Source organism: Limnobacter sp. MED105 (assembly GCF_000170915.1).
Taxonomy (GTDB): domain Bacteria; phylum Pseudomonadota; class Gammaproteobacteria; order Burkholderiales; family Burkholderiaceae_B; genus Limnobacter.
Genome location: NZ_ABCT01000010.1, coordinates 1 through 57,671 on the forward strand (window position 1 = coordinate 1; position 57,671 = coordinate 57,671).

The window sequence follows — 57,671 nt, forward strand, 5'->3', positions numbered from 1 at the left end:
AGCGGCCAAGCTGGTTGAAGAACAAGTATCTGAGAACAACAAAAAATTCGTTGAGCTGTTCGAATCAGCCAGCAAGAATGCACCTGCCGGTTCAGAAAGTGCTGTTGCACTGATGAAATCAGCGATTACTGCAGCAAATACTGCTTACGACAGCGTAAGCAAGGCCACAAAACAAGCTGTTGAAATGGCGGAAGCCAATGTGGAAGCCGCAACCAAGGCAACCATCAAAGCCACCAACACAGCCACTACCAAGGCCCGCAAAGCAGCTTAAGCCTGTTTTGCCTGTAACGATGTCTCCTCGTTCCTCCTGGAACGAATTCTCAAAGCCTGCCCTTAACTGTGGCAGGCTTTTTTTTATCTTAAATACCTAAACCAGCAACTCGACTTTGCACTGCATGGTTTCAAGAATTTTCAGCAATTCGACAAAGGCCTGCGACACCACTTCTTTCTTGTCCGCCCCTCCCCGCGCTTTCACGCCCAATTCGATGTGCCGTGCCATTTTGTTGTCACCCACACTGGGCAAGCTGTATAGCCTGCAATCCGGGTACGCCGCTTCAAGCTGCTCCATGACCGGTGTGATACGCGCTTCGGGCGTGTTGAACAGCAACAGGGCTTTCTTGTATTCAAGCTCCTGATGATGAAACTGTGGATAAAGCGTATCCAGCACCCACTCGATCATGGGCCAGGCCATGACAGGAAAACCTGGCACAAAGTGGTGCTGCCCCACGGTAAAGCCGGCAATCCGATTGTAGGGGTTAGGTATCAGGCTTGCACCCGCCGGGAAATCGGCCATGCGCAGGCGAAACTCATCCAGGGGCTGTCCGCTCTCTTCACAACGCTGGCGAATCAAGTCCACAGCACCTTCATGGCGCACAATGGGCAAACCCAAAGCCTGGGCGGCCGCCTGACGGGTGTGATCATCTGGCGTGCCGCCAATGCCCCCGCAACTCAATACGATGTGATCACTGGCGAATGAACGCCTTAAGGTGTCCGTCAAAAACTCTCTGTCATCGCCCACCATTTGAACCCAGGACAAATGTAGGCCGCGCGCTGTTAAACGTTCTATAACCGCTGGGATGTGCTTGTCTTGCCGCAAGCCTGACAAAATTTCGTCGCCCACCACAATCAAGCCTATTTTGGGTACTGCCATTTTTTTGCTCTTTTCTGTTTAGTTGGATTCAATCACCGGCATGTCGATCGTTTTGTCGTTTCGTACCTGCACCAAAGAGCCCATGTAATGGCGGGTGAAGGCCAAAGCCGACATCACAGGCATGATCAGCAATATTGGCGGTATGAAACTTAAAAAGGCACACACCAGACCAATCAGCCAGGCCGAGGTACTGTCGCGCTTTTTGATTTCTTTCATTTCCAGTTTGGTGGCGTGCCCAGCGAGAGAATCGAACCGCATCACAGCCATCAACAAATAAGCGGTCAGCAAAATAGGCAACACGAATGCCATGCCGGGGATCAGCCACAGAGGCAATGTGACAACCCATGCAATCAGGAAGATCACAACCGCTTTCAAAGTGACCCAAAGGCTCATGACCATGCCGGAATCACCCTTTTTTTCGATGCCCTGGAATTCACGTTCTGTGAGGTAGTTGACCACGGGTGGCGTGACGTACAAACCTGCCAACAGCACTGCAGAGGTTGCAACAATGGGCCACAACAAGCCAAACACGGCCAATGGGACCAAAATGAACTTCAGCCAGCCCATGAATGCAGCATCTGTGGCCAAGGCCTCAGCAGAAAAATCAAAGCCCAAATACCCCAAGGCCCAGGTGGCTGCACTGACCAAGGGATCAATTGACAACCAGATAATCACCAGCCAAAACACAGATGCAATCGCCACAGACACCAAAGTCAACATCAGCATTTTCGGGCGAAATGAATCAACCAGCGCGTTAAACAGAATGGACATTGCGTTGTTCATAAACCTTCCCTTTATTGTTGTCGCCTTGCCATGGTTTCCCATGCTTTTTGCAAACGCTTGACAGACACTGGCATTGGCGTACGAAGTTCTTGGGCAAACAGCGAGACCCGCAGTTCCTGGAGTTGCCAGGCAAACTGGCTCAGGCTTTCATCTTCCTGACCCTTCAATTGTGAACTGGCACGGACCCAGTGTAATTGAAGATCCATGACATCTTTCATCAACTGCTTATCTCGATCAATTGAATTGCGCACTCGCTCAAGGCGAATTTGTGCAGCCTTCAAGTAGCGGGGGTAATGGGCCAGCTGCTCCCAGGGCTTTTTAAGCAAGAAGCCTTTCGGCAGCAACCAGTTCAACTGGTTTTGAATGTCGGCAACGCACTCGGGAAATGATTTTGACAATGCCTGAAGTTTTTTGCTGAGCGCACTGTATTCATTCAACACAGTCAACAGAACTTTTCCGATTTCCTGGGCAATCAGGTTCATCCTGCTTCGCGCTTCCTGCGCCTTGGTGTTGAACTCATCTTGCGTAGTGGGCAAGCCTGTAGCAAGCGCACTTCGCATCAAGGTTAGCTTGATCCACTGCTGCTGAAGTTCTTCCGATGAACCCAAAGGCATGTACAACATGGCCACTTTCTGAAAATCAATCAAGTTCTTGGTCAGGTACTTCAAAGGCTCTTTCAAGGCAATGTTGAACAAGCGCAGTACACCGTCAAGATGCACTTTGCGGGCAAGCGCTTCTTCATCGAATACTTCGACAATGCAATGGTCCCCCATGTCTTTAAGGGCTGGATAACCGAAAAACGTTTGGCCTCCACGCTTGATCTCGAGCATATCGGGCAAGCTACCAAAGCTCCAGTCGGTGATCGGCTGATCGTTGAACGCACTGGAGCTGGCTGAATTGGATGGCTTTGTTGTAGAAGCTTGTGAAGCGCCGCCAACAGTGGCCCCCACCTGGGCACGCACCTGCTCCACCACATCGGAGCTTTTAAAACTTTCTTGTGCTTTGCGGCCCCATTCAGCCCTCAGGGCCGACAAGCTGCGTTGCATATCAAGCTGACGCCCGTGCTCGTCCACCAATTTGAAGTTCATGAAATGGTGTGGCGGTAAGGTTTCGATCCGGAAGTCGCTCAAGAGTGGCCGGGCCGGCGTTTCACTGGCCACAAAATCGCGAAGGCGTTCCAGAAGCGGCTTTTCATAAAGCGTTGAATCAAAATGCGCTTGGGCAAACTTTTCCGCAAATTGCGGTACTGGTACACAGTGACGGCGAAGCTTCTGCGGCAAACTTTTCAATAACAGAAGGGCTTTCTCTTTCAGCATTCCGGGCACTAGCCATTCTGTACGACCCACATTCACTTGATTCAGCAGCATCAGGGGAATAGTCAAGGTGACGCCATCGCGGGGGCTACCGGGTTCAAAGTGATAACTCAGGTCAAAGGCCAAGCCTCCCATTTCAAGCTTCTTGGGATAAAACTCGGTGGTAATGTCACCGGCCTTCTTGCTGAGCAGGTCTTGCTTGTTCAGGTACAGCGCAGCAAGGTCTTCTTTGCTGGCTTGTTTGGCCCAGTTTTCCAGGGTTTGCTGGTTGTAAACTCCTGCAGGCAGTTTGTCATCGTAGAACTGGGCAATCAGCGCCTCATCTACCAAAATATCCTGGCGGCGGGCCTTGTGCTCCAGCTTTTCAAGGTCTTCAACCAGCTTGCGGTTGTGTACATAAAAAGGCACATTCGTTTTTACTTGCCCAGGCACCAATCCTTCATGAATCATCAACCTGCGCGCATCGGCCTGGTTGAACCTGGCCAGGCTCACACGGCGCTGAGAGTAAATCGGCAAACCATAAATGGTGCCTGTTTCCAGGGCGACCGCTTGGCCAGATCCCTTCTCCCAATGCGGATTGTTGTGGTTGCGTTTGACAAGGTGTGCACCCACCTTCTCGATCCAGTCCGGTTGAATTTTGGCCACACTGCGGGCATACAACCTGGTGGTTTCAACCAGTTCAGCAGCCATGATCCACTTGCCGCCTTTCTTGAACAGGTTCGATCCCGGATGAATTGAAAACTTAATGCTTCGTGCCCCCAGGTAAACCGGATCCGTTTCGTGCTTCAAACCGATGTTGCCCAACAAACCAGCCATCAGGGCCATATGAATTTGATCGTATTCCGCCGCCTTGGTATTCAAAACCCACTTTTGATCTTTCACCATGGCGGTAAGCTGCTGGTGAACTTCGCCCCACTCGCGCAGGCGGTTGGCAGACAAATATTTGCGTTGTAGCGTGTTCTTAATTTCTCTATTCGTTAAATTTTGTTCTTTTAAATTAAAGTAATACTTCCATAACTTAAGAAACGACATGAAATCGGACTCTGTGTCGTCGAACTGCTGCTGAGCGTTGTCTGCAGCTTCTTGCGCGTCAATTGGGCGATCACGCGGATCCTGAATCGACAAGGCCGCAGCCAACACCAGCAATTCATTCAGGCAGCCCCGCTGACTGGCTTCAAACAGCATTCGGGCAATTCTGGGGTCCAGTGGCAACTTGGCCAGCGCACGGCCTATTTTGGTCAATTGCCCGGCATCGTCCAAGGCATTCAACTCGCTGAGCAGTTGATAACCGTCGGCGATTGCGCGCCCCATTGGGCGTTGAAGGAAAGGAAAATCCTCCACCTCGGTTAAATGCAGGCTTTTCATCCGCAAAATGACAGACGCCAACGAAGAACGAAGGATCTCAGGATCGGTGTAATCGGTGCGACCCGCAAAATCTGCTTCTGCATACAAGCGAATACAGACACCATTGGCCACTCGACCACAACGCCCCGCCCGCTGATTGGCCGACGCCTTTGAAATTCGCTCTACCTGCAACATTTCAACTTTGTTGCGGTAGCTGTAGCGTTTCACTCGAGCCACGCCTGAATCAATTACATAGCGAATGCCGGGAACGGTTAGGGAAGTTTCCGCGACGTTGGTGGACAACACAATCCGCCGCCGGCCACTGGGCTTGAAAATGCGCTCTTGCTCTTGTGCGGTCAGTCTTGCAAACAGGGGCAAAACTTCCAGCGTTTGCCGCACGTTCTTGCCCAGAAAATTTGCCATGTCGCGAATTTCACGCTCACCAGGCAGGAACATCAATATGTCGCCTTGTCCCTCACGGCAAAGTTCTTCTACAGCATCGAGTGTGGCTGCCTGAAAAGCATCTTCATCCACTTCATCGGCCGGGTTAACCGGTGCATTTTTTCGGCGACTGGTGTCGAAATCGTTGGGGTCTTTGTAACGAACTTCGACCGGATAAAGGCGGCCAGACACTTCGATCACCGGAGCGGGCTTGCCCTGGGCATTTTCAAAATGTTTGGAGAAACGCTCGGCGTCGATGGTGGCGGAAGTCACAATCAACTTCAAATCGGGCCGCTTGGTGAGCACCTCTTTGAGATAGCCCAACAAAAAATCAATATTCAGGCTACGCTCGTGCGCTTCGTCAATAATGATGGTGTCGTACTTCTTGAACAGCGGATCGGTCTGGCTTTCAGCCAGCAAAATACCGTCGGTGACCAATTTCACTGCGGTGTTGGCATTGGATTGATCTTGAAACCGGATTTTAAAACCCACCCATTGCCCAAGTTCGGAATTCAATTCCTGCGCAATCCGCTTGGCCGTGGCGGTCGCTGCCAGGCGACGGGGCTGCGTATGAACAATGCTTTGGCCTTTCAGCCCTCGCCCCAGTTCCAGGCACATTTTCGGCAACTGCGTGGTTTTACCGGAACCAGTTTCGCCGCACACAATGACCACCTGGTTCGAGGCAATCAGCGCCTTGATTTCTTCACGACGCTGGGAAACCGGCAGCTCTTCGGGGTATCGAATCTCGGGTAGGGACTGGAGGGTTTGTTCTTTTGACAACACAAATGACCAATATTGGGTTCAAATTCCGATCAAATCGGGGAAATACAGTGCGAAGGCTGGACTACGCACAATCGGAAATTATAATCAATCGAACGAGCGGCCGCGGCTGCCCACAGTGTATTCCCTTTTTTCAGGACAGCCCCAAAGCCAATGAGTAACGCCCCCAGCAACGACGACCTTTCCATGAACAGCCAAACCTTTGTTCAATGGCTGAGAACTGTTGCGCCTTACATTCATGCCTTTCGAGGTAAAACTTTCGTGGTGGCTGTTGATGGTGAGTTGGCCCATCAAGGCTATCTGAATTCATTGGCTCAGGATTTGTCGCTGTTGCACGCCATGGGCATGCGCATTGTCTTGGTGTGTGGCTCTCGCCCACAGGTTGAAGAACAACTGGCCTTGCGCAATATTCAACCTGCCTTTCACAAGGGCTGGCGAATTACCGACAAAGGTGCACTTGAATGCGCGAAAGAAGCCGCTGGTGAATTGCGGCTGGACATCGAGGCTGCTTTTTCACAGGGTTTGCCCAACACACCCATGGCGCATTCATCCATGCGCGTTATTTCGGGCAACTTCATCACGGCTCGCCCCATGGGCATTCTGGATGGCGTGGATTTACAGCACACCGGTCTGGTTCGAAAAATTGATGTCACCGCCATTCAGATGAGCTTGAACAGCAGTGCAATAGTGTTGCTGTCGACCATCGGCTTCTCGCCCACGGGCGAGGCATTCAACCTGAGCATGGAAGACGTTGCAACCAGCACTGCGCGCGCGATCAAGGCTGACAAGCTGATTTTCGTAAGCCAGATCGAAGGCATATTTGACAAAAGCGGCAAGCTACTGGAAGAGCTTGAGCTGGATCGGGCGCGTGAAATCATGCTTCAGCATGACCTGCCAGAACTAACCAAAGACTATCTTGAATGCTGCATTCTGGCAGTGCAAGGTGGCGTGGGACGCGCGCACATTGTGCCGCTGAACCTGGACGGCGGTGTGATGCTGGAATTGTTCTCGCACGACGGCGTAGGCACCATGGTTTCAGAAGAAAACCTGGAAAGTTTGCGCCAGGCGACACTGGATGATTCGGGCGGTATCAAAACCCTGATTGAACCCCTCGAAATGGCTGGCGTATTGGTGCGCCGTGGTCGTGACCGTATTGAACGCGACATCGATCACTTTATTGTGCTGGAACACGATGGTATTTTGTGGGGCTGTGCTGCCATGTACCCTTACCAAGCGGAGGGTTTGGCTGAACTGGCTTGCCTCGTGGTGCATCCCTCTTGGCAAGGCACGGGTGATGGCGAGCGTTTGCTCAAGAAAATTGAACACGATGCACGCAAACAAGGCTTGAAACAGTTGTTTGTGCTGACCACGCAAACGTCGCATTTCTTCTTGAAACGTGGTTTTGTGGTGGGCGACATTGACAAACTCCCCATTGAGCGCAAGCGCCTTTACGACTGGAATAGAAAGTCGCAAATCATGATTAAAACGTTGTGATCAGGCGAACAAGGCGTGCAACATGAGTACCTTCAAACACAAGCCACCGGCACACGGTCCAAGCACTGAAATCATTCACTCCAAGCCGGTCAGTCACGATGGCTTCGCTGCATTGCCTGTGCCCGTATACCGGGGTTCCAGCACGTTTTTTGAGAACACCGCAGCACAACGCGCAACCGTCAACCCTATCGGGCTGGACTACAGCTATGGCTTGCACGGCAACCCCACGCAGTACACGCTTGCCAAGAAACTGGCCGAAATAGAAGGCGCCACACATGCGCTGGTGTGCCCTTCCGGGCTGACCGGCATTGCACTGGTGGCCCAAGCCTGCCTGAAAAGCGGTGACCACTGGCTGATTCCTGAAAATGTATACGGCCCGGTACAAGCTCTGGCCAGAAACCTGTATGCAGACTATGGCGTGGAGTTTTCCGAGTACGACCCCTGCAACGCAGCCAGTGTGAAGGCAGGCTTGCGCACCAACACCACCCTGGTATGGACAGAAGCGCCTGGCTCGCTGACCTTCGAAGTGCCCGATTTGCAAGCCATTGTTGCACTGGCGAAACCCCATGGAGCACGAACAGGTATCGACAACACATGGGCCGCTGGAATTGCCTACAAACCTTTCGAACACGGTTTTGACTTCAGTGTGCAGGCCTTGACCAAATACCAGTGTGGCCACGCCGATGTATTGATGGGTGCCGTGTTGAGTAACAACACGAAAGCTTTTGCAGATTTGGAACGGAAAAACCGGATATTGGGCCTTGGCGTTTCACCTGCCGATTGCGACCTGGTGTTGCGGGGGCTACTCACCCTGCACCTACGTTACAGGCAACAGGCCAAAAACGGTTTGCAAGTGGCCACTGCCTTAAAGGCACACCCGGCAGTTGCGAGGGTGCTTCACCCTGAGTTTCCGGAGTGCCCAGGCCATACGTTCTACAAACGAGATTTCAATGGATTTGCCAGTATTTTCTCGGTGGTATTGAAATCGGAGTACACCGATGAACAAGCCTGCGCCATCATCGACCGGCTCCGATTATTCAAGATTGCCTATTCATGGGGTGGACCAGAAAGTTTGGGCTTGGTGGTGAACGTACCCGACAGCCGCAGACGCCACTTGACAGATTCTATGGGAACTTGTGGGCCGATTCTTCGACTGGCGATTGGCCTTGAAGAACCGGCTGATTTGATTGCCGATTTAATGCAAGCACTTGGTGGTGAAAACCGAGAGTAACTGAAGTTCGATGAACGACGCGCTGCGGCCAGCAACGCGCCCTTGAAAACTTTTATACCTTCACACAATCCACAAAGTAACTCACATTGCCCTGCTCATCTTCAATCTCGACCAAGCCGTGGATGTCGGTTTCAAAGCCAGGGAACTGCTTGTTGAAATCGCGGGCAAAGCGAAGGTAATCCACGATCGTGGCGTTGAAAATTTCGCCTGGAATTAGCAATGGAATGCCCGGTGGATAAGGTGTCAGCAAGGCTGAGGTAATTCGACCTTCTAACTCATCAATTGCCACACGCTCAATTTCTCGGTGCGCCACTTTGGCATAAGCATCGGCTGGCACCATTGCAGGTTGCATGTCGCTCAAATACATTTCTGTGGTCAAACGCGCCACATCTTTCTTGCGATACATGTCGTGAATGGTGTTGCACAAGTCACGCAGCCCCACACGCTCATAGCGTGGGTGTGCTTGGCAAAACTCGGGGATTACGCGCCACAAAGGCTGATTTTTGTCGTAGTCGTCTTTGAACTGCTGAAGCGCAGTCACCAAGGTGTTCCAGCGGCCCTTGGTAATGCCGATAGTGAACATGATGAAGAACGAATACAAACCTGTTTTTTCAACAATTACACCGTGCTCTGCCAGGTATTTGGTCACAATTGAAGCCGGAATGCCGGCATCAGAAAACTGACCATTCACGTCCAGACCGGGGTTAACAATCGTCGCCTTGATCGGGTCGAGCATGTTAAAGCCATTGGCCATCTTACCAAAGCCGTGCCAAGTGTCCGTGGTATGGATCAACCAGTCGTCCCGTGGGCTCATGCCCTCTTCGCTCAGCACATCGGGGCCCCAAACCTTGAACCACCAGTCGTCACCAAACTCTTCAGAAACCTTGCGCATGGCGCGGCGGAAGTCGAGTGCTTCCATGATGCTTTCCTCAACCAGGGCGGTACCGCCTGGGGGTTCCATCATGGCTGCGGCCACATCGCAACTCGCAATAATCGCGTACTGCGGGCTGGTGGAGGTGTGCATCAAATAGGCTTCGTTGAAAATATGGCGATCAAGTTTGCGGTTCTCACTTTCCTGCACCAAAATTTGAGACGCCTGCGACAAACCTGCCAGCATTTTGTGGGTAGATTGCGTGGCAAACACCAAAGAATCTTTGGTGCGCGGGCGATCGCGGCCAATCGCATGCATGTCTTTGTACATGGGATGGAAGCTTGCATGCGGCAGCCAGGCTTCGTCGAAGTGCAAAGTATCGATTTCAGAACCCAACACTTCCTTGATCATTTCCACGTTGTACAAAACACCATCGTAGGTGCTTTGCGTGATCGTCAAAATGCGGGGCTTCTTGTTCTTGGCTTTGCTGGCAAACGGGTGATTCGCAATTTTCTTGGCGATGCTTTCTGGCTTGAATTCATCGAGCGGAATCGGGCCAATAATACCCAAGTGATTGCGCGTAGGTGTCAAAAACACGGGGATCGCACCAGTCATGGTGATTGAATGCAAAATTGACTTGTGGCAATTGCGGTCCACCACCACGATGTCGCCTGGGGCCACGTTGGCATGCCACACCATTTTGTTGGAGGTCGAGGTGCCATTGGTCACAAAGAAACAATGGTCTGCATTAAAAATACGCGCCGCGTTGCGCTCGGAGGCCGCAACCGGGCCTGTGTGGTCGAGCAACTGACCCAACTCGTCCACGGCATTGCACACATCAGCACGCAACATATTCTCACCAAAAAACTGGTGAAACATTTGCCCAACCGGACTTTTCAGAAACGCCACGCCGCCTGAGTGGCCTGGGCAATGCCAAGAGTAAGAACCGTCTTGCGCGTAATGTACCAAGGCGCGGAAAAACGGAGGGGCCAGTGAATCCAGGTAACTTTTCGCTTCACGAATAATATGCCGGGCAACAAATTCAGGGGTGTCTTCGAACATGTGAATAAAGCCGTGCAATTCCTTCAAAATGGCATTGGGAATATGACGGGATGTCCGGGTTTCACCGTACAGGTAAATTGGAATGTCTGCGTTTTTGAAGCGAATTTCCTGTACAAAGTTGTTCAAATTCTGTAGCGCATCTTCAATTTCCTTCTTGCTGCCCAAGCCGAATTCCTCATCGTCAATGGACAAAATAAAGGCACTGGCGCGGCTTTGCTGCTGTGCGAACTGGGAAAGATCGTGATAACTCGTAACTCCCAATACCTCTACGCCCTCTTTCTCGATAGCGTCTGCCAAGGCGCGAATGCCGAGACCAGATGCGTTCTCGGAGCGGAAATCTTCGTCAATAATGACAATGGGAAAACGAAATTTCATTGATCTTCCTGTGATCGGGGTTCAACACAAAACAAGGCTGCATTATCCACTACGCAGCCCCCTGTTCCAAGCCCTATTGTCACGCATTTATCCCTCCATGTAGTGACTTCACAGAAATGTCATCTTGCACGGGTTCAATAGGCGACTTTCCTGCTCACTTGGCCCCCATGCAGATCGGCTCCACCTCAGCCCTTAACCGCCACTTCATGCAGCCTCTAGCGCCATGCCAACCGGCCCGCGGCTTGACCAAAAGGCTGGACAACTACATGAATAACTACGACATGGGCTTTGAACGCATTGCCAAGCTGCGTGCCAAGGTTTTGGGCGGCACCGGTGATGCGCATATGTATGACCGCGCTTTGGTGGTTCCTGAGCAATATCGAAGTCGAGGGCTTCGAGCGTTAATTCACCTGGCCAAACACACCGAAGAAATGGCGGAGGGTATCGCCGACATATCTGGTTTGGCCGAACGTTTGACGAGAAATCTGATTTCGTCAGGCGAAAAATCAGACATGGCTCTGGTGATTGCCTCGGCTGTTGGGAGGGTAATCTCGGGTCAACTGAATTTGGGAGGTATGGCAGTTCACAAAGTGGCCGGTGCTGCACTTTATGGCATTTCATCAATTTTGAGTCTTGTGGCCTTGGGTTTGATCAAATCAGGCCACGCAGCGCGACGAACCCAGAATGAAGTATCTCTTGCACGAACACGCTCAAATTTTGATTCGAGCGCCTACCTGATCATGGCCAGGAAACTACTGGCAGGCAAAGAGAGGCTTCTTACCAAGGTACTGGACAAAGCAGGTGAGCCCGGAAGTCGACGCAACGATACTATTTGCCGCTGGGTTAAACACATGTCCAGGCACCAAAGCTCGGTGCCACAACATTTGGTGTCGAAACGGCAAGGGAACTGCAACTATATTTGGCAAAACCTTCACCAGTATGGCCCGGTTACACGGTCGCTGATGCATATGGCGTACGGCACATTTCAGGGCATCAACAAATTGCTCGTGTCTTATGACAAGCACATTGGAACCGCCATCGGCAATTATTTGTTAAATAAAAAGCTGGGTAATGTGCTGGGTTGTCGCCTGGGGATGACTGCTTCCGTCGGCGCGGCAGCTGCAATTTCAGTGCCCATGTCGCCGTTTCTGATCGGGATTTCTACCGTAGGTGCCATGGCCTGTGGTGCTGCCTTGCTGGCCTTGATATTGGCCAAGTTGAATGTTCAGCTAACTCATGACTGGAAAGGGAACATTCAACCACCCTTAAAAAATCAGGTTTTTGGCAAAGTCACGCCAACTTGCCCTTGATACTTGCCACCACGATCCCGATACGATGTTTCACATACCTCGTCGCTCTCAAAGAAAAGTACCTGGGCACAGCCTTCACCCGCATAAATTTTGGCTGGCAATGGCGTGGTATTCGAAAACTCTAGCGTTACATAACCTTCCCACTCAGGCTCAAACGGAGTGACGTTGACAATGATGCCACATCGCGCATAGGTACTTTTTCCAAGGCAAATGGTGAGCACATTGCGGGGAATGCGGAAGTATTCAACGGTGCGAGCCAAGGCAAAAGAGTTCGGCGGAATAATGCAAACATCGCCTTTGAAATCCACAAAACTTTTCTCATCGAAGTTTTTGGGGTCAACAATGGTGCTGTTGATGTTGGTGAAAATTTTGAACTCGTTTGCGCAACGGATATCGTAACCATAGCTGGACGTGCCATACGAAACGATTCTTTTGTCGCCTGCGTAACGAACCTGGCCGGGCTCAAAGGGTTCGATCATCCCCGTGCTCTCAGCCATTCTGCGAATCCACTTGTCCGATTTAATGCTCATGCTCACTTTACTTTAATGAAGTTCAATACGCGAAATGTTACATGAGACAAGTGATTACTGATTCATCCCATCGAGAATCTCGGTTAATTCCTGCATCACTGAATTGGCCAGAGCATCAAAAAACACCTGAATCAAGTTTGCCATTTGGGCACCAGTTACACCTTGGAGGGGTAATTGCATCAGGAACTCAAGATTCTCCGTTTCCATGTTGATGCCCACCTGATACTGAAAATCAAGCACATGGACCATGGCATGTGCTTCGGCCAAAAAATGCAGGCATATTTCAGCCGAGCTAGGCTCATTCATGTTGTACAGGGGAAATGCCATTACCACCCATCTCGCGTTCTGTGACTCACCCGCGCGAAATGATAGTTCGAACTGCTCTTTCTTGGCCATGATCATACCCAAGCCATCGAACCAACGCATACCAGCCAGACCAATAGCCTCGTGCAACAGGCTTGCCTCTGCTGCCGAGAAACCAGATTCCATACGCGTGGTCGAAGGCGCCTTGGGAGAGGCCCCCGCAGGAGAGCGAGGTGTGTGATTTTTATTCATGAATTAAAGCGACTCAGTCAACTGAACATGTATTGAGTAGACGAGATACGAAGAAGGTTCCGCGTCGGTTTGCTTCACACCAGCAGATTATGGCGGGAGACTTCTTGCGAAATGGCCGTCAGCATGCCACCAGATTCTGCGAGATGACCGGTGTTGGGTAATTCAATCAAAGTCGAACGCAACACAATTTCAGACAAGAGTCTTGAACCTCCAGGCGGGCATACCCGGTCGTTCAGGCCCTGAATGATTGACAAAGGCCATTCTGCCTGCGTGATGTTAGACAGAAGGGAATTCAGATCCTGAGGACACAAAAAACAATCGTGTCTTAGAAAATGAGCTTGCAAGCGGTATTTGCGCACCAACGCAAGCTCTTGAACATCGCTTAAAAACGGTCTTTTGCTGTCAAACCCCCCTGCTTTTCCCGTCAGCAAGGCAGTTTCCAGTTTGCTCCAGGCGAGCGCTAACTCAAGCAAGTGTTCGGGTGTCGCCACCTCGAAGCATTCACAAACAAAGTCAGTCCGGGCACCCGGCCCGAAGTGTTCTGCAAAATAATCTGGAGCAATACGCTCGAGAGACTCAAAAAATGCATCGACGCGTGGACGCATAGGCAAAAAGGGAGCACGCAAGACGACGCTGGCCACTTGCGCTGGGCGATAAGCTGCAATAGCCAAGGCCAAAGTACCACCCCAAGAACCACCCAAAATATGAAACTTAGGGATGTTCAGTCGATCAGCGACTTCTAGCGCGTCGTCAACGAATCTCTGCAGGTCGATCACGCTGAGATCCAGGTCTTCACTCAAGCCACTGTTACGTTGATCAAAACCGAACCAAGGCAAACCTGCATATCGGATTGGTGCCACATGAGAGGCGCCCAGGCTTCCACCAGGGCCCCCGTGAAGTACCAACCAAGGAAGTTGTCGTACGCTGTCAGCAAGTGGTTGTGCCAAACCCTGCTCAGCCCACACGGCGAGATTTCCGCCGGAATCCAGAATGTGCTGCGGAGCCGACCATACGCCAGTCAACCCCGCTTTTGGCGCGGGACTGGCTATTTTGTGAAAGGTCAGTTCGTCTTTAGGCACATCAAGCCCCCAAGGCGCCTTGGAAACAACCGTTTAGGTGTTTTGCACCACAATTGACGGAAACTTCAAGGACATGTCTTTGGATTGCTCCGCAATGCGAATTGCCACTTTGCGCGCAATTTCCTTGTAGGTTTTCGCCAAATCGCCGTCCGGATCAGCCACCACCGTCGGTTTACCAGAATCGGCCTGCATGCGAATCCGCATGTCCAATGGCAAACCGCCCAAATAGTGGATATTGTAGTCTTTGGCCATTTTCTGGCCACCACCATCACCAAAAATATGTTCTTTGTGACCGCAGTTGGTGCACACGTGAATGGCCATGTTTTCAACCAAACCCAGAATAGGCACACCCACCTTTTCGAACATTTTCAGCCCTTTACGGGCATCAAGCAGAGCGATGTCTTGCGGCGTAGTCACGATGACTGCGCCAGTCACTGGTACCTTCTGCGACAGTGTCAGCTGGATATCACCAGTACCGGGTGGCATGTCCACAATCAGATAATCGAGGTCTTTCCAATTTGTTTGCTTCAACAATTGTTCAAGCGCGCTGGTCACCATCGGGCCGCGCCACACCATAGGAGTGTCTTCATCGATCAGGAAACCGATCGACATGGCCTGAACGCCGTGCCCTTCCATGGGATCGATAATTTGCCCGTCGTCAGATTGGGGACGTCCGGTAATTCCCAACATCGTGGGTTGTGACGGACCATAAATATCGGCGTCCAGCATACCCACACGAGCACCCTCAGCGACCAACGCCAAAGCGAGGTTCACTGCGGTAGTACTTTTACCCACACCACCCTTGCCAGAGGCAACGGCAATAATGTTCTTCACGTTGGGCATCGGCTTCAAGCCGCGCTGCACTGCATGCGTTTGAATCTTGATGGTTGCGTTTACGCTGACGTTTTCAACGCCGGGAACCTGCGCGCGCACGGCAGCAATGGCCGCTTTTCGCAAACCGTCCAACTGGCTTTTGCCCGGGTAGCTTAGTTCCAATTCAAAACTGACATCGCCGCCGTCTACTTGAATGTTCTTGATCAGTTTGGCGCTGATGAAGTCTTTGTTCAAATTGGGGTCAATGACACTACGCAATGCCTCGCGTACGGTGTCGGTACTCACTGACATACACACTCTCCTCGAATCTTGTCTGGTATGGTCTTTCTCTGTATAGGCGTGAGTCTAGCCTGTTTTTCACGCAGCAGGCTTACACCCTATGGAAAGCCTTGCGTTCTAATGATTGTCGTTTACCCTAAAGCTATTAAATTTTACACTGCAATCGTCAATTTCTATGACTTGAGGGTCACTCCAACTTTTTCCAGACACAACTTGATAGGATTGCGGCACAAAAATTCAAATGTTGCTGGAGATCTTGAAATGAAAACTTATGTATGTATCGTGTGTGGCTTGATCTATGACGAAGCTGCGGGAATGCCCTCTGAAGGCATACCAGCGGGTACCCTTTGGGCTGATGTGCCTGCAGACTGGCTTTGCCCAGACTGTGGTGTGGCCAAAAGCGACTTCGAAATGGTCGAGGTGTAAGCATTACCGGGCACTACCATTTGGCGTAATGGTCCTCGCACCAACCCGTCAAACCATTCAATGAGTAAGTGGCACCTGTCTCTTCCAATGTGACGGTGCCCCTGAACTCACCAAAACACTGGTTAAACCGACTGGCCAACACCAACAGGTTTCTGTGATCATCAATGCTGCCTTTGGGTGTGAATTGCAAGTCGACAGCGCCACACTGCGAATACACACGCCAAGGCGCGTGAACATTGTCCCGATCATAGTCAAAAAGTACCAGTGGCAAATTGTGCAACTGACCGTTTACCCAAAGCACATTCTCGTGGGCACTCGTTTCATTCACTCCACGCGCCACGTTTAATGAAAGCAAGGGCTGCCCAAGTTCAGTACGGCCGCTGGCACATGCCCAATTCCAGAAGGTTTCCCGCCGTAAAAACCCAGCGGTCCAATCATGGTAGCAACCGTCTTTCTCAGGATTGATCAGGTAATCCACACCATTCAAATGCACATGGCCGCTAACTGCCCCGCCGCTGCTTTTCTGGGCATACGCGAAACCTGTGTTTGCAACGGGCGTGTTCAAAGCAAGGGTTTCAGATTCGCGACAATCAATGGATACCTGGCCGTGAAATGAATCACCAAACCTGAAGTTCAGCGAACGAGATGTTTCCGTACGCACTGCCAACACCTGATGATTTTTTTTGAATGGATGTGTCCAGGTACTTTGGCCAATCGGCTTGTAGTCGCTGTAAAAACCGAAATCCAATGGCAAATCAAATTGAATTCGATGCAAACCCTGTGCGGTGTGCAGGTAGGCGAAAGTTGAATTTAGCAGCCCTAAGCGAACCATGCCGCAGCCAAAAGTAAACCCTTCGCCCAGTACGCCATAGAAATCAAAGTGCTTGAACAGAAAACGACGTTGCCAGGCCATGCGTTTTGCACCCATGGCATTGCGTGCGTCATAGTGCTGCCAATTAATACGACTGGGCAAGGAAGACAATCGTCCCCAAGACGGCACGCCATTGGCGTTGATCAGATCCATAAACAAAATCGGGCAAGTTAGACTTGCCCGATTTTGTCACGTTTTGCCCCCCGCTAGAAAGGCGAATTCACTGTAAAGCTTTTGCTTAAACTGGCAAACCACCACCGATTGCGTCAGTAATGATGGCTGGGTCCAGCATGCTGGTAATCGGCGCCAAAGGCGAATCGGCAGCCATTCCCAGCAAAGGATCAAGCGCTGCATCCAGTGGCGTACCGGTTGTGCCACCCGTAGAACCGCCGCCAGCACCGCCCGCGGCATCGGCCAATGGGCCGAGCACTGCGTCCAAAGGTGTTCCGGTTGGGCCGTCTGTTTCACCACCGCCAGCACCACCTGCGGCATCGGCCAATGGGCCGAGCACTGCATCCAGAGGTGTTCCGGTTGGGCCGTCTGTTTCACCACCGCCAGCACCACCTGCGGCATCGGCCAATGGGCCGAGCACTGCGTCCAAAGGTGTTCCGGTTGGGCCGTCTGTTTCACCACCGCCAGCACCACCTGCGGCATCACCCAACATGCCCAGTGCATCAGCCAAAGGTTCAGTTACAGCCACAAGAGGAGTTCCTGCCAAAGCGTCCAAAACTGGATCCAGCACAGCATCAAGAGGCGTCCCTGTTGTACCGCCGGTGTCGCCACCGCCGTCGTCACCACCACCATCGCCATCATCGTCGTTGTCGTCCACAGTACCACCACCCGTGGAACTGGTCGGGCCAGAACCTTCGTCATCACTGGAGGAAGCCAACAAGCCCAGGCCGACAGCACCGGCGCCAACGGCGGCCGCTGTGCCACCCATTGAACCGCCGGCGAGCAAACCACCGCCGAACAAACCAAACATGCCGCCCTCAGCACCAGCTTGATCAACACCCTGCAATTCAACCATTTCGGCAAAATCGGGGTCGAGGTTTGCAATGGTCACGCCGTCGTCCGACAAGGCTTCGAAAACCAACGCGGTCTGACCATTTTTCAATGTGGTGTCCGCAATAACGCTTCCGGTTGGAGCAACCAGCAAATTGCCAATGGGCTCACCATAACTGTTCGACAAAATAATGGATGCTCGTCCAGAATCGCTGGCAGTGATTACATCGCCAGCCATGATGGAGTCACCAGCGGCCAGGGAACGGGTTTCGCCGTCACGCATGATGCTGACTGGGCCTTCCAACTCATTGACTGAACCAATTACCTGTGTGGACATGTCGCCTCCAAAATCTATAAGTGTTTGTGTTGTCGAGTTTGTAAGTAATACTCTGACAACCCAAATGCGGATTCAAAACTGGTTTGATTTAAATCAGAATCAATAAAACCGCAGCCAAAACTGCACCCCACACGGCTCCAATCAAGGGCATCATCCATTCATATCGGGAAAATACCGGGCGCAAGGCCTTCTCAAACTCCATCGCGGGCAACCCCGACAAGCGTTCGACAATAACTTCCTCAATTCTCAAGGCATCGTTGAGGTACACACGCGCTGCCATCAAATGTGCTTCCAGTTTGCTGGCGAAAATTTTTGCAGCGTCGCGCTTGATGGCCACCCATTGCTCTGCGCCCAAGATAGTCACCAACAAAGGCTTGATCCCGCTGGACTCCAGATCCATGACACGTTGAACATGGTAATCAATTAACGATGACAAATTCTTGGCATTGGGCCCCCTGCACAGTGCCAGAACAATATTCTCAGTGGTCAACACCTCACGTGCGGCAGTTTGCGCAAACAGTTCAGAGATGTGTTTTTGATCCCGGAAAAAGAAACCTGTGAATTTGCCCAAACGAATAGTGCCGTGATCTGGATGAAAAAACAGGCTTTCCAGCGCCAGCTCGTTGGCCAGCGCACCGAGTACCACACCCACCACGATCAACCAGTACCATTGAATGTCAAACAGTGAAATTCCAGCCAGCAACACACCAACGACCAAACCTGCGACCAATGAAAAACGAATGAGGTAAGCCATGGGGTCTTTACCTGCACTTTTGAACAAATCTACGACCAAGAATGGTTTGCTGGTGACCACATCCAATACCAGTGTTTTAAGGCTAAGGTAGTAGGCGGGCTTCTTTTGTAGATCCAGAATAATCTGCTTGGCCACTTCCGGCACAATGCCGCGAATTCTGAAAATAATTGAATTCTGTAAAAAGCTCGGCAGGCTTTCCCACAATGTCGGCTTGTGTTTGAGCATCACCTCGCGGCAGGCCAGGTCTGCCGTTTCCTGCATGGGTGGAGTCAGGCGATCCGACAAACCTTGAGCAGGAATGCGCTTGATCATTTCATCCAGGGGCAGTAGCTTGTGAGTCATCAAACGCACAGCTATTTCGGCCATCACCGATTTTTGATGGGGCACCAAACCCTGCCAACCCAAGCCCTCAAGGCCCAACTGATGTAAACCGAGTTTTCTGAACAGGGGAATGCGCCAACCCTTAAATTCTTTGGGATTGAACATCAGCCAAAGCGCGGCGGCCTGAAAAAACCATGCCAGAAAGAGTCCTGTGGCTGCCATGGCCAAGAAAACAGCCCAAGCAGGAAGCCCCAAATGTAGGAAGGAAAAATCCAAAACGATCATCCTGAAGTAATTATTAAAATAATTGATCTAATTTCCACCCCCTGACGGGCAGCTATAGATCGTTATACTGGCGAACGAGACAAGACAGATTAGAAAAAGCCGTCCAAAAAATAGATCGACGACTATATATCTTTATACTTTACCAACAAAAAATAAGATTCTAAGGGGACGCCTTTCATGGATTGGGCAACTATTTACGCTGATGTTCAGCAAAACTACCTCTTTTACCTCTCAATCCCTGTAGTTGCCGCAATCCTTGGTTATGTCACCAAGATTGCAGCGGTCAAAATGATGTTCTACCCCATGAAGTTTGTGGGTATTCCTCCCTTCTTCGGCTGGCAAGGCATTGTGCCGCGCAATGCACTTCGTATGGCGTCCATTGCTGTTGACACCATCACCACCAAACTCGTGTCGGTCAACGAGGTGGTTTCCAAACTGGATTCTGAACGCTTGGGCAAGGAACTGGAAGGTCCTGCGATGGAGGTGATCGAGACCATCATTCGCGAAGTGATGTCCAAGCACCAGCCTCGGCTTTGGGAGAGCCTGCCCAACTTTGCACAGAAAAAACTGATTGATCGGGTCAAGAAAGATGTGCCTGGTGTGATTGCCAGTGTGATGGAAGACATCAAGGGCAACATCGATGAAATTCTGGATTTGAAGGCTTTGGTGATTCGTATCCTGATGAAGGACAAGCACCTGCTGAACCGGATTTTTCAAGAAGTGGGCCGTGAAGAGTTCAAGTTTTTCGGCGTGTCTGGCCTCTACTTCGGTTTCATGATCGGTGTGGTGCAAATGGTTCTGTGGGTGCTGCTGAAAGAGCCATGGATTTTGCCTGTATTCGGTTTTCTGGTTGGCTTTATTTCAGACTGGATCGCATTGAATATTTTGTTCGAACCCAAAAAGCCGATTCCCTTTGGCTCATACACCATTCAGGGCTTGTTCCTGAAACGCCAACAGAAGGTGGCGGCTGACTACGCAAAAATTATTGCACGCGATATTTTGACTCCACAAACCATTATCGGTGAAATGGTGGCCGGCCCTCTTTCTGAGCGTGTTCAGAAAATGGTGGATGAACGTGTTCGAGAAATGGTGGACAGCAAGGCCAGCATTGTGAAACCTTTCGTGGTGATGGCTGTGGGTGCAGAATCATTTCAGCGCATGAAACAAGATACCTCTGAAATGTTGATGGCACGCTTGGCCGATGTGATCATGCATGCTGAAACTTATGTTCAAACTTCGCTGGACATTGAAAACGTGGTGGGCAAGAAAATGCAGGCCATGACACCGTTGGAATTTGAAGGCTTGCTGCGCCCCGTATTCAAGCAAGAGGAATGGATTTTGATCATGACCGGCGCTATTTTGGGCGGCTTGGTGGGCGAAGGCCAGCTGATGGTGATGATTAAGCTGGGCATTATTTAATCACAGCTTCAACAGACACAAAAAACCCGGCAACGCCGGGTTTTTTAATTAATCTCGCACTTCATTTATATCTGTACCCTGGCTTTTGCGAGGCCGGGGTTCTCACGGCCGGTTTCAGCAAACTCCACAAATTCCGACACGCAATTGGCCACCCACTCTGAATGACTTTGTACAACCCAGTGCTGCGCATCAATGTCTCTGCGCCACACATTGTGGGCATAGGGGTAACAGGACTCAACCAGCGCCGTAGTCACAAATTTGTCTTTGGTAGGCACCAGCAATTGCACAGGCACCTCGGTTTGACGCAAGCGCGGGTTACTGATGCGAGGGAGCATGTTGGCACGGTACAAGTTAATGCCGTTCACGCCATCTTTGCGCTGTGTTGGGTTGGCATCGTGTTCTACGCCCTCCATTTTTTTCACAATGCCCGGCCACGCTTTGTCCAGGCCCATTTTCCAGGCGGCCGGTGCCAAAAAAGGCAATTGAAAAGCATACACGTACCAGGAATGCATCAACTGTCCCATCACGTTGCCCAAGGCTTTGCGATTGTTGGCAGCAAAGCTGTTGCGCATCCACATGCCAATGTGGTCAAGACATGGGCCTGAAATGCTGGTGTAGCTGGCAATGCGTGATTTAAGACGATGGTCAGTCACGCTTTCCCAAGTTTGAATGGAGCCCCAATCATGTGCAACCAAATGAACCGGTTGGGTGGGACACACAGCCCGCATGACAGCCTGCAAGTCTTCGGAAAGTTTGCCCAGAGAATAGTCCCACATCCAGCCGGGCTCGGTTGACTTGCCACAGCCGCGCACGTCGTAGGTGACCACATGAAAATGATGCTTCAGAATATCGACAACCGGATCCCACACGCTGCTCGAGTCGGGGTAACCGTGCACGAGAATGATGGTGGGGTTATGCGGTTCACCATGGCTGGTGACCGCCAGTTCCACGTCGCTTGAATGTACAACCATTTGGCTCATCTGCCGCTGCTTTTCATTTGTCTCTGTCATGGGTTTTTTGCCCTTATTAGATGTTGTTGTGGTGTACCTTCGACTCCACTTTATAACCCCCATTGAAGCCGTATTCTTTCCAACGGGTTAGAGTGGCAACTCCAAATAAGCAAATAACTAAAAAATAGAATGACTTACAGCGTTTTTTGATGCAGTGCGTTATTATTGGGCCGTTTGAAAAACTTACGAGAATTAAAGCCGCAACCATGTCAAACCTGATTCAAGAACAAGTCACTGAAGTCCATCACTGGAACGACACGCTCTTTAGCTTCAAAACCACGCGAAGCCCTGGGCTGCGTTTCCACAACGGCCACTTTGTGATGATTGGCCTGGAAGTTGAAGGGAAGCCTTTGCTGCGCGCATACAGCATCGCCAGCGCAAACTACGAGGAACATCTCGAGTTTTTCAGCATCAAAGTGCCCGATGGCAAACTGACATCCCGCCTGCAGCACTTGAAGGTGGGTGATTCCGTACTGGTGGGTAAAAAGCCCACCGGCACGCTGATTCTTGATGATTTGAAGCCGGGCAAAAATCTGTTCATGTTCGGCACCGGCACTGGGTTGGCCCCATTCATGAGCCTGATCAAAGATCCCGACGTCTATGAGCGCTTTGAGAAAGTGATTCTGGTTCACGGTGTTCGCTATGTGAACGAGTTGGCGTACAGCGAATTCATTACTGAGGAATTGCCCAACAATGAGTTTTTTGGCGACATGGTGCGCGAAAAACTGATTTACTACCCCACCGTAACCCGTGAAGAGTTCAAGAACGTAGGGCGTATTACGACGCTAATGGAAAATGGGGAACTTTGTAAGGATGTTGGCCTGCCACCCCTGAATCCTGAAACCGACCGCGCCATGATCTGCGGAAGCCCCAGTATGCTGGCAGATATTCGCGGTATTCTGGATGCCAAGGGTTTTGTAGTGTCGCCCGGCGTGGGTGAGCCCGGCGATTACGTATTCGAACGTGCATTCGTGGAAAAGTGATCCGAGATATCCATAAAAAACCGGCGTCAGGATTAATCCTCAACGCCGGTTTTTTTATCAACGTCTATCAACTCAATTATTTGCCAGTCGTTTTTCCGCCTCCAGTTCCTCCAGCAACGACTTTGCGTGGCGCATGCTATCCATGGCTGCCGGGAAGCCGCAATACACACTGGCGTGAATAATCAACTCACGCAGCTCATTCGGTGTCACGCCATTGTTGATTGCACCGCGCATGTGCAATTTCAATTCATTGGGACGATTCAAGGCAATCAACATGGACACAGTTGCAATGCTGCGAATTTTGGGCTCAAGCCCTTCTCGTGGCCACACCGTGCCCCAAGCATGCGCTGTGACTATGTCTTGAAGCGGTGCCGCAAAATCGTCGGGATTTGATACAGCCTTGGCCACGTAGTCCGCACCCAGTACTTTGGTGCGCATGGCTTTGCCTGTGTCGTAATTGGCTGGTTTGTTATTTGCCATACTTCTCCCCCAGTTTTTCAATAAATCGATCAACCAGGCCGTCAAACATGGTTTTAATAAAACCAGGTGTAGCTGCTTTCAATAACATGGGCACCTTGATGTCCCGCAGCTGTCCGTTGATTTCAATTTCAATGTCGACTTGCTTGCCATTCGGCTTGAATTGAAACGCCCCGGAAAGACTTGCATTGCCCACGCCCTCTTTGGCTTTGAAGCTCAAACGTCCGTTGGCTTTGTCCACTTCATAAGTGGCTGCGTAGTGAACTGCATGCGAGACGCCCATGGCGCCGATGGGCTTGAGTTTCCACTCAAAAGTATTTGGACCGAGCTTGTTCAGGCTTTCCAATTTTGGGAAAATTGAGATCAACGGCTCAATGGCTTCCAGGTCGGCCAAAACGGCATCGTAATTCAAGGCCACAGAGGCTGTTTTATCCAGTGAAAGTTTGCTATCCATGTCAAATTCTCCTCAGTTTTAAGGCCGTGCACCGTATGCTGGAGTACACTGCCGGAATAATAATTTGGTTAAATAATACTCATGAGTAACATACCAGCAGATCCACTGTTGCGGATTAAAAAACTATCAGATTCACTCGAAAATAACGAATTTGAAAACACCAGTGCTCTAATTTTTGCGTTCCGCCAAGAGAAAGACCTTTTACGCGATTTACCTGCGGTGTTCGAAGGCGCACTGGAAAGCATCCTTGAGCGCCTGGAGAGCACCGCCATGTTTGGCGGGGAAAGTTGCTCATTCAGTCAAAGTGACTTGCTAGCCGCACTCACCATCTGGCTGGAAAAAGCAAAGTCTTATCTAGAGAAACAACTGGGCATTGTTTAAACGAAGCCCGGTTTTTCAGGTAATTCTGAAACCGTTTTCTGAGCAATCTCTTCTATCAGTTTGTCCAGCTTCTCAAAAGAAACGGGTTTGGTCATGTGCAAGTTCATCCCCGCTTGCGACGACATGGTGATACTTTTGTCGTCCGACAATCCCGACAGGGCACAAATAAAACTGTGTTTCGAAGCGGCGCTCTCGGACCCCCGAATCACTTTCGTGGCCTCATGCCCATCGAGATCCGGCATATCAATATCCATCAACACCAGGTCAAAACACTGTTTCTCGCACAATTCCACTGCCGGCAAACCGCCAGTGGCTTGCACCACCTGATGCCCTCTTTTGCTCAAATAACGGTCTAGCAACTTGATATTCATGGGGTGATCGTCTACCACCAGAATACTCAACGCCTTGGAGGGCGATTCGACTGATTTACCCGACTTGGCCGGGCTCAAAGCGGAGGCCAGTGGCAAATTCAAACTGACTGTAAACACCGAGCCAACCCCCAACTCGGAACTGACATCGATACGCCCACCCATTAATTCCACAAGCCCTTTGCAAATAGCCAAGCCCAAACCTGTACCACCATATTGGCGATTGATCTCTCGACTGGCCTGGCTAAACCGTTGAAACAGTTTTTGCAAGGCTGGCTGGCTGATCCCGATTCCGCTGTCAACCACTTCAATAAACACCTCGATTCGCCCTTGCGCGGGTTGCGAGGTCATTAAACGCATTTTTACGTAACCGATGTCAGTGAACTTCAAAGCATTGGATACCAAATTTTGCACAACCTGTCGCAGCCTGTTGGCATCGCCATGCACAAAGCATGGGCCTTCAGTCTCATTGACCAGCGAAAATTCCAGGTTCTTTTTGAGAGCCAAATTGCGGTTCAGTGAATACACCTGACGCACCATGGCATCGAGATCAAATGGCGACGGGTCCAATTTCAAACCATTGGCCTGAATTCGGGAATACTCCAGCACATCACTCAAAATTAAATGCAGGCTGGTCGCAGAACTGGAAATATTGCGCACATCGCCACGTAACTCTGGATCATCCAGCTGTTCCTCAAGCAACTTCGAAAAACCGATAATGGCATTCAACGGAGTGCGTAATTCATGACTGATCGTGGCCAAAAATTCGGACTTGGCTCGATCAGCGCTTTCGGCCTGTTCTTTGGCCAGCACCAAATCGCTGACATCGAGGCAAACCGCATACATGCTGACTCCCGGCGCTTTTGCTTCGCGCTGAAGGGTCAACTGAAAATATTGTGGCTCTACCCCGCTACGCCGCGTGGTTGAAAAAACCAGCGACTCCCGATTTGGAAAAGCCTCTGGGCGCGACAATACAGTACGTATCGCAGCGTGATACTTTGAATCAATGTGCTTGAGAACAAGAGTCCAATCGGCAATGAATTCAGCCCGGGTCAGTGAGAAAAACGTTCAATCGAATTGTCAACATTCTCGACCCGCACGCGCCCCTGCTCGGTCACGCTGAACTCGACTACAAAACCGTTCAGGCAGTTCTCGACACTGAGAAGGCGGCGTTTTTCTTCTTCAAAACCCGCCAACAACATACGCTGCTGCTGATTCAACCTGTGTACCGTGTTGACCAGTGTTTCGAAAAAGTCATTGCCTGCCAGATAGTCGGGGGTCGCTTCCTGACCGCCCAGGCTCAACAAACTTTCCTTCAGCTGAAAACTCATCCATGCGCGGGTCAATACACTGCCCGCGACATAGGACACCGCCACAACGACAATCAACAGCAGAAGCTGACCAAACCAGGCCAAGTCGCCCAATTGCGTCCAAAATACAATTGAACCGACAACACCGACTGCAAACAACAAACACAGCAATGGGTTCTTGCGCCATGAATCGTCAACGACTTTTGAGACGATCTTGCTCAGAGATGCGGCGCTCGCCGAGGTTGCTTTCAAAAAGATCGCCTTCAAAATTGGCTCAGGCCGAGATAGTTCGGGACAAAAACTCCAGCGATCGCCCCCTGGCCAATGCTGCCGCTTTTTGTTGATACATTGGACGTCCCCAACAATTAAAGCCGTGATCCACATTCGGATAGGTGTGAATTTCCACGCCGTGATTGGAATCAAATGCCGCTTTAATTTGGGAAACAGCTTCCATTGGGATGAAGCCATCTTTCTCGGCAAAGTGCATCAACATTGGAATTTTCGCCTGTGGTGCGCGATCAAGTGCAGTGTGAATACCACCACCGTAATAGCAAATGCTTGCGTCCACAGCACCTGGTGTAGTGCCTACCAGATAAGACAACATGCCACCCATACAAAAACCCAGGCTCGCTACTTTGCCAATGACTTCAGGCCGCGCCTTCAATGCATTGGCAGCGGCACACAAATCCTCAACCGCCTTGGGGAAGTCCATACCCTGCATCAAACCAAATCCTTTTTTGAAACCGGCGTCGTCGTAGCCAATATCTACACCTGCTTCCTGGCGCCAGAATACGTCGGGAGCAAGCACCACAAAGCCATCGCTGGCGTACTGGTCTGCTACTTCACGAATATGCTGATTTACGCCAAAAATTTCTTGAATCAACAAAATACCCGGGCCTTTGCCTGTGGGAGGAAGGGACAGATACGCACCGAACTGGCCGCCGTCTTTGGCATTGATCGAGATTCTTTGAGACTGCATAAAGCTCCTCTCTGTGTGGACGAAACAAGTGAGCTTGGATTGTAACAGCCTGATATTGTTCGGGCGCACTTTACAAGACTACAAAAAACCACAGAAAAGAAAAAATACTGTACACAGTTACAGTGTTTATTGTACAGTTGTTTCCAGGGCGATATAAAAACAGTGAAAGGAGTTTTCAAGATGAGCATCAAGCGATTTACTGTGTTTTTTGTGCTGTGGGTATTGGGCTGTGCCTTTGTTTTGGAGCCTGCATTTATTGCACCCTTGTTTGAAACCAGCAGCACGCTAGAGCTGGCTTTTGCCGGAAACCCCGGACAATTGGGTGGTTTGGAATTGAACACAAACAACAGCACTGCGGTAGAATCACTGGATCATTTCAGAGTACTTTGTTTGCTCTACTTCGGCTTGCCTGTTGCTGTTTACCTCGCAACACAGTGGAAGGAACTCTAATTCATCCGTGTTGAATCATGAAGTATGTCGTAGCTGGTTTGTTTAGTGTCATTGCAGGTTTTTTAATACAGGGTTGTGCCGCATCGAATCCATATTTCGACTCAAGCAAACCCCACCATCGACCTGATGGCTTTGTGAACTCGGATGGCACGATTGTTTCAAAACCAATGTCGGATCTGCTTCGTTGGTACCGAGAACGATTCGGCAAAGACCTGCCACCACCTCCCGGCGAATTCATCGCCAGTTATGCCGATTTCCCCCTGAAGGCCTTCGACAAAAGCCAACTTTCCAAATACTCGGAAACCACAGCCACTTGGCTAGGACACGCCACTGTAATGGTTCGTGCAAATGGTTTTACGATGTTGACCGACCCCCACTTTTCGATTCGCGCATTTCCAGTGCAATGGGCTGGACCTTCCCGAAAGGTTCAATCGCCAAGCCGTGTTGAAAACCTTCCAAAAATCGATGTTGTGGTGATTAGCCACAGCCACTATGACCACCTGGATCACAACACAGTGGTCAAACTGGCCAAACAACAACCTGATACTCTTTTTCTTGTACCACTTGGCCTTGAGTCACTGCTGAAAAGCTGGGGTGTTGAAAACGTCAAGGAAATGGACTGGTGGGAAACTCACACCATCGGGGAGAACCAGATTACTTTCGTACCGGCATATCACTGGTCAGCGCGTACGCTGACAGATAGAAATAAATCGCTGTGGGGAGGCTGGACGATGAAAAACCCCAAGCTGAACTTCTATTTCTCTGGCGATACCGGCTACAGCAAAGACTTCGAAGAAATTGGAAAACGTTTGGGTCCATTCGACTTCAGCGCAATTGCAGTCGGTGCCTACGAGCCTCGGTGGTTTATGAAAGCACAACACATTAACCCGGATGAGGCCGTGCAAATTCACAAAGATGTTCGTTCATCCAAGTCCATGGGTATCCACTGGGGTACTTTTGAACTGACCGATGAACCTCTCGATCAACCCATTGGCGATTTGAAACTTGCCTTGGAAAAACACAGTGTGCAACCCAGCGACTTTGAGCTACTGGGCCACGGCGACACGATTAATTTACGTTGAAAGTTGAAGAAATTGTAAATGACTTAGATTGTCTGTCTAGGTCAAATCAATTTGTTGAACTGGGGCATACAGTGACGAACCAAGGTCATTGTGAGCAGATCATTCAGCTGGTCGTCGGTGGCTTTGTCGGACAAAAAGTGAAGGCCCGCAAAAGAGGCCCAATTTGTCTCCGACACCCTGAAGGGAGTGTCCTGAATAACCAGAATTTGTGAGCCCGCGGCATACATGTCCAGCAAAGTGCTTTGAATCAAAGCACTTGAACGCTGGAAGCTGGCGCGCACAACCACCAGACCCACATTCAGATTCTCGGCAGCCAACGCCAGCTCCTTGCCAGTTTGACGCGGCAACACTTCATGCTGCCCCCATACTTTTTGAGCGAACGCACAAATTTTGTCCAACAACTGTTTGTTGGGCTCCAGTACCACCACACCGATCGAGTCTTGCGCTGTTGACATCTTGTTCGCCTTTTTGTCTAGGACAACTTGAACTATTTGACCACAAGCCTATGGGCAGAGCAATGCAAATTACTCTATATGCTCAATAAAGATAATTAATATGCAGTGCGATAACCATTAACGCACATTTAGAGCGCGCTAAGGTACAAAGGTTCCTGCTGCTTTGGCGTCAAAGCAGAGTTTTAATTGATAATTTCGGACAAAGGAAAATCGAGTTGTTTCTAGAACTAACTCAAACCCAAATAAGGCTTAAGTAACTCATGCAGGCGCAGCTCAGCCCGCAAGGTTTTCAGGGTGACGAGTACGCCACCAATGCGACGATGCAGAAATATAATTTCCTGCGGAGGTATCTTGAAATGCTTGGACATCATTTTCAATGCTGCAGTTTGACCAACCCTCGCCGGCAAATCTGTGTCTCCAAACCTATAGGCACCACCGGGGGTGTAAAGCCGATCAGGCACCATGGGGTCAAATGGTTTTCGAAACGGTTCAACAATCAGTTCCGTCAAGTCGCCAAATCCCTCCAGAAATGATTGTGGGGTGCTGGCGTCCATCAAACCAATCTCCAAGACGCCCTGGGCAACCTCGCGCCTGTCCGCCTGAAGTGATCCCCGAACGATGCGTCCGTAGCTTTCCACAAAAGATTTGTCGAAAGGACGGGTTGCCCCGAAATCGAGCGTCACGATTTGGTCGTTTTCACCCTGAGAATCGATGCGGACCCGGTAGTTTCCAAAATGAGGATCGGTCTGAACCAGATTCCAGTCGAAAAACTCGGTCACAAACAACTCTGCAAAACTGTTGGCCAAGGCATTTCGGCGGCTTTGCGACAAGGCCTGCACTTCTTTGGAAGACACAGAATATCCAGGTTCATAACGTGTTGTCAGCACGCGTTGGGCGCAAAACTCCGGGTAAACCTTGGGCACTATAAACCGTGAGTTGTTTGCCAACCGGTCGTGAAAAGTTTCCGTGAACTCACGCTCCTGCAGATAATCGCATTCACGAACGAGCATGTCGCGTAGTTCATTGAATACATCGGTCAAATCAAGTGCCTTGGGTGCCAGTCGAGTCGCGGAAATTAACCGGGACAAAGTACGTATATCGGTGTCGATGGCATTGGCCACGCCGGGGTACTGAATCTTGACCACAACCTGTTCACCGGTCGCTTTGATGGTGGCCAGGTGCGCTTGCCCCAAAGATGCAGCAGCAATGGGTTTTCGCTGAATATCGAGCTTTGCAATGGTCTTTTCGCCCAACGCATCAATCAACTGTGGCTCAACAAATGACCAGCTGACTGCCGGCGTGTTGTCCTGAAGTGTGGCCAGCACTTCCACAGCCTCCTCGGGTAGAAAATATTGCCCATACAACGACAACATTTGCCCCGCCTTCATCACGCTGCCTTTCAAACGACCCAATTCATCGGCCAGTTCTTTGGCTTGAGCGCGGTAGAAGTTTCGGTTGGCCTCGTCTTTGGAATCACCACGACGAAAGAAATTTCGCACGGTGTGGCTGGCAATTTTGGCACCCGCACCCACGCCCATGCGTGTCAAGGCAACGTTGCGTTCGAATGCACCGGTTTTGATGCGATCCATGGTGCTGCCATCGGCATCAGCTTTGGCATTGGCTTCTACGTTGTCGGATTTGTCCTGCTCAGCCATGCTGCGAAAGGTCCTTGCGAATACAAAGTGAGTTGGGCGACATTGTAGTGGCTGGTCGCCCGGTACTGATGAAAAAGCACTCTAAATCGCGGTGCAATTTCACGCAAAGTTAGCGCATCAATTTACGCAGTGCGGCGGGCGTAAAGTCTCCTGGCTTCACAGGCACATTGAACTCTGTGGCTGGTTCTTCATTCTGGAATGCACTGAATACGGATTTACGTGCATTCAAATCATGCTGCACTTCACCAGAGGTGTACAAGCCCGGTGCATCGTACGCCTGCATCAAATAGAGCATTTTGACGCGCCACAGTTCACCTTTGGTGTCGTATTGATCCATCAGGGCAACGTACCAGCTGTCTTCATCAACATACATGGTGCGCTTGGAGTAGATATGCTCTGCGCCCTGCTTCAAGGTGCCTTCGATCACCCAAACCCGGTGCAGCTCAAATCGGGTTAATTCTGGTTTCACGAAAGCATCGTTGATCATGTTGTCGTACTTCAGGCTTTTGTCACTGAGCTTGTAGTTGTTGTAAGGAATGTACATTTCACGCTTGCCCAGCAACTTCCACTCAAAACGTTCGGGCGAACCGTTAAATCCGTAAATGTCGTCCACTGTGCGCAAGGCATCGGTATTTCCGGCCGGGGCAGCGTGCACAAGTTCAGGCGCGCGCAATACTCGCCGCTGGCCAGAATTCACGATCCATGCGTTGCGGGTGTCTTCTTTGAAATTCAGGGTGTCAAGCACCAGCAGGGCTTCACCCGATTGTGCTGAAGGCTTTGTAGACTCGCCAATCAACGCGAACAACAAGGTACTGCCTGCTTTGCCGATGGATGGCGCCCAAGCAATGGTTTGGCTGCTGGCAAATGTAATCGGCTTGCTGCCATTGCCTGCCACAAAGCCCGCGGTGTGCGACCTTAACGTTTGTGCCGGGCGCCGAAGCAAAGTATTCCAGACTGCTTCAAGCCCGTTTTTGGGCTGAGGAAAAGGCACGCTGGTAGATTGCACACCCTCAATCGCCAAACCACCATGCGCCAACTTGGCTTTGCCAGATTCCGTGCTGATGCTCGTCATCATTTCTGAAGAAAAAGCAGCAGTGCGATGCGTTTTATAAACGGGAATACTGTAGTTTGCATAACGTTTGATCAAGGCGATTTGCCCCGCAGGCAAAAATTTTTCATGCTGGGCCAAATTACTTTGATTCACCACAAACAAGGGTTTTTCACCTGCAAATGGATCGACGTAGCCCTTCTTGGGATCAAACCCAGCAGGCGCTTTGGTAAGCCCGCCTGTCCATTCCGGAATAGTACCGGCCGCATTGCCCGCTATTTCAGCACCCAAGGCGTTTACTGAACCTGTCTGAGCCATTGCTACCGTGCCGCTGAGCGCAAAGCACACTGCCGAGGCCAACACGCCTCGCAATAATTCAAATCGCATTTTGTCTCCTGCTGGTGGTTCTGATTTTTTGTTGTGCGTCTACTTTACCGCACTGGCAGGGCGCGCAAACAAGATGCGACAAAAGTCTGCACCTTTGCCTGAACACGCAGGTATTTGCTGAGCAAAGTCGCTGGGCTTGAGTACCTGGCAGGCCATACCCAAATTTTCCATACTCAATTGCAAATGACCGGCTGTCTCAAAATGAAGATGCACTTTGCCACGAACGAAGATGCCAAGCCCGGCAACAAAAGCCTGCGCGAGGGGATCTGAATTTTGGGCTTGCAAGTGAATATCGGAAAGATAGGCCCCTTGCGGGAACTGAGCCAAAGTTGAAGAGATTCGGGCCCACAGGTTCAACACGGAATCTTTGTCAAAATAATTCAACAATCCTTCTGTCACCACAACCAAACCTTGGCTGGTATCCAACTGCATGGCCAAACCATCCAGGCTGTGTGCGCCCTGCTCTGCAAAAGCATCGACTACTTTGACGTGATGATTGGGGCACGCACGCAGCCGGGTAGCCAGTAACTTTCTCTTTTGGGCAACCATGCCTGGCAAGTCGGCTTCAATATAAGTAATTTTGTCGCCGTAACGCTCAACGAAACGACTGCCGCGGGGCGACAAACCCGCTGCAATCTCAATGATTTGAGTGGCTTTGCCCGATTCAATCAATTCAGTCAGATGGTGGTCGATGAGATCATGCCGGGCCAGCAAAAAATCCTCCAGTGTCGGCCCACCGAAGCTTCTGGACACAAACATGGAAGGTGCCAGCGCCATGTGAAGCGCACTGGCCGGCATGGATTTAAGTTCGGGAATGGATCGACCAGTAGATTGCCAAACCTGCCCCGTGTACAAGGCCGTGGGACTTATACGGGCTGCAGAAAGCCACTGCGAGGCAAGTTTTTTAACCATAAGATCCTTTACACGATTGAATGTTCAAGCAAGGTTTCCAGGGGCACAATTTCCAACGCAGTTTGATTGGTGCCCTCCAGATACACTGGTGGAGCAACACCCGCTTCATAGGCCTCCAGCCAGCGGCTGGCACATACGCACCAACGGTCTCCAGGCTTCAGCCCGGCGAAACGATACTGGGGCATGGGGCTGATAAGATCGTTGCCCATGCGCAATTGGAACTCCAGAAATTCCTGAGTGACCTTTGCACACACGACGTGACGACCCAAATCGTTGGGGCCAGTGCTGCAGCAGCCATCTCGCATAAAACCGGTAAGGGGCGCATAGGAACAGGCGAGCAAGGGGCCGCCAAGCACGTTTTTATCTTGTTTCACAGTGACTTTCGACATGAGTTATTTTGAACCGGGAACAGGCACAACAGCCATGGTGAGTCGGGAAATACAACTGAGTTTTCCGCCGTCATCATGTAACTCAATACTCCAGACTTGAGAACTTTTGCCGGCATGCCACAATTTGGCAGTGCCTGTTACTTTGCCGCTTCTAACGCCACGCAAATGGTTGGCGTTGACCTCTTGCCCAACACAATAAAATTTGCTGTTGTCGACCATCAAATTGGCCGCGATGCTGCCCAGGGTTTCAGCCAGCACCACATTTGCCCCGCCGTGAACCAGCCCAAATGGCTGAAATGTACGACTATCGGCTGGCATGGTACCGCGAATATAGTCAGGCCCTACTTCGGTGATTTCAATGCCCATGGCCTCACAGGCTGTGTTTTTACACATGGCATTCATGTTTTCCAGATCGGGCGTGGAAAACCAAATGGGTTGTTGATCTTTTTGCATGGCTGCGAAGTCTCTTTAAGTTTAATTTGTGTCCTATTTTAGGCATGCAATTTAAACTTTTGGAGTGGCCTCGATTAGTTTGGCCACTGTATTGGACAAATTCAGGGCAGTTTCTTCTTTCAATCGATGGCAATTGGCATACAAATCAGCCTCGATGGAGAAAAAACCAGCACCCACATGGGCCAGCGCGATCACATTGCCGCTGGCACAAGGCGCCAAGGCCATGGCATGACCGTCGAATGCGTCCAGCAGGCGTTGTTTACTTTGAGTGGAATCTTTCTGATTGCTTAACAGATTCGCCACAAAATACCCCTGCTCGCTCAACAAGGCTTTGCAGTTCAAGTAAAACGCAGTTGAATTCAAGGGGCCAACTTTGGCTTTGCCATCGAAACCATCCACCATGATCAAATCAAATTGACGGTCAGTTTTGCTCACTGCACTGGCCATGTAGTCGGCACCGCAATTCACTTCAACCTGAAAGTTCGGGGATAAGGGCGGCAGCTTGAAATGCATTTGTGCAGCCGCAACCACTGCGTGTGATATTTCCACCACGGTAATTTTGCAACCGGGCCTGTGCTTGTGTAAAAACTTGGGCAGTGCACCCACCCCCAAACCCACGAACAGGGCATTGCGCGGCCAGTTTGCTTCGGGGTTCAAGAGTAACGGGGCCATCATTTCACGGGTGTATTCAAGCTCGAGCGCATACGGCCTTGCGATTCGCATGGCCCCTTGCACCCAGTCACTGCCAAAATGAAGTTGGCGAACGCCCTTTTCTTCGCTGATCAATATGTCCATAGGGCGCAAGAATAACCGAATTATTCGAACAGGGCTTGCCCCATGAACACGCGGCTTCCTTCAGCCAGGCCCTGAGCCAGATTCCAGTGTGGTGGCACCAACAATACAATGGTTGAACCGTGCTCAAACCACCCCAGTTCTTCACCTTTGTGAATGGGTGTGTGGGTACGCACACGTTGAGGCCCGCGGTCATTTTGATTGAATACACGGCCAGTACAGTGCAAACGAATGCCAGCCACTAATATTGCCGCCACCGGCACAATTGCGAAAGGCTCGCCTTGTGCGGTTTTACCGCTTAACACCGCCCGTTCATTTTTACAGAACAGCTTCTCTACCCGCTTCAGTGCCACTGGGTTCACATTCCATGTGTCCCCGTGAATGTAATCCACTTGCTCCACCACCCCATCCAGTGGCGAATGCATTCGGTGATACATGCTGGCCGTAATCCGAATGGTGAGGTATCGATGACCATGGAATTTCATGGCCAATACAGGGTCTACCAGTAGCTCTTCTATGGCGTAAGGGAAGCCTTTTACTTGGAGGAGACTGCCGTTCTCAACCAAGCCATGGGCACCCAGAATTCCATCGCAGGGGCAGGTGCCAAGGGCATTCGTCGCCACTGGCCGCACACCCGGCTTGAGTGCGCGAGTGAAGCAATCGTGAATGGAGTTGAATTGCTGCTTTTGCGCTTCGTGCAAGCTTAAATCTGCAAAATGGCGCCACAACCACAAGGCTGGTTGTGCAAACCACGGGTGTTTGATTTTGCTGACCTTGCCCATCAACCAGGAGCTGAACAAGCGGGGAATTCGATTGGTCAACATGAAGTTGGCACTTTCCTGCAACTGAATGCGGGACGCTTGAAGCGCAGAAGTTGCCTGTGTATTTTTTTGCAATTTAATCAGCCTGTCACCGAGATGGCGTACAACCATACCTGTTGTATTTGACAGAAATGTGTATGAACCTTGACAGCCTGACTTTACTGATTGGCGCCAGCGCCAGCGCATACCTTGTATTGAAAGCACACCGCCGGCTTCAATTGTCGCGCGCGAAACACCCCGGACTCAGTGGGCATGTGCGCATGGCCAAGCGTGTGTCGAAGCTGATACCGCATTACAGCCTGGAAGCAGATTCATTTTTCAATTGTGACGGTGCCGATGATTTGCTCGTCGAGAAACGTCGCAAGGGCTTTCAAAGCTTGTCACAAGATTTGCTGAGACGGGCCCCGCAAGGCAAACGTTTGCTGGAACAAGCAATCAGCAGTATTTCTGACGCGCAATTTACGCACAAGTACCGTGTGCCCTTTCAATTCAGAAACATGGTCAATGAGAACCTTTTGCCGGCGCTGTTTCTCAGTAAATCGGAAGGGGTTCATCTGTGGGATATCGACGGCAATGAGTACATTGATGTGACTGGTGCCTACGGTACAAACCTGTTGGGCTACGACACCTACAAAAGCTTTATACGGCAGGCGGCTGTTGACATGGACCAGCTTGGCCCGGTGCTTGGCCCCTACCACCCAGTGGTGCTGGACAACACACGCCGAATTCTGGCATTGGCTGGTCAGGACGAAATTTCATATCACATGAGTGGTACGGAAGCCGTGATGCAGGCCGTGCGCCTTGCGCAATACCACACTGGCCGCCAACGCATTGTGCGTTTTGCCGGCGCCTATCATGGTTGGTGGGGCGATGTTCAGCCTGGAATTGGCAACCCTGTTAGCGCGAACAGAACATTGACATTGCAGGAGATGAGCCAACGCACATTGCATGTGCTGGCCAGCCGAAAGGACATTGCCTGCGTACTGGTGAATCCGCTGCAAGCCTTGCACCCCAACACCAATGCGCCGGGCGATTCAGCCCTGATCAGCAGTGGTCGCAAAGCGAGTTATGACAAAGAGGCTTATACCCAATGGTTGAAGCAACTTCGACAGGTGTGCACAGAAAATGGAATCGTGTTGATTCTTGATGAAGTGTTTTTGGGTTTCCGCTTGGCCAAAGGTGGCGCACAGGATTATTTTGGTGTGCGTGCTGACATGGTGACCTATGGCAAAACACTGGGCGGAGGCTTGCCCGTGGGTGTGTTGTGCGGCAAGGCCGAGTTAATGAAGCGCTATCGCAACAACAAGCCAGCAGACATCTGCTTTGCACGGGGCACATTCAATTCGCACCCCTATGTGATGCAAACCATGAACCTGTTTTTGAAGCACATCGACAGCGTTGAAATAGAACGGATGTATCAGAATGTGGACACCACCTGGAATACACGACGTGCTGCATTGAACAAACGACTGACGGAGCTGGAATTGCCAGTTGAAGTACAAAACATGACTTCAATATTCACGATTTTGTACAACACGCCGTCGCGCTTTAACTGGATGTTTCAGTTTTACCTGTTGCAAGCTGGCGTGATGCTGAGTTGGGTAGGTTCGGGGCGAATGATTTTCAGCCACAACTACACCGATGCAGACTTTGATGTGTTTTGTGACCGCTTTATTCAAGCAGCCCGTTACATGCAGGCCGACGGATGGTGGGACACCAGCGAGGCCTGCAACAGCAACAAGAAGATTCAGCGGCGTGTACTTAAAGAAACCTGGCGTGCCTTGACATCGTCCATGGGATCAATCAACTGACCTTTGAGCAGATAGAACGGCGACTTGTAATAAATCTTCACGTCATGGAATGGGTCGGTGATAATTTTCAGGGCCCAAACCAAACCTGTTTCGATGTCACGAATGAAGAACAGGTGAATGGTTCTAAACACCAAACCACCCAAGCCCAGCCACAACCACGATTCACCCACACTGCGCACAAAGCTGGTCATGTCTGCACCAGTGGGAGACAATCCGAAGGTAGACGGGCTAAACCAGATCAAAATCGGCAAGGCACCCCAAATGCTCAGCAAGATAACTTTGCGGCGCAGGTTGTAGCCCACTTTGATGTCTTCTTTGTGATCGTGCGTGGCATCGTTCACATAGTCGTAGGTTTTGGGCTCGAAAAAGAAATGACCGATTTGGCGACTTGTCATGGCCACCAACCATGCCACCAAGGCTGCGGATACTGGATCGATAAACAACAATACGTAGCCAAACAGGAAAGACAGCGCGCTGAGCAAGTGCAGGCTTTGATTGATACGGCTGTGGTGATAATAGCGGTGGTCGTCCCAGCGCTGTTCGTGCAAAGTCTCGAAGATTTTTTTCATTTAGGCGATACAAGGAAGTGTTGAAAAAGTACTAACTTCCCTTTATGCCAGTGTGATGTTGCGGTTTTGTGTCGAATCATCGCAAGGCTGCCACAATCAGCCCGATTACTGGCTCAACCAGCGCAGTTACTGGCCCAACCAGCGCGAATCCCAATCATTCGCCAGAAAACCTGTTGACCCCTTATTGAAATTCACCCTGACTCACCTCGCTCGGCAAAAAAGCGGGCCGAGTCTCGGTGCCGGCCATTGGCCGACCGTGGCGGATGAATTCAAACGGGCAGGTTTTCTTGAAGGCGAAGCGATTGGGACATCGCTGCTGATTGAGCGTGAACATCACAGGTGACCAATTGCACACTAGCGCGCTGATTGGCCGGAGTGTGTTCGCTAACGTCGGTGAATTAGCCAACTCGGCAGTGGGTTAGCCTGTTCCGAACATAGAGAAAACCGCCCCATTTGAATTCGTTCGCTGCGTTCGGCTGCAAGCCGACACAGACCTCGGCCATGTTTTTTGCCGAGGTCTGTGAGCAAGAATTAATTCAAAAAGGGACTAAGCGGTTTTCAGTGAGGAAGCAGGTAACCCCGACGAGTTGGCGATGAATTGGCAACCGTCGATTTATCGACCGAGCTCGCCTCTCGCAATCACTTCCTTCATGATTTCCGACGTGCCCGCATAAATGGTTTGCACCCGTGCATCAGTGAAGAATCGCGAAATTGGATATTCCTCGGTGTAGCCATAGCCGCCAAACAGCTGCAAGCATTCGTGCGTCAATTTCACCTGCAACTCAGTGGACATCAATTTCAAAATAGAGGCTTCTTCAGTGGTCATGGCACCCAATTTGAACCGCGCTTCACACTGCTTCAAGTACGCTTTGGTCAGTTCAAGTTGCGCGCGCAGTTCCGCCATTTTGAATCGGGTATTTTGAAACTGGGCAATGGTGCTGCCAAACGCTTTGCGCTGGGTCACATAGTCCGCAGTAATGGCCATGGCACCTTCACAGGCACCCACCGCTTGCGAACCCAAGCCCAGACGCTCGCGTGGCAATTCCTGCATCAAGTAAATGAAGCCCTTGTTTTCTTCGCCCAGCAAGGCGTTGGCAGGCACGCGCAAGTTGTCGAAAAACAGCTCCGCCGTGTCGTTGGAATGTTGGCCCATTTTCTTGATGCCCTTGCCTTTCTTGAAGCCAGGCAAGCTGCTGTCCACCAAAAACAGGCTAATACCCTTAGCACCTTTGCTGGTGTCGGTTTTTGCGGCCAATACGATCAGGCCACAATGCAAACCGTTGGTGATAAAGGTTTTCGAGCCGTTGATCACCCACTCGTCGCCATCGCGAACAGCATTGGTTCGCATGCCAGCCAAGTCGCTGCCAGCGCCGGGTTCAGTCATGCCGATTGAACCGACGATTTCGCCTGTGACCATGCGGGGCAACCACTGCGCCTTCTGCTCAGCCGTACCCAGGTTGTTGATGTAAGGCATCACAATGTTGGCGTGCACGTTCAGCGCCGTGCTCAGTGAATGCAAATTCAAACGGCAGGTTTCTTCAAGAATCATCAGGGCTACTTCGAATGGTGCACCGGCTGCGCCAAATTCTTCGGGCATGTCAGGGCCCAACATGCCGGCGGCACCCAGCATCAGCCAGGTTTCCTTGGGCATCCAGCCCTCTTTCTCCCACTGGTCGTAATGCGGAATCACTTCTTTTTCAAGACAGCGCAACAACATGTCCCGAAACAAGGTGATGTCTTCATTTTCAGCCATTTTGAATTGGTCTGCTGTACCCATGATGATTCCTTTTTTCAGATGCTTCTATTACTTCGCCTGCATGCGGATGCTGCCATCAATGCGGATGGTTTCACCGTTCAGGTAATTGTTTTCTACAATGCTGACGCACAGGCGGCCGTATTCGGCAGGCGCGCCAAAACGCTTGGGATTTTGAACCATGGCAATCAGCGGTTGACGGTATTCTTCGGAAACGCCCTGCATCATCGGTGTATCGAAAATGCCTGGGGCAATCGTCATGACACGAATGCCGTAACGACCCAAATCGCGGGCCATGGGCAAGGTCATGCCAACCACACCACCCTTGCTGGCTGAGTAGGCCGCTTGGCCGGTTTGGCCGTCAAATGCAGCAACAGACGCCGTGTTGATAATGACGCCGCGCTGGCCGTCTTCATCGGGTGCGTTCTTGGCCATGGCTTCAGCGGCCAGGCTTGCAATGTTGAAGGTACCAATCAGGTTGATGTTGATGGTTTTTGCGAAAGCTTCCAAAGGCAGTGCCTTGCTGTCGCGGTCCAGCGTTTTACCAGCGGTGCCCACGCCTGCACAATTCACTGCGATGTGAATGGCGCCAAACGCAGCCATGGTTGCATCAATACCCGCACGGGCTGAACCCGCATCGGCCACGTTCACTTTCTGAAAAATCACTTTGCCGGGGTGTGCGGCTTGCGCGGCCTTACCCGCCTCTTCGTTCATGTCGAACACGGCCACTTTCGCACCGGCAGCCACGAATTGTTCGACTGTTGACAAACCCAAGCCAGACGCACCACCGGTTACCACTGCCACCAAGTTATTCAGATTCATTGAAAAGTCTCCAAAACTGCTGTTTTTATGAAATAAATACTCCATTACCCGGAAGGTTAACGCAGAAAAGACCTGCACGGTGGAGGATGAATTCGAACGAACGTTCGTTTTTAATCTTTGATAAGAATTTCAACGCCCTTTCTTTAAATCTACATTTAAATAACGCCAGAAATCGGCAGCCACCGGCGAAGGTCTCTTGCCGTTGGGCCGCACTGTGTACCAGTTCGCGTGAATGGGAAAACTTTGCACATTCAATATTTGAAGGCCATCGGTCGCCGAACCAGCATTTAAAGCGTGTTCTGACAAAACTGCCAAACCCATACCGCCTTGCACAGCCTGTTTTATGGCCTCATTGCTACCCAGTTCGAGCCGCACCGTGGGCTCGAAACCCAGGCTTTCAAAATGAGAATCGCACGCCAGACGAGTACCTGAACCCCTTTCCCGCAAAATAAACGGGTAGCGCGCCAATTCGGTGTGCTTGATACGCTTGCGCTGGGTTAAGGGGTGCTCAGCGGGTGCAACCACCTGCAAAGAATTGGTCATGAAAGCCCGGGCCTCTACGTCAAGATTTGCAGGTGGTTTAGACATGATGTAGAGATCATCCAGATTGTGCTCAAGCCTCTGAATAACGCCATTGCGGTTCAACACCTCCAGGGCAATTTCCACCTCTGGGTACTTTGCACAAAAGTCGCCCAGCAAGCGCGGCACAAAGTACTCAGCCGTGCTCACTACAGCCACGGTGAGCTTGCCGCGCCTGAAGCCTTTGATGTCATCAATACGCTGCTGAAAGCCTTCAAGTTCAGCCAGCATGGCGCGCGCTGTTGTTTCCAGCTCAAGGCCGGCGGGTGTCAGGTAGACCGCTTTGCCGATGACCTCGTACAAAGGCAAACCCACCGATTCGGCCAGCTCCTTCATTTGCATGGACACCGTGGGTTGGGTGACATGAAAATGCCGCGCAACCGCTGTAATGCTTTTGAGGCGGGCAAGCGCGGTGAACAGGTGAAGTTGCCGAAGAGTCAGGTTCATGATTTATACATCGCCAATTACATAACCTTTTAATGATGATATTTTCTTTTTTTCTGATTTTACATGATTGTTCATTGTGCATAGCATGGGGGCACTTTCAATATTCCGCGCATCATGAACAACTTCACCGACCCCGCCATTCTGTTCTTCCTTCTGGGTATTTTCAGCGGACTGGTCAAGTCCAATCTTGAAATCCCAGCACAGGTCAGTCGATTCCTTTCCCTGTACCTGCTGATGGCCCTTGGCCTGAAAGGCGGCTTTGCGCTGCATGAATCGGGGTTCAATACGCAAGTGCTTGGAGGTTTGGGCAGTGCTGTTGTTCTAGCCGTGTTGGTGCCCTTGATCAGCTACCCGATTTTGAAACGTTGCGTTTCTGCTTTCGACGCCGCCGCGATTGCAGCCACCTATGGCTCGGTCAGCGCAGTTACTTTTATTACCGCTGTGCAGTTTCTGGAAAAATCTGACATTGCCTACGGTGGTCACATGGCTGCTGCTATGGCTTTGATGGAATCGCCCGCCATTATTCTGGCAGTGCTGTTTGCCAACATGGCGCGCAAACAGGGCCAAGGTGTCAATGCAAACGCGGTGCCCGGAAAGGGCTTTGCACATTTACTGCAAGAATCGTTCACCGAAGGTGCACAACTGTTATTGTTGGGTGCCATGCTGATTGGCTACATGAGTGGCGCCGAGGGCAAACAGGCCATGCAACCCTTCACTGGCGACTTGTTCAAAGGCATGCTGGCTTTCTTCCTGCTCGACATGGGTTTGACCACAGCCAAACACCTTCCAAAATTAAAATCGGTCTCGCGCTGGATGATTGCTTACGCAGTGATCGCACCCATTGCACACGCCACCCTGGCCTGGCTTTTGGCTAAGGCCACAGGCGCCAGTGTGGGCGACACGGCTTTGCTGATGGTGCTGGCCGCCAGTGCTTCTTATATTGCTGTTCCTGCGGTGGTGCGCTATGCCATACCGGAGGCGAATCCCAGCTTGTATGTCGGACTTTCCTTGGGCATTACATTTCCGCTGAATATTTTGGTGGGCATACCTGTGTATGTTCAGTTGGCGGGCTGGTAAGCGGGCTAATCACAATGAGTGAATAGAAATCACTGAATTTGAACTCCCATGGTCGCTGGCTTACGCTTTTGCTCTTGATTTCATGGAGCCAACATGCCAACCAAAGCCATTTGTCATTATTTTCATCGAGATATCATCATTCCCACGCTCAAAACAATGAATATGGGAGGCGAAAATATCTCTGAACTATTACTTGGAACAGCATTGGTTGAAAGCCGATTAACCTGGCGAAAACAGATGGGAAATGGACCGGCCCGCGGCTTGTATCAAATGGAAATGGCAACGCATGACGACATTTGGAACAATTATCTCAGCTATCGTAAACCTCTTGCCGACAAGGTGTTGCAATTCAAAACAAGCCACAAAGCCAACTCGGAAGAGGAACTTATTAACAACGATCTGTATGCAACAGCCATGGCACGCATACATTACGCCCGAGTGAAAGAAGCAATCCCTGCCACGGGAGACATTGTAGGCATGGCCAATTACTGGAAAAAATACTACAACACGATTTTAGGCAAAGGATTCCCCGACAAATATGTTGAGGTGTGGAATCAAACGGTGGGGGAGCTGGTTTGTGATGTTAAATAAATTCGTAGCTCTCACAATATTAGGTAGCACACAGATACCTTCACTTTCGGCCGAGCAAATTCAGTTTATCGAGGGCCCTACAATTTATATTTCTGAAACGAACGGCCTGAAGGTCAATCAAGATGCCCACACCACTTTTGAGTCTTTTGTCAGAAACTGGTCGCAGTTTGAAATACTGATCGATAAAAACCTTTTTCCAATCAAAGCACCCAATTGCAAACAAACAATTCAGCTCCGGTTCAAAGGCATCGAACCAATAAAAAACGAAACTAACCAAGTTCAAAAATCTCGATGGGAATTACTGGAGCGTCTAAGAACAAACAATATTGAAGACACAACTCCAGTGTTCCTAAAGATTGACACTAGGCACTACATCAACAGGTCGGCCAACGGAAAATATACCCTTGAATATTGCAACGTATTTGTGGAATAAGTTTTCTAGTCATCACCCAACAACTCAATTCCATCGAGTTCACGGGCGCACACTTCACGCATCACCGCCACAAAATCAGCGGTGTAGTGCTTACCGGCAATCGCTTTGGGCAAAGCTGCATACAAGGTCGACATCAAACCCTTTCTACCCAAACGCACTTGGGCCACATAACCGCGGTCCACGTAGCCTTTCACCGCCCAAGCTGGCAAAGCGGACAGCCCGCGTTTGCTGGCCACAAGTTGAAGTAGCGCCACGGTCAGTTCACTGCTGCGGCGTTTCACCTGCACACCCGCGGGCATCAAAAAATGCTTGATCACGTCCAGCATGTCGTCGGGTACCGGGTAGGTTAACAAGGTTTCACCTGCAAAATCGGATGGCTTCAAATACGCACGCTTGGCCAGTTTTGAATCCACAGGCACAAGGCCAACCATTTCAAACCGGAATAGCGGGAAGGAAACAATGCCCTCTTCCTCGCAAAGCTCGGACACAATTGCCAGTTCCGCATCGCCCTTGTGCAGCAGCCCCACCGGGTCGGCATGAAAACCGGAAACAATGTCCAGTTCAACTTCTGGCCACCGGTTACGGTACACGTCCATTGATGGCATCAGCCAGTCAAAGCAGGTGTGGCATTCAACGGCCACACGCAGCGGACCGCCTGCGCCCTGCTTCATTTGTAGAATATCCAGTTCGGCCTGGTCAACCTGCCCCAGCACCTGGCCTGCAAGCTGCAATAGTCGTTGCCCAACAACACTGAATCGGCTTTGGCCACCTTGCTTGTACACCAGTTCTTCGCCGAACCAGTCTTCAAGCGCCTTGATTTGATGTGACACCGCGCTTTGAGTAATGCACAGCACATCGGCCGCGCGGCTCAGGCTTCCTGTTTGCTCAATGGCTTGTAGTGTGCGCAGGTGGCGCAGTTCAAGAATGGTTTTTGCCATGAATACAATTCACTATTTTCGATAATATTATTCGTTTGAATAATACCCTGTTTATACCGATCATGATGTTTTAATTAATAGACAAGAAGAAACACCATGATTAAGACGCACACCCTTGGATTTCCCAGAATCGGTGAAAACCGTGAATTGAAGTTTGCGCTGGAAAGCCACTGGCGCGGAGAAACCACTGAGGAAGAATTGCGCGCAACCGCGCACGAATTGCGCCTGAAACACTGGCAAGCACAAATTGATTCCGGGCTTGATTTCATCACTGTAGGCGACTTTGCTTTTTACGATCAAATGGCAGACCACATTCAATTGCTGGGTTGCGAGCCCGCACGGTTTGAGTTCAAGGCTGAACAATCGAAGCTGCAACGCTACTTCACCATGGTTCGTGGAAAATCAACCGAGAACCACAGCTGCGCCCATGTTCACGAAACCTGGGCACTGGAAATGACCAAATGGTTCGACACCAACTACCACTACATGGTGCCAGAGTTCACTTCAAGCACGGTGTTCAAAGCGCATACAGCAAGCCTTGTAGAGCAAATTGAACAAGCCAAAACCTTGAATCATCCCATCAAGGTCAGTCTGATCGGTCCACTCACTTTTCTGTATCAGGGCAAAAGCAAACAGACTGGTTTTGAGCAGTTCGATCTACTTGAAAAACTGCTGCCTGTGTACGGACAAATTCTGGCTGAACTTAAAGCACATGGAATTGAATGGGTGCAACTGGATGAACCTGTATTGGGACTAGATTTGCCTGGCAATTACCTGGCGGCCTTCGAGCGCAGCTACCTGCAACTGAAAAGCAGCAGCATAAAAATTTTGCTGGCCACTTACTTTTCAACCACGCAGGGGCACACCAGCCCTGTGTGCAAACTGCCTGTGGATGGTTTGCACATTGACTGCGTGCGTGCCGAAGAAGACTTGCCCTTGGTACTGGACTGGCTACCCAATTACAAGGTGCTGTCCTTGGGTTTGATCGACGGACGCAATATTTGGAAAACTGACCTGGAAGCCGCACTCAACAAAATAAGCAAAACTTTTGATGCTGGCAAAGGTGAGGTATGGCTCGCACCCAGTTGTTCGCTGTTGCATGTGCCCTACCGGTTCAACAACGACACCACCGTGAATCCGCAGGTATTGCCCTGGCTGGCCGGCGCGATTGAAAAGCTCGAAGAACTTGAACTTCTGAAGCAGGCCGCCAAAACACAACTACAAGGCAAAACACTGACAGGTGCTTTGGCCACTTTGTGGAATGAGCACCAAACCACAGTAAAACAGCGCACGCAAAGCCCGCTGTTGAACAATGCAGAAGTCAAGGCCCGCCTTGCAGCACTGGCCCCAACAGCTGACCAACGTGGCAGCGAATTTGCCATTCGCCAGCAAGTGCAGCGCGAGCGTTTTAAGCTGCCTGCCTTCCCGACCACCACAATAGGTTCGTTTCCACAAACCAAAAATATTCGTAACTTGCGCGCACGGTTCAAGAAAAACGAAATTGACGAAACCACCTATTGGCAGCACATTAGCCAGGAAATTCGCCAAGCGATCGAGTTTCAAGAACGGATTGGGTTGGACGTACTCGTACATGGTGAAGCCGAGCGCAATGACATGGTGGAATATTTTGGTGAGCAATTGGAAGGCTTTACCTTCTCTGCCAATGGATGGGTACAAAGTTATGGTTCACGTTGCGTGAAGCCACCCATACTGTTTGGCGACGTGGCCCGCCAAAAAACCATGACAGTGGATGTTGCCCGCTTTGCCCAAAGCCTGAGTGAAAAACCCGTGAAAGGCATGCTGACTGGCCCTGTCACTATTTTGCAATGGAGCTTCGTGCGTAACGACCAAGCTCGTGCGACCACAGCGCTTCAAATTGCCCTGGCCATTCGTGATGAAGTGGCCGACCTTGAACAAGCCGGCATTGGCATGATTCAAATTGACGAACCCGCCTACCGCGAGGGCTTGCCTTTGCGCAAAGCGCGTTGGGATGATTACCTGCAATGGGCCAGCAAGGCATTCCGCATTTCGGCAAGCCCCGTGCGAGATGACACGCAAATTCACACGCACATGTGTTATTCCGAATTCAACGACATTCTGCCCGCCATTGCAGCCATGGATGCCGATGTAATTACCATCGAGACCAGCCGCTCCGACATGGAATTGCTGCGCGGCTTTGGCGAATTCCATTATCCCAATGAAATTGGCCCGGGTGTGTATGACATCCATTCACCCCGCGTGCCAGGCCAGGATGAAATTGTTCGCCTTATTCGCAAAGCGGCACAAGTTATTCCCCCCGAAAACCTGTGGGTGAACCCCGACTGTGGCCTTAAAACCCGAGGCTGGGAGGAAACAGAGGCTGCTTTGGCTATGATGGTTAAGGCGACTCAAGTGTTGCGGGATGAACTTCACGCTGAAAACAGGTCTGAAAAAACTGCAGCATAATTGCTGAGCTGGGGTGTAAAACCCCCGTGGGCACGGGAAAATAGGCGCAATAACACCTATTTTCCCGGAGACCCCACACCATGAACCACGACCCCATCGTGATCGTATCCGCCGCTCGCACTCCAATGGGCGGTTTTCAGGGCAGCATGTCTGGCTTTACGGCCAGTGAACTGGGTGCTCACGCCATTCAACAGGCCGTGTTGCGCGCCGGGCACCCCACCCTCTCAGAAAAAGTCGATGAAGTCATCATGGGTTGTGTGTTACCAGCAGGCCAAGGGCAAGCACCCGCCCGCCAAGCTGCGCTCACTGCCGGTTTGCCATTGAGCAGCGCCTGCACCACCATCAATAAAATGTGCGGTTCCGGCATGAAAGCCATCATGATGGCGCACGACAGCTTGTTGGCTGGCAGCACCGAGGTGGCAGTGGCTGGCGGCATGGAAAGCATGAGCAACGCACCCTACCTGCTGCCCAAAGCACGCGGCGGCATGCGCATGGGGCATGGGCAAGTGATGGATCACATGTTTCTCGATGGCCTGGAGGATGCTTACGACAAAGGCAGGCTGATGGGCACCTTCGCAGAAGAATGCGCGGACCAGTACAGTTTCACCCGACAAGCACAAGATGAATTCGCCATTCGCTCACTGGCTCGCGCCAAACAAGCCACTGAAGACGGCAGCTTTCAATGGGAAATTGCCCCCATTGAAGTGGCCAGCCGCAAAGGCACTGAACTGATCAGCACTGATGAGCAGCCTTTGAAAGCCGACCCAGCCAAAGTACCTACCTTGAAACCTGCCTTCCGCCGTGAAGGCGGCACAGTGACGGCAGCCAACAGCTCATCTATTTCGGATGGCGCTGCCGCTGTGGTCATGATGAAACAAAGCCATGCGGAAAAACTTGGAATCAAGCCCCTTGCGCGCATACTGGGGCACAGCACCCATGCGCAAAAACCCAGCTTGTTTACCACAGCACCCGTTGGTGCGTTACAGGGGCTGTTTGCAAAAACTGGCCTGACTGCTGCACAAGTTGATTTGTTTGAAATCAATGAAGCGTTTGCGGTGGTGACGATGGCGGCCATGGTTGACCTGAACCTGCCTGCTGACAAAGTAAACATTCACGGTGGGGCTTGTGCCCTGGGTCACCCTATCGGAGCCAGCGGCGCCCGAATTGTATGTACTTTGATTGGCGCATTGAAAAAGACAAATGGAAAAATCGGCGTGGCCAGCTTGTGCATTGGCGGCGGTGAGGCCACAGCGCTGGCCATCGAACTGATGTAACAAAAAATATCGCGAGACGAAAATATGGAAAGTGTTGTTTACTTTTTACTGGCTGCTGCCCTGGCGGTGCCCCTGTTCAAGAAATTGGGCCTGGGCGCAATTTTGGGTTATCTGGCGGCCGGTGTAGTCATTGGCCCGCAGGTGTTAGGGCTGATCGATGACCCGGAAAAGGTACTGCACTTCTCTGAAATTGGCGTCATCTTGCTGTTGTTTGTGATTGGCCTTGAACTGGAACCCGCAAAGCTGTGGGCCATGCGAGCCCAAGTGCTGTTGCTGGGTTCTGGTCAGTTGCTGATCACTGCGGGCGTTATTTACGGCGTACTGGCCTTCATGTTCGAGATGAACAGCAACGCGGCCTTGGTCATTGCCTTGGCCTTGGGGCTTTCATCCACAGCGTTTGCCATCCAATTAATGGCTGACAAAGGTATTTTGGGCAATGAAGACGGCAGGCGCGGTTTTTCCATGTTGCTGTTCCAAGACCTGGCAGTGGTTCCAATTCTATTTGCCGTGCAGGCCTTGGCCCCCATTGAGCCGGATACCGATCCCGGCCAGTGGTGGCTGGCACCCGCCGCCATTCTTGGCTTGATTGTGTTTGCGCGTTTCCTGATCAACCCAGCGCTACACTTTCTATCGCGCTATGGCGGGCGGGAAATCATGACCGTAGTGGCCCTGCTGATCGTGTTGGGCGCTGCCGTGGTCATGGAACATGCCAACCTGTCCATGGGCTTGGGTGCATTCATGGCAGGCATGATGTTGGCCAACTCATCCTTTCGCCATCAACTTGAAGCCGACGTAGAACCCTTCAAAGGCCTGAGCCTGGGTCTGTTCTTCATCTCGATCGGCATGACACTGAATTTCGGTTTGCTGATCGACTCTCCACTCACCGTGATGTTTGGCACCTTGGGGCTCATGGCATTGAAAGCACTGGTCATTATTGGCTTGGTGATGCTGGCAGGCGTGCCCTTTCCGCGCGGGCTGATGCTGGGCCTGATGCTGTGCCAAGGCGGTGAATTCGGTTTCGTGATCATGGCCCAAGCCATGGACCTTCGTTTGTTGGGTGAAGGAACGGCAGGCATGGTCAATTTGATGATCGGTATTTCAATGGCCCTGACCGCACCTGCGGTGTTGTGGTTTGAAAAATTCACCGACAAACAGATTGCGAAAACTCCCGAGAATATTGAGAAGTTTGACACCAGTGAATCAGAAGCGCTCATTCTTGGCTTCGGGCGATTTGGTCAGGTCACTGGCCGTATTCTTGCAGCCAATCAAATCCGTTTTACGGCGCTCGATAAAAACGCAGAGCACATTGAGTTCGTGAAAAAGTTTGGCAATCAGGTGTATTACGGCGATGCCTCTCGAGCCGAGGTTCTGGAGGCCGCGGGTATTTCAAAAGTGCGTACCGTGATCGTTGCGATTGATGACCCAAAAATGTCGCAAGCCATTGTCGAGTTCATTGTTCATCACTACCCGAAAATCACCATCATCGCCCGTGCGCACAATCGAAACGATTACCTTGCATTGAAAGCTGCAGGTGCACATTCCGTGGTGCGTGAACTTTTCGCGGGCGCGCTGGAGGCAGCCACCGAAGCACTCCACGCGCTGGGCTACAGCGACGGTCAGGCTATGCAAAAAGCGGAAACATTCAAGCAGCACGATGAAAGCCTGCTGAACAAGCAGGCCAAGGTGCTGGGTGATAGCGAGAAAGTCATTGAAATAGGTCGACAGGGGCGCGAGGAACTCGAGGCCATCTTCCAGCAAGATCAACGGGCAGCCAACAGAAGCTAAGATGGAAATTCTTCAATTTTTCAAAGACCTCGAACCCACGGTTGAACAGGTTTTCAATTTTCTGGAAGGCCGGCTTGGCAAGCTAATCCTGTCCATCGCGATTCTAATGCTGGCCACCACCATCAACCGCTTGATGCATTGGAGGCTATTGCGGGAAACAAAGCTCACACCGCCGCAAACGGGCAATGTGCGGGCCACTTGGGTTAGGCGCAAGAACATTGTCTGGGTCACCGGTCTTTTGTTGGTACTCGCATTGTGGTCTGGCCAAATTACAGGTTTTCTGATTTCTCTGGCTGCCATTGGTGGTGCCCTATTGATTGTGAGCAAGGAATTTATTCTTTGCCTGTGGGGTGCCTTGGTTATTTCCTTGAACAAAAGCCTGAAGATCGGCAGCACCATTGAAGTTGGCCAATTCACGGGGCAACTGGTAAATACAGGCTTTGTAACCTTCGAATTGGCGGAAATTGGCCCATCGAAAAAACAAACGGGTCGCCTGCTTTCTTTGCCCAACAGCCTAGTATTTACGCAGGCCATGAAAAACCTCTCGGTGTATGGCTCATACGGCATACATCTGATCGACTTTAACTTCGACAAGTCCGTGAAAATTCAGGCTGCCGAAACACTTGCGCTTAAACTGGCCAATGAGGCGGGCAAGCACTGGATAGAAGAAGCCGAACGTCATTTCTCGGCTGTAGAACGCGACAACTTTGTGGATTTACCCAAAGCAAGACCCGAGGTATTTTGGGCGAGCATCGACGAAAAATGCTTGCGCATGACCTTGAGGTTTGCTTGCCCGCTCAACAAGCGGGGGCAACTCGAAAAATCAATCGTGAAACGATTCTGGGTAGAGTACGGCGAGTTGAGCACTGTTCAAGCAGAACCTGATTCCAAGACAGATTGAACCAGACGTGCCCGGTTTTGGTCGGGCATCAACTCAAGGGCGCTGCCCAAGCCCAGAAAACGCTCGCATTCTACTGCCGGCGACACCAGGTAACCTTGAACATAGTCGACACCAAGTTCTTTAACTTCTCTCAGCGTGTGCAAATCCTCTACCCACTCGGCCACACATTTGCAACCCAGGTCATGGGCCAAGCCAACAATTGCGGTAACCACCGCATGGCTTTCTGTGCTGTGGCAAATGTTCTTCACAATCGATCCATCAATCTTGATCACATCAGCGTGTAGGTCCATCGCGTATCTGAAATTGCTGTACCCCGCGCCGAAGTCATCCAGTGCAATCCGCACGCCCAGACCTCTCACCTGTTCAATGAAATTTTGAACTGCCTGAAGATTGATCACCGAACCGACCTCTGTAATTTCCAGACACAATTTCGAGGCATGTTGCTGATGCGCCCGAATCAAGGCCAGTGTGTCCTGAAGAAAAATTTCATCATTCAATGAACCAGGCGATACATTGATACTCAACACGCTCAACTTGTCCAACTGTTGGGCGTGTTTCGCAAGAAAATCGAGTGTATGGCTCAACACCCAGTTGTCCAAAAATGCGGTGTGCCCACCTCGTTCGCAAGCTTCAATCAAAAAGCCTGCTGACCCCAGCTTGCCATTTTCGTCTTTGATGCGTAACAAGGCCTCGGCATACAAAGGACCGTTGCACTCATTCAAGGCCAGTATGGGCTGCCACGCGAGGGTTAGGCCAGTGGGCAGTTTTTGATCGTCAAGCCGGCGAATGGTCCGGGATTGATCAAGCAGACTGCGAGTCTGATTTTGTTCAAAAACCACGCGCTCTACCTTGCTGTTGCGCTTGGCCTTGAGCTTGGACTCTCGCATTGACATCTCAACCGTTTCCATGACATCGAGCACATTGTCAACCAAGCCCTGAAACACCAGTGTGGCCAGTACGGTGGTTTGAATACATCGACCATCAAACTGAAAAGGCACGGAATCAAGCCGATGTAAAAATGCATTGAAGGCTTCTTCTGCCCGCTCAGTGTCGTTCGGGTGGATCATGATTGCGAACTGGTCAATATGCAGGCGTGATATCTCGCCATGCGTACTCATATGTCGATACAACTCGGTATGAAAGGCTTGCAGTAACTGGTCCGAAACGGCAAGACCGTATGCGCTGATCAATCGGGAGAACTGCTGAATCTCCACACAGAAGAAGGTGAAGCTGGCGGTGCGCCTGTTCAGTTTGTTGTGAATGATATTTTGCAGTCCTCGCCGATTCAGGGCACCAGTCAATTCATCATGCGTGGCTTGATATTGCAACGCCAATTCTCGGTCTTTTCTCGCAGTGAAGTCTGCAACAACCCCAACCAATTCCCGATGGTCGCGACTCACCACCAATTCATACCAACGTGTTTGCCCCTCAGCGCTCACAACAGGCAATTCACGCCGAGACGATTTCCCTGGTTGTTCCAGTAAATTAAACAAAGCAGCAAGGCGCTGTGATTGAAGAAAGTCGAGGGTTGGTGTTCCTTCGCGGTTCAGAAAAAGATTGGTGAACTGCTTGTTAAAGTGGATCAGTTCACCATGGCGAGTACAAGTGAACATGGCTGAAGGTGCGATATCAAAAATACTCTCCAGACGCTCGTGAGCCTGTTTGATTTCCTGCGCAGCCTGTTGCTGCTGCCATTGCGTTTTCCTTAGAAACTCGGCCAAGGCAACGGCAGTCATCACACTGGCCAGCACAGTGACTGAAGCACTGTTGAAGTACTGCAGCAAGAAACGCTGATCAAACCAGGCTGACAACACTTCAGCCACGGCACCGGTCAGGGAAATCAACATTGCTGCAAGATAGTAAATGGCCACTCGGTCCCGTTTCTCCAGAAAATTCTGGATGACCACCCACGCCACAGCAGAAGCCGCCACCAAACTTATCGGCCAAAACAGTTCGAGAAAAGTACGGTATGGTGAAAACAGTGCCAAGACAGTCAGCAGAACACTGGCGCATTGCAAGGCACGCAAAACCCCCAGCCACGATTCTCGTCGAATGTTTTCGAACAGGTGCCACACAATCAGTACTGTCGAGGTGAAGTACATGGCCAGGGCCAACATGCGGGCTCGCATGAGCGGGTCTGATTTCAGATCGAAACCAAAAATTGAATGATCCCACCCCTCCGACAGGGCCACCAATCGAAGACTGGCGAACAACCAAAAGCCGTAACTGACAAACAGGGCACTGCGGGTCATGAACGCCGCCACCGCCACCATGCCGATCATGAGATAAAGAACGCCCTCAAGAAAACTTTGTCGGCGCTCTGAAATCAAAATGGCTTTGTTAAGGTCTGCTGATGTCTGCAAGCCGATTTCCAGGCTGGCAGGCCCGATAAACTTGAACTGGCAAAGCACGCCCTGCAAACTGACTGAATTGTCCAGATTCGCAGACACCACACGCCCCTGGTTGGTGTTCAGCTGTACTTCTTGCAGTGAACCGTTTTCGTAGTCAAGCCAGCAGGTGGACTGTACCAAATGCCTTGATCGAAAAAATATTTGCTCGTACTGGCTTGCCATGCTGGTTTGCAAATCTGCGTAAATCCAGAATGGACTCTCCTTCAGGTGGGTACGCAACACGGGCTGCTCGGGTTCACTTTTTAGTTGATCGACCACCCGGAACAAACTGCCTTCTACCTCTTCCTCGGCAAGACTTGAAAATACCAACGGCACTTCATGGGGGCTATTCTCATTGAGCACCGACAAATTGACAAAAGACACCAGCAGAAAAAAACTCAGCAAAACCACCGACAGAACAGGTACCCAAGGCGTTCTCTGGAATGACGCTGCGACAGCAATAGGCATGGATATCATCCAATGGAGCGCAATTGACTTTGCGTTTCCAGTTGCAAGGTACGCATCTGAATGTTCTGTAACAAATCAGGATGTGAACTTGAGAAATAAATAGAGTGAAGTGGATTTGCACTGAGCAACCATCGTGCCTCGATTTGAAATACATCAAACCAGAGAATTCGATGAGGAATCATGCCGATGTGTTTCATCTCTACAAATTCATCAGGTTGCAACACATCATCAAGTTCAAACCGGCGGTATTGCCTGTCAACGGGGTAGCGCACGCAGAGAAAACATCGATCCACCAGGTTTGCCCTGCTGTACCAGTATGCCGCCTTGATCAGCATCAACCGCAGCGCCAATCCGTTGGAACGTGCAGGTATGGCCAGTCTGGATACTTCAGCAATTCGCCCGGCTCTCAAGGCCTTGGGCAAAGCATACGATTCTTCAAGACGAAGCTGCTGTTGATTGGCAATTTGAATACGCACAGTACCAATGCAACTTCCGTCCAGCTTTGAGAAAGCCAACAGCACAGCAGAGTCGGGATGTCGATCATCGCCATCCGGTACGGCCAACTTTTCGCCGAGCAACGGCAAGTGTTTTCCATACGCTAGTTGTCGGGCTTTGGCAGCCAGTTCCAGTTCGCGCTCAGTTGTCGCAATCGCGATCCAGAATGGCAACAGTTGCGAGCTTGAATCGAACAGAAAGTTGACTGCTGAAAGAGTGGCCATGGTGTTCTCCGAAGTATGGATTCACCTTAAATATTCCACATCCAATTTGCGTCCCCCCGATCGGGTTAAAGCTCCGGTCACTCCCTATCACCCTTAGGGCCTATGAATAATCAGTATTCGGAATATCAATACAAGGTTTATTGAGTGTGAGAGAATCTTGAAAAACACAATAAATTCAGGAGATAGCGCAGAATGAAAAAGAAAGAATTCGACTTGATCGTCTTCGGGGCGACCAGCTTTGTTGGTCAAATTTTGGTGCAATATTTGTGGAAACGCCATGGATTGAATGGCGAGATCAAATGGGCTATTGCCGGGCGTGATGCCGACAAGCTGGCCGTGCTGAAAAATCGCTTGGGTGAGCAGGCCCGGGAACTCCCCACCATTTTGGCCAACGCCAGCAAAGAAGCCGATTTGCAAAACCTGTGTTCAAAAACCAAAGTGGTGGTTTCAACGGTGGGGCCTTACGCCCTGTATGGTTCGGGCCTTGTGAAAGTATGTGCTGAAACCGGCACCGACTACTGCGACCTGACCGGCGAAGTGCAATGGATTGCACGGATGATTGAAGCCTATGAGGACACCGCCAAGCAAAGTGGTGCACGTATTGTGCATTGCTGTGGATTCGACTCCATACCCTCTGATCTTGGCGTTCTGTTTTTACAAAAAGCCGCCAGTGTTCAGTACGGTGAACCTTGCCAACAAATCCGCATGCGGGTTAGAAAATTGAAAGGCGAATTTTCAGGCGGCACCGTGGCCAGCATGATCAACGTGACGCGCGAGGTTGCAGCAGACCGCTCGCTGGCCAAGAAATTGGCCAACCCGTATTTGATATCCCCTGCCCGCCTGGCCGCTCGCCAACCCAATGTCAGTTTCGCAGAATTCGACCCAGTGGCTAAAAGCTGGCTAGCCCCATTTGTCATGGCCGGTATCAACACCCGTGTAGTGCATCGAAGCAATGCCCTGCAAAACTACGGATACGGAAAAGAATTCAAGTACGACGAAGCCATGATGACCGGCAACGGATTCAAAGGTCGAATGACTGCGATGGGATTGGCCAGCGGTATGGCCGGGTTTTTGATTGGTGCTGCACTGCCGCCCACACGCTGGGCCCTTGAAAAATTCGTGGTACCCAAACCAGGCGAAGGCCCTAGTGAAACGTCTCAACAGCGCGGCTCTTATGATTTGCGCTTTTATGGCACCACTAGCAAAGGCAATACTCTGACGGCCAAAGTAACTGGCGATATGGATCCGGGTTATGGTTCAACCGGGAAAATGCTGGGAGAGGCTGCAGTGTGCCTGGCTTTGGACATTCAAAAACACGCTGGCGGATTCTGGACCCCTGCTTCCCTCATGGGTGAGCAGTTAATAAGCCGCTTGCAACAGCACGCGGGGCTTGCTTTCGAGTTGTTACAGGACTAACGCAATCACCGCGCTTCAAACCGGGCCAGCAAACGTCCAAGCTGGTCATACAATTCCATACGCTGACCCAGAATATTCCAGCTTTTAACCTGGGTCAGCGTTTCAATCAGTTCAGCGTCCACATTGCCAGGGCTTAAGCAGGCCATCCGTGTGGCAGCCACCATGTTCAACTGAACAAAACGCCCATCCATTGAATACGAACCAAGTAACTGGTTACAACCCCCAGAGCCGCTTAAACGGCTGTTATCGGTATGCAACATCAGACCTGGAGCACGCCCTGTCTCCGGCAACACCACCGGCTTGCCTTTCAGTTGAACCAAGGTCCAGAACTGATCTTTCAAACTTGCAGAGTACAGACGTGGAGCACAATCGCCCTTTGCAATGTTCTCAAACCGAAGGGGGTGCAAACTCGGCGTGCTGTTCTGCCCTTCCATGGGCGGCGCTGGCTTGATATGCGCATAAACCGTTGCAAGCAGGGCTTGCCCAGGTTCAGCGCGAAGTCGCAGATACGCATTCTCCAGCTTTGCATTGTCACCCATGGTCACTACCGGCAAGTCCAAGCCACTTGCACATTCTGTAAAACGGCCGGAATCTGCAAAATAGCGATAAAGCCCATTGAGTGGAAACAACTTCAAGTCCAGCGTTTCCGCTGAGGGGGTGCGGTTCAGGCTGTAATTGAGTATTGAGAAAATGCTGCGCGCTTCCAGATCCAGCATTTCAAGTGAATCAGCGGACTTCACCCGGAAATAACGCTGCTCAGAATTTTGCCCCTGCATGACAACGATATTGCCGTAATGCGACATCACCCAACGCCCTAGATCGTTGGCTTGATTGGGCGAAGCCTGCCCCTCATAAAGCTGGCGGGAAAAGAAAGTACCATCAGCTTGCAAGGTAATACTGGTTTGAATGCCCTCACAACTGGCGCAAGGCAAAGTGCCAGAAAATGTGGCAGGTAACTGGGGCAATGGAACTGGCACAGCCTCGGTGGCATTGACAGATTCGGGATGCCAAAAAACAAAAGCCATCAATGCTCCCACACAGAGTTTCTCGAACATGGGAATCTACTCCAGCAAATTTGTTGATTTTTAATTATTACATCCAAACTTTTCTACTCAAAGTACAAGCTTCATCTCTTGAGGAGTTTGTTGCATGCATTCTGAAACCCGGGTTTTTTGGTCGCTCTGCATTGTTCTGCCGTTTGTTTTTGGATGCACAGGTGGAGAGCCCACAACATTGCCAGCAGCACGCACGAACCCATCATCATTCGAACAGAACAGCCCTTGCTTTAACAACGCATGCGCCAGTTTGCAGGAATTATTGACAGTCCCAGATGCGGAGAACATGATTTTTTCAGCTGACGGTCGCCTGTTTGTGTCTGGCGGACAGTCTGTTATTGAAGTGCTGAAAAACGGCGATGATTTCGCAGCGCAAACTATTTCAAGCGGCGTATGCAATTTCACTGGTTTGGCGATCGCCAGAAATACCCTTTATGCCAATTGCGGGGACGGCACGCTTTGGGCGGGCGCATTGAACCAAACGCCAGTCACAATATCGCCTGTCTTCAACTATGAAGGCATGGCATTGGCCAACGGATTAACCAGCAGTGCGGACGGCCAAACTTTGTATGCCGTGGATGGGCCCATTGCGACCAGTTCTCTGCCTTCGCCAAAAATTGTGAAGCTAAAAATTGCAGCCAGCAACCCACTTCAAATTGAAAACCAAACCACCTGGCTAGACCTGGCAGGTCGCTTTCCAAACGGCATTCAACGCAGGGGTAATCTGCTTTACTTCACCGATTCAGAAATTCCAAACCTGGGCCGTTTGAATGTGGTGCCCATTCAAAACGACGGATCTGCAGGGATGCCTTTGGTTTTGGCTACGCTGCAAAGTCTTCCTGACGATTTCTCAATTCTCCCCGATGGTTTTGCTGTCACTTACTTTTTAACGGGACAAGTCATCAAACTCAACTTTCTCGGCGAGCAAACAGATGGCTTCAACCCA

Annotated in this window: 51 protein-coding genes and 1 pseudogene (1 of these 52 running past the window's edge); 19 read left to right on the plus strand and 33 right to left on the minus strand. The window is 50.9% G+C overall.

The genetic code is table 11. The features are described from left to right. Nucleotides 1-271 (plus strand): annotated as a pseudogene (locus LMED105_RS16925) (phasin family protein); the annotation flags it as partial. A gap of 96 nt (nt 272-367) precedes the next feature. Here LMED105_RS16925 and LMED105_RS10030 read toward each other — a convergent pair. Genes LMED105_RS10030 through hrpA form a run of 3 tightly spaced genes read right to left on the minus strand, consistent with a single transcriptional unit; the run spans nt 368 to nt 5,814 of the window. After that, nucleotides 368-1,150, minus strand: a complete 783-nt coding sequence (locus tag LMED105_RS10030) for a molybdopterin-binding protein (RefSeq protein WP_008250804.1) — start codon at nt 1,148-1,150, stop codon at nt 368-370. Between the two features lie 18 nt (nt 1,151-1,168). Further along, a complete protein-coding gene (locus LMED105_RS10035; protein ID WP_008250806.1) occupies nt 1,169-1,933 on the minus strand; it encodes an EI24 domain-containing protein in 765 nt (254 codons plus the stop codon). An 11-nt stretch (nt 1,934-1,944) separates the two neighbouring features. Beyond that, nucleotides 1,945-5,814, minus strand: coding sequence for an ATP-dependent RNA helicase HrpA (gene hrpA, locus LMED105_RS10040; RefSeq protein WP_008250808.1), 3,870 nt, complete (start codon nt 5,812-5,814; stop codon nt 1,945-1,947). A gap of 150 nt (nt 5,815-5,964) precedes the next feature. On the opposite strand from hrpA, the gene argA reads away from it, so the two are divergent. Together argA and LMED105_RS10050 are read left to right on the plus strand one after the other, a co-directional pair. Continuing rightward, the gene (argA, locus tag LMED105_RS10045) at nt 5,965-7,305 is read left to right on the plus strand and encodes an amino-acid N-acetyltransferase (RefSeq protein ID WP_008250814.1); all 1,341 of its coding nucleotides are present in this window, start codon (nt 5,965-5,967) and stop codon (nt 7,303-7,305) included. A gap of 22 nt (nt 7,306-7,327) precedes the next feature. Beyond that, nucleotides 7,328-8,536: a PLP-dependent transferase gene (locus LMED105_RS10050; protein WP_008250816.1), complete on the plus strand. Its 1,209-nt coding sequence runs from the start codon at nt 7,328-7,330 to the stop codon at nt 8,534-8,536. A 52-nt stretch (nt 8,537-8,588) separates the two neighbouring features. Here the strand turns inward: LMED105_RS10050 and LMED105_RS10055 are convergent, their stop codons facing one another. Next, nucleotides 8,589-10,844 (minus strand): arginine/lysine/ornithine decarboxylase, encoded by a 2,256-nt coding sequence (locus tag LMED105_RS10055; RefSeq protein WP_008250818.1) that lies wholly within the window; start codon nt 10,842-10,844, stop codon nt 8,589-8,591. A gap of 266 nt (nt 10,845-11,110) precedes the next feature. Between LMED105_RS10055 and LMED105_RS10060 the strand changes: the two genes are divergently transcribed. Next, nucleotides 11,111-12,154, plus strand: coding sequence for a hypothetical protein (locus LMED105_RS10060; protein WP_156799651.1), 1,044 nt, complete (start codon nt 11,111-11,113; stop codon nt 12,152-12,154). Here the strand turns inward: LMED105_RS10060 and dcd are convergent. The 4 genes from dcd to apbC form a co-directional block, all read right to left on the minus strand. Next, nucleotides 12,118-12,684, minus strand: coding sequence for a dCTP deaminase (dcd, locus tag LMED105_RS10065; protein WP_008250820.1), 567 nt, complete (start codon nt 12,682-12,684; stop codon nt 12,118-12,120). The two genes, LMED105_RS10060 and dcd, sit on opposite strands and share 37 nt — an antisense overlap. 54 nt (nt 12,685-12,738) lie before the next feature. After that, nucleotides 12,739-13,239, minus strand: coding sequence for a hypothetical protein (locus LMED105_RS10070; RefSeq protein ID WP_156799652.1), 501 nt, complete (start codon nt 13,237-13,239; stop codon nt 12,739-12,741). Between the two features lie 74 nt (nt 13,240-13,313). Next, the gene (locus LMED105_RS10075; protein ID WP_008250822.1) at nt 13,314-14,318 is read right to left on the minus strand and encodes an alpha/beta fold hydrolase; all 1,005 of its coding nucleotides are present in this window, start codon (nt 14,316-14,318) and stop codon (nt 13,314-13,316) included. Nucleotides 14,319-14,351: 33 nt separating this feature from the next. Beyond that, the gene (gene apbC, locus LMED105_RS10080; RefSeq protein WP_008250824.1) at nt 14,352-15,443 is read right to left on the minus strand and encodes an iron-sulfur cluster carrier protein ApbC; all 1,092 of its coding nucleotides are present in this window, start codon (nt 15,441-15,443) and stop codon (nt 14,352-14,354) included. A gap of 249 nt (nt 15,444-15,692) precedes the next feature. On the opposite strand from apbC, the gene LMED105_RS10085 reads away from it, so the two are divergent. Then, nucleotides 15,693-15,857: a rubredoxin gene (locus LMED105_RS10085; protein WP_040513190.1), complete on the plus strand. Its 165-nt coding sequence runs from the start codon at nt 15,693-15,695 to the stop codon at nt 15,855-15,857. Between the two features lie 13 nt (nt 15,858-15,870). Here the strand turns inward: LMED105_RS10085 and LMED105_RS10090 are convergent, their stop codons facing one another. From LMED105_RS10090 to LMED105_RS10100, 3 genes are all read right to left on the minus strand, one after another. Continuing rightward, nucleotides 15,871-16,881 (minus strand): DUF2804 domain-containing protein, encoded by a 1,011-nt coding sequence (locus LMED105_RS10090; protein WP_008250833.1) that lies wholly within the window; start codon nt 16,879-16,881, stop codon nt 15,871-15,873. An 85-nt stretch (nt 16,882-16,966) separates the two neighbouring features. Further along, complete coding sequence (locus LMED105_RS10095; RefSeq protein WP_008250834.1) at nt 16,967-18,067, minus strand: hypothetical protein; 1,101 nt, start codon at nt 18,065-18,067, stop codon at nt 16,967-16,969. 88 nt (nt 18,068-18,155) lie between these two features. Next, a complete protein-coding gene (locus LMED105_RS10100; RefSeq protein ID WP_156799653.1) occupies nt 18,156-19,418 on the minus strand; it encodes a DUF445 domain-containing protein in 1,263 nt (420 codons plus the stop codon). A 186-nt stretch (nt 19,419-19,604) separates the two neighbouring features. Between LMED105_RS10100 and LMED105_RS10105 the strand changes: the two genes are divergently transcribed. Further along, nucleotides 19,605-20,846 carry a DUF445 domain-containing protein gene (locus LMED105_RS10105; RefSeq protein WP_008250836.1) on the plus strand — a complete coding sequence of 414 codons (1,242 nt, stop codon included), beginning with the start codon at nt 19,605-19,607 and terminating at the stop codon, nt 20,844-20,846. A 65-nt stretch (nt 20,847-20,911) separates the two neighbouring features. Here the strand turns inward: LMED105_RS10105 and LMED105_RS10110 are convergent, their stop codons facing one another. After that, nucleotides 20,912-21,826: an alpha/beta fold hydrolase gene (locus tag LMED105_RS10110; protein ID WP_050771210.1), complete on the minus strand. Its 915-nt coding sequence runs from the start codon at nt 21,824-21,826 to the stop codon at nt 20,912-20,914. 236 nt (nt 21,827-22,062) lie between these two features. Here LMED105_RS10110 and LMED105_RS10115 point away from each other — a divergent pair, with 236 nt between their 5' ends. Further along, on the plus strand, nt 22,063-22,839 hold the full coding sequence (locus LMED105_RS10115) for a ferredoxin--NADP reductase (RefSeq protein ID WP_008250838.1): 777 nt from the start codon (nt 22,063-22,065) through the stop codon (nt 22,837-22,839). Nucleotides 22,840-22,911: 72 nt separating this feature from the next. Here the strand turns inward: LMED105_RS10115 and LMED105_RS10120 are convergent, their stop codons facing one another. Both LMED105_RS10120 and LMED105_RS10125 read right to left on the minus strand, forming a co-directional pair. After that, nucleotides 22,912-23,319 (minus strand): carboxymuconolactone decarboxylase family protein, encoded by a 408-nt coding sequence (locus tag LMED105_RS10120; protein WP_008250839.1) that lies wholly within the window; start codon nt 23,317-23,319, stop codon nt 22,912-22,914. Beyond that, nucleotides 23,309-23,770, minus strand: coding sequence for a hypothetical protein (locus LMED105_RS10125; RefSeq protein ID WP_008250840.1), 462 nt, complete (start codon nt 23,768-23,770; stop codon nt 23,309-23,311). The genes LMED105_RS10120 and LMED105_RS10125 overlap by 11 nt, the downstream gene beginning before the upstream one ends. An 81-nt stretch (nt 23,771-23,851) precedes the next feature. Between LMED105_RS10125 and LMED105_RS10130 the strand changes: the two genes are divergently transcribed. Next, nucleotides 23,852-24,151, plus strand: coding sequence for a hypothetical protein (locus LMED105_RS10130; protein WP_008250842.1), 300 nt, complete (start codon nt 23,852-23,854; stop codon nt 24,149-24,151). Here the strand turns inward: LMED105_RS10130 and LMED105_RS10135 are convergent. From LMED105_RS10135 to LMED105_RS10145, 3 genes are all read right to left on the minus strand, one after another. Then, complete coding sequence (locus LMED105_RS10135) at nt 24,148-25,365, minus strand: hybrid sensor histidine kinase/response regulator (protein WP_156799654.1); 1,218 nt, start codon at nt 25,363-25,365, stop codon at nt 24,148-24,150. The two genes, LMED105_RS10130 and LMED105_RS10135, sit on opposite strands and share 4 nt — an antisense overlap. A gap of 206 nt (nt 25,366-25,571) precedes the next feature. Then, nucleotides 25,572-26,081, minus strand: a complete 510-nt coding sequence (locus tag LMED105_RS10140; RefSeq protein WP_156799655.1) for a hypothetical protein — start codon at nt 26,079-26,081, stop codon at nt 25,572-25,574. Between the two features lie 22 nt (nt 26,082-26,103). Further along, entirely contained in the window at nt 26,104-26,808 is a 705-nt protein-coding gene (locus LMED105_RS10145; RefSeq protein WP_008250848.1) for a dienelactone hydrolase family protein, read from the minus strand. A gap of 180 nt (nt 26,809-26,988) precedes the next feature. Between LMED105_RS10145 and LMED105_RS10150 the strand changes: the two genes are divergently transcribed. Beyond that, on the plus strand, nt 26,989-27,258 hold the full coding sequence (locus LMED105_RS10150; protein WP_008250850.1) for a hypothetical protein: 270 nt from the start codon (nt 26,989-26,991) through the stop codon (nt 27,256-27,258). A gap of 17 nt (nt 27,259-27,275) precedes the next feature. Further along, on the plus strand, nt 27,276-28,340 hold the full coding sequence (locus LMED105_RS10155; protein ID WP_008250856.1) for an MBL fold metallo-hydrolase: 1,065 nt from the start codon (nt 27,276-27,278) through the stop codon (nt 28,338-28,340). A 41-nt stretch (nt 28,341-28,381) separates the two neighbouring features. On the opposite strand, the gene LMED105_RS10160 is transcribed toward LMED105_RS10155, so the two are convergent. From LMED105_RS10160 to asd, 8 genes are all read right to left on the minus strand, one after another. Beyond that, nucleotides 28,382-28,795, minus strand: a complete 414-nt coding sequence (locus tag LMED105_RS10160; protein ID WP_008250868.1) for a hypothetical protein — start codon at nt 28,793-28,795, stop codon at nt 28,382-28,384. 227 nt (nt 28,796-29,022) lie between these two features. Beyond that, nucleotides 29,023-30,450 (minus strand): AarF/ABC1/UbiB kinase family protein, encoded by a 1,428-nt coding sequence (locus LMED105_RS10165; RefSeq protein WP_008250870.1) that lies wholly within the window; start codon nt 30,448-30,450, stop codon nt 29,023-29,025. A 109-nt stretch (nt 30,451-30,559) separates the two neighbouring features. After that, a complete protein-coding gene (locus LMED105_RS10170) occupies nt 30,560-31,885 on the minus strand; it encodes a DUF1329 domain-containing protein (RefSeq protein ID WP_040513192.1) in 1,326 nt (441 codons plus the stop codon). A 39-nt stretch (nt 31,886-31,924) separates the two neighbouring features. Next, nucleotides 31,925-32,797, minus strand: coding sequence for a class I SAM-dependent methyltransferase (locus tag LMED105_RS10175; protein ID WP_050771212.1), 873 nt, complete (start codon nt 32,795-32,797; stop codon nt 31,925-31,927). Nucleotides 32,798-32,805: 8 nt separating this feature from the next. Continuing rightward, entirely contained in the window at nt 32,806-33,186 is a 381-nt protein-coding gene (locus tag LMED105_RS10180) for a DUF2237 family protein (protein ID WP_008250879.1), read from the minus strand. A 3-nt stretch (nt 33,187-33,189) separates the two neighbouring features. After that, the gene (locus LMED105_RS10185; protein ID WP_008250880.1) at nt 33,190-33,639 is read right to left on the minus strand and encodes a hotdog fold thioesterase; all 450 of its coding nucleotides are present in this window, start codon (nt 33,637-33,639) and stop codon (nt 33,190-33,192) included. Nucleotides 33,640-33,690: 51 nt separating this feature from the next. Continuing rightward, nucleotides 33,691-34,434 carry a hypothetical protein gene (locus LMED105_RS10190; protein ID WP_008250881.1) on the minus strand — a complete coding sequence of 248 codons (744 nt, stop codon included), beginning with the start codon at nt 34,432-34,434 and terminating at the stop codon, nt 33,691-33,693. A gap of 20 nt (nt 34,435-34,454) precedes the next feature. Further along, nucleotides 34,455-35,327: an archaetidylserine decarboxylase gene (gene asd, locus LMED105_RS10195; RefSeq protein WP_198006837.1), complete on the minus strand. Its 873-nt coding sequence runs from the start codon at nt 35,325-35,327 to the stop codon at nt 34,455-34,457. A 62-nt stretch (nt 35,328-35,389) separates the two neighbouring features. Between asd and LMED105_RS10200 the strand changes: the two genes are divergently transcribed. Next, nucleotides 35,390-37,063 (plus strand): aminotransferase class III-fold pyridoxal phosphate-dependent enzyme, encoded by a 1,674-nt coding sequence (locus LMED105_RS10200; protein WP_008250883.1) that lies wholly within the window; start codon nt 35,390-35,392, stop codon nt 37,061-37,063. Here LMED105_RS10200 and LMED105_RS10205 read toward each other — a convergent pair. The 4 genes from LMED105_RS10205 to LMED105_RS10225 all read right to left on the minus strand — a co-directional run bounded on the left by LMED105_RS10205 (nt 37,000) and on the right by LMED105_RS10225 (nt 41,233). Next, nucleotides 37,000-37,632, minus strand: coding sequence for a membrane protein (locus LMED105_RS10205; RefSeq protein ID WP_008250884.1), 633 nt, complete (start codon nt 37,630-37,632; stop codon nt 37,000-37,002). The two genes, LMED105_RS10200 and LMED105_RS10205, sit on opposite strands and share 64 nt — an antisense overlap. Before the next feature lie 613 nt (nt 37,633-38,245). Continuing rightward, entirely contained in the window at nt 38,246-39,409 is a 1,164-nt protein-coding gene (locus tag LMED105_RS10215) for an acyl-CoA dehydrogenase family protein (protein ID WP_008250888.1), read from the minus strand. Nucleotides 39,410-39,436: 27 nt separating this feature from the next. Continuing rightward, nucleotides 39,437-40,207, minus strand: a complete 771-nt coding sequence (locus tag LMED105_RS10220; RefSeq protein WP_040513195.1) for an SDR family NAD(P)-dependent oxidoreductase — start codon at nt 40,205-40,207, stop codon at nt 39,437-39,439. 129 nt (nt 40,208-40,336) lie between these two features. Then, on the minus strand, nt 40,337-41,233 hold the full coding sequence (locus LMED105_RS10225; RefSeq protein WP_008250893.1) for a LysR family transcriptional regulator: 897 nt from the start codon (nt 41,231-41,233) through the stop codon (nt 40,337-40,339). Nucleotides 41,234-41,347: 114 nt separating this feature from the next. On the opposite strand from LMED105_RS10225, the gene LMED105_RS10230 reads away from it, so the two are divergent. Both LMED105_RS10230 and LMED105_RS10235 read left to right on the plus strand, forming a co-directional pair. Beyond that, the gene (locus LMED105_RS10230) at nt 41,348-42,310 is read left to right on the plus strand and encodes a sodium-dependent bicarbonate transport family permease (RefSeq protein WP_008250896.1); all 963 of its coding nucleotides are present in this window, start codon (nt 41,348-41,350) and stop codon (nt 42,308-42,310) included. Nucleotides 42,311-42,403: 93 nt separating this feature from the next. Then, the gene (locus tag LMED105_RS10235; protein WP_008250898.1) at nt 42,404-42,901 is read left to right on the plus strand and encodes a hypothetical protein; all 498 of its coding nucleotides are present in this window, start codon (nt 42,404-42,406) and stop codon (nt 42,899-42,901) included. Nucleotides 42,902-43,339: 438 nt separating this feature from the next. Here the strand turns inward: LMED105_RS10235 and LMED105_RS10245 are convergent, their stop codons facing one another. Then, nucleotides 43,340-44,272, minus strand: a complete 933-nt coding sequence (locus LMED105_RS10245) for a LysR family transcriptional regulator (RefSeq protein WP_008250911.1) — start codon at nt 44,270-44,272, stop codon at nt 43,340-43,342. Nucleotides 44,273-44,368: 96 nt separating this feature from the next. On the opposite strand from LMED105_RS10245, the gene metE reads away from it, so the two are divergent. The 4 genes from metE to LMED105_RS10265 all read left to right on the plus strand — a co-directional run bounded on the left by metE (nt 44,369) and on the right by LMED105_RS10265 (nt 50,677). Continuing rightward, entirely contained in the window at nt 44,369-46,717 is a 2,349-nt protein-coding gene (gene metE, locus LMED105_RS10250) for a 5-methyltetrahydropteroyltriglutamate--homocysteine S-methyltransferase (RefSeq protein ID WP_008250913.1), read from the plus strand. 80 nt (nt 46,718-46,797) lie between these two features. Then, the gene (locus LMED105_RS10255; RefSeq protein ID WP_008250915.1) at nt 46,798-47,991 is read left to right on the plus strand and encodes an acetyl-CoA C-acetyltransferase; all 1,194 of its coding nucleotides are present in this window, start codon (nt 46,798-46,800) and stop codon (nt 47,989-47,991) included. Nucleotides 47,992-48,015: 24 nt separating this feature from the next. Then, on the plus strand, nt 48,016-49,776 hold the full coding sequence (locus LMED105_RS10260; protein WP_008250917.1) for a cation:proton antiporter: 1,761 nt from the start codon (nt 48,016-48,018) through the stop codon (nt 49,774-49,776). Nucleotide 49,777: 1 nt separating this feature from the next. Further along, a complete protein-coding gene (locus LMED105_RS10265; protein ID WP_008250919.1) occupies nt 49,778-50,677 on the plus strand; it encodes a mechanosensitive ion channel family protein in 900 nt (299 codons plus the stop codon). Here the strand turns inward: LMED105_RS10265 and LMED105_RS10270 are convergent. Together LMED105_RS10270 and LMED105_RS10275 are read right to left on the minus strand one after the other, a co-directional pair. Next, complete coding sequence (locus LMED105_RS10270) at nt 50,647-53,535, minus strand: EAL domain-containing protein (protein WP_198006838.1); 2,889 nt, start codon at nt 53,533-53,535, stop codon at nt 50,647-50,649. The two genes, LMED105_RS10265 and LMED105_RS10270, sit on opposite strands and share 31 nt — an antisense overlap. 5 nt (nt 53,536-53,540) lie before the next feature. Beyond that, entirely contained in the window at nt 53,541-54,254 is a 714-nt protein-coding gene (locus LMED105_RS10275) for a hypothetical protein (RefSeq protein WP_008250946.1), read from the minus strand. A gap of 192 nt (nt 54,255-54,446) precedes the next feature. Here LMED105_RS10275 and LMED105_RS10280 point away from each other — a divergent pair, with 192 nt between their 5' ends. Then, nucleotides 54,447-55,670, plus strand: a complete 1,224-nt coding sequence (locus LMED105_RS10280; protein WP_008250948.1) for a trans-acting enoyl reductase family protein — start codon at nt 54,447-54,449, stop codon at nt 55,668-55,670. A gap of 5 nt (nt 55,671-55,675) precedes the next feature. Here the strand turns inward: LMED105_RS10280 and LMED105_RS10285 are convergent, their stop codons facing one another. Continuing rightward, complete coding sequence (locus LMED105_RS10285) at nt 55,676-56,725, minus strand: copper resistance protein NlpE N-terminal domain-containing protein (RefSeq protein WP_008250949.1); 1,050 nt, start codon at nt 56,723-56,725, stop codon at nt 55,676-55,678. 286 nt (nt 56,726-57,011) lie between these two features. Between LMED105_RS10285 and LMED105_RS10290 the strand changes: the two genes are divergently transcribed. Further along, nucleotides 57,012-57,671, plus strand: the 5' portion of a protein-coding gene (locus tag LMED105_RS10290; RefSeq protein ID WP_008250950.1) for a hypothetical protein. 156 nt of this gene lie beyond the right edge of the window; only the first 660 of its 816 coding nucleotides appear in the window; the start codon lies at nt 57,012-57,014; its stop codon lies off the right edge, out of view.

What these genes read in the sequence shown, in the direction of transcription:
- LMED105_RS10030 (WP_008250804.1), bottom strand. Translation starts at nt 1,150, where the DNA reads ATGGCAGTACCCAAAATAGGCTTGATTGTGGTGGGCGACGAAATTTTG.
- LMED105_RS10035 (WP_008250806.1), bottom strand. Translation starts at nt 1,933, where the DNA reads ATGAACAACGCAATGTCCATTCTGTTTAACGCGCTGGTTGATTCATTT.
- argA (WP_008250814.1), top strand. Translation starts at nt 5,965, where the DNA reads ATGAGTAACGCCCCCAGCAACGACGACCTTTCCATGAACAGCCAAACC.
- LMED105_RS10050 (WP_008250816.1), top strand. Translation starts at nt 7,328, where the DNA reads ATGAGTACCTTCAAACACAAGCCACCGGCACACGGTCCAAGCACTGAA.
- LMED105_RS10055 (WP_008250818.1), bottom strand. Translation starts at nt 10,844, where the DNA reads ATGAAATTTCGTTTTCCCATTGTCATTATTGACGAAGATTTCCGCTCC.
- LMED105_RS10060 (WP_156799651.1), top strand. Translation starts at nt 11,111, where the DNA reads ATGAATAACTACGACATGGGCTTTGAACGCATTGCCAAGCTGCGTGCC.
- dcd (WP_008250820.1), bottom strand. Translation starts at nt 12,684, where the DNA reads ATGAGCATTAAATCGGACAAGTGGATTCGCAGAATGGCTGAGAGCACG.
- LMED105_RS10070 (WP_156799652.1), bottom strand. Translation starts at nt 13,239, where the DNA reads ATGAATAAAAATCACACACCTCGCTCTCCTGCGGGGGCCTCTCCCAAG.
- apbC (WP_008250824.1), bottom strand. Translation starts at nt 15,443, where the DNA reads ATGTCAGTGAGTACCGACACCGTACGCGAGGCATTGCGTAGTGTCATT.
- LMED105_RS10085 (WP_040513190.1), top strand. Translation starts at nt 15,693, where the DNA reads ATGAAAACTTATGTATGTATCGTGTGTGGCTTGATCTATGACGAAGCT.
- LMED105_RS10090 (WP_008250833.1), bottom strand. Translation starts at nt 16,881, where the DNA reads ATGGATCTGATCAACGCCAATGGCGTGCCGTCTTGGGGACGATTGTCT.
- LMED105_RS10095 (WP_008250834.1), bottom strand. Translation starts at nt 18,067, where the DNA reads ATGTCCACACAGGTAATTGGTTCAGTCAATGAGTTGGAAGGCCCAGTC.
- LMED105_RS10105 (WP_008250836.1), top strand. Translation starts at nt 19,605, where the DNA reads ATGGATTGGGCAACTATTTACGCTGATGTTCAGCAAAACTACCTCTTT.
- LMED105_RS10110 (WP_050771210.1), bottom strand. Translation starts at nt 21,826, where the DNA reads ATGAGCCAAATGGTTGTACATTCAAGCGACGTGGAACTGGCGGTCACC.
- LMED105_RS10115 (WP_008250838.1), top strand. Translation starts at nt 22,063, where the DNA reads ATGTCAAACCTGATTCAAGAACAAGTCACTGAAGTCCATCACTGGAAC.
- LMED105_RS10120 (WP_008250839.1), bottom strand. Translation starts at nt 23,319, where the DNA reads ATGGCAAATAACAAACCAGCCAATTACGACACAGGCAAAGCCATGCGC.
- LMED105_RS10125 (WP_008250840.1), bottom strand. Translation starts at nt 23,770, where the DNA reads ATGGATAGCAAACTTTCACTGGATAAAACAGCCTCTGTGGCCTTGAAT.
- LMED105_RS10130 (WP_008250842.1), top strand. Translation starts at nt 23,852, where the DNA reads ATGAGTAACATACCAGCAGATCCACTGTTGCGGATTAAAAAACTATCA.
- LMED105_RS10135 (WP_156799654.1), bottom strand. Translation starts at nt 25,365, where the DNA reads ATGTATGCGGTTTGCCTCGATGTCAGCGATTTGGTGCTGGCCAAAGAA.
- LMED105_RS10145 (WP_008250848.1), bottom strand. Translation starts at nt 26,808, where the DNA reads ATGCAGTCTCAAAGAATCTCGATCAATGCCAAAGACGGCGGCCAGTTC.
- LMED105_RS10150 (WP_008250850.1), top strand. Translation starts at nt 26,989, where the DNA reads ATGAGCATCAAGCGATTTACTGTGTTTTTTGTGCTGTGGGTATTGGGC.
- LMED105_RS10155 (WP_008250856.1), top strand. Translation starts at nt 27,276, where the DNA reads ATGAAGTATGTCGTAGCTGGTTTGTTTAGTGTCATTGCAGGTTTTTTA.
- LMED105_RS10160 (WP_008250868.1), bottom strand. Translation starts at nt 28,795, where the DNA reads ATGTCAACAGCGCAAGACTCGATCGGTGTGGTGGTACTGGAGCCCAAC.
- LMED105_RS10165 (WP_008250870.1), bottom strand. Translation starts at nt 30,450, where the DNA reads ATGGCTGAGCAGGACAAATCCGACAACGTAGAAGCCAATGCCAAAGCT.
- LMED105_RS10170 (WP_040513192.1), bottom strand. Translation starts at nt 31,885, where the DNA reads ATGCGATTTGAATTATTGCGAGGCGTGTTGGCCTCGGCAGTGTGCTTT.
- LMED105_RS10175 (WP_050771212.1), bottom strand. Translation starts at nt 32,797, where the DNA reads ATGGTTAAAAAACTTGCCTCGCAGTGGCTTTCTGCAGCCCGTATAAGT.
- LMED105_RS10180 (WP_008250879.1), bottom strand. Translation starts at nt 33,186, where the DNA reads ATGTCGAAAGTCACTGTGAAACAAGATAAAAACGTGCTTGGCGGCCCC.
- LMED105_RS10185 (WP_008250880.1), bottom strand. Translation starts at nt 33,639, where the DNA reads ATGCAAAAAGATCAACAACCCATTTGGTTTTCCACGCCCGATCTGGAA.
- LMED105_RS10190 (WP_008250881.1), bottom strand. Translation starts at nt 34,434, where the DNA reads ATGGACATATTGATCAGCGAAGAAAAGGGCGTTCGCCAACTTCATTTT.
- LMED105_RS10200 (WP_008250883.1), top strand. Translation starts at nt 35,390, where the DNA reads ATGAACCTTGACAGCCTGACTTTACTGATTGGCGCCAGCGCCAGCGCA.
- LMED105_RS10205 (WP_008250884.1), bottom strand. Translation starts at nt 37,632, where the DNA reads ATGAAAAAAATCTTCGAGACTTTGCACGAACAGCGCTGGGACGACCAC.
- LMED105_RS10215 (WP_008250888.1), bottom strand. Translation starts at nt 39,409, where the DNA reads ATGGGTACAGCAGACCAATTCAAAATGGCTGAAAATGAAGACATCACC.
- LMED105_RS10220 (WP_040513195.1), bottom strand. Translation starts at nt 40,207, where the DNA reads ATGAATCTGAATAACTTGGTGGCAGTGGTAACCGGTGGTGCGTCTGGC.
- LMED105_RS10225 (WP_008250893.1), bottom strand. Translation starts at nt 41,233, where the DNA reads ATGAACCTGACTCTTCGGCAACTTCACCTGTTCACCGCGCTTGCCCGC.
- LMED105_RS10230 (WP_008250896.1), top strand. Translation starts at nt 41,348, where the DNA reads ATGAACAACTTCACCGACCCCGCCATTCTGTTCTTCCTTCTGGGTATT.
- LMED105_RS10235 (WP_008250898.1), top strand. Translation starts at nt 42,404, where the DNA reads ATGCCAACCAAAGCCATTTGTCATTATTTTCATCGAGATATCATCATT.
- LMED105_RS10245 (WP_008250911.1), bottom strand. Translation starts at nt 44,272, where the DNA reads ATGGCAAAAACCATTCTTGAACTGCGCCACCTGCGCACACTACAAGCC.
- metE (WP_008250913.1), top strand. Translation starts at nt 44,369, where the DNA reads ATGATTAAGACGCACACCCTTGGATTTCCCAGAATCGGTGAAAACCGT.
- LMED105_RS10255 (WP_008250915.1), top strand. Translation starts at nt 46,798, where the DNA reads ATGAACCACGACCCCATCGTGATCGTATCCGCCGCTCGCACTCCAATG.
- LMED105_RS10260 (WP_008250917.1), top strand. Translation starts at nt 48,016, where the DNA reads ATGGAAAGTGTTGTTTACTTTTTACTGGCTGCTGCCCTGGCGGTGCCC.
- LMED105_RS10265 (WP_008250919.1), top strand. Translation starts at nt 49,778, where the DNA reads ATGGAAATTCTTCAATTTTTCAAAGACCTCGAACCCACGGTTGAACAG.
- LMED105_RS10270 (WP_198006838.1), bottom strand. Translation starts at nt 53,535, where the DNA reads ATGCCTATTGCTGTCGCAGCGTCATTCCAGAGAACGCCTTGGGTACCT.
- LMED105_RS10275 (WP_008250946.1), bottom strand. Translation starts at nt 54,254, where the DNA reads ATGGCCACTCTTTCAGCAGTCAACTTTCTGTTCGATTCAAGCTCGCAA.
- LMED105_RS10280 (WP_008250948.1), top strand. Translation starts at nt 54,447, where the DNA reads ATGAAAAAGAAAGAATTCGACTTGATCGTCTTCGGGGCGACCAGCTTT.
- LMED105_RS10285 (WP_008250949.1), bottom strand. Translation starts at nt 56,725, where the DNA reads ATGTTCGAGAAACTCTGTGTGGGAGCATTGATGGCTTTTGTTTTTTGG.